This is a genomic window from Asticcacaulis endophyticus (assembly GCF_014652575.1).
Classification (GTDB): Bacteria; Pseudomonadota; Alphaproteobacteria; order Caulobacterales; family Caulobacteraceae; genus Asticcacaulis; species Asticcacaulis endophyticus.
In genome coordinates, this window is the sequence record NZ_BMZB01000008.1 from 1 (window position 1) to 57,671 (window position 57,671).

The following is a 57,671-nucleotide window of genomic DNA, read 5'->3' on the forward strand; positions in this document are numbered from 1 at the left end:
GAAAACAGACAACGCATTTTGAAGGCGCAAGGTGTCTAGCAATCTAGGGGCACCTCAGTCTGTCTCGGAACGGTGAGGGCGCTAAATAGGAGTGGAGGTCCGTTTTCCGGCAAGCACTGCGCTCAGAGTGGACTTCCGATAATGGGGTCTTTCGGATCTGCCAAATGACCGCATTGGCGTGCAGGAGGCTAGACAGCGCTACAGATGCTAATCACCACGGGTACTCTACCGCTTGAAACTCCCCCTCCGATTCAGAGAACCAGTCAATGTAGTGATCCTCAAGATCCCACTGGGGCAACTCAGTAAACCCGAAGTTGGAGAGCAAACCTATCTGGGTTTGATCGATATAGCCAAGTCCCTGAAGACCGAACTGTGCGACAAGTAGAATAGCGCAAGCCGCCACGGCGTTGAAGGCCTGTTCGAGGCTCGCGCTGTGGAATTCCTGTTCGCGATTGTGTTTCACTCCGTTATACGCTGCGTACCAAAGCAAGTCGGCCGTAGCGGTTTCTTTGTTACCCCAATTCTGGAATGGCGAAAACTGACCAAGCCAACTGTACCGATTGAAGCGTAACTCGTAGTCGTTGAGCTTCATAATCGGAAGCAAGGCTACATAATCTGTTGTGGACTTTCCCTTGCGACCATTGAGGCGCAGGATGCCTTTCCAATGTGCTTCTATTTCTGTGCACGCGAGGATCAGCAGGTTACGTATGTCATGACCGAACGCGCTGTAGTTCTCTTTCGCCGGATGAACAGTTCTGCAAATTGCATCGAGATCTCGGCAAAAAACTTCAAGCTGCCCTACTGCCTCTGCAATGTACCTGTGATCAGCCTCGGTGAGTGGGCACCCGAATGCGGAATCAAAGGCAAACGGGCGAGCGATACGCTGGTAGAATTGTCCTGGAGCGAGCTTTGGCTCGACGAACTGCTCTTTTCGCCATCCAGACTCCGCATTTATGTCCCAAATCTGGCGGTCGGGGGTAGTCGGAAAAGCTTTTGCAGTATGGAGCGGTGTAAGTCCCCAGGTGCCTTCAGCATCAACTTTCCAAAGCTGCGGTCGGTTACCTTCGGCTTTTCGTAAATAGTATATGGGATAGCAGTTCATTAGCTTGCCGTTTCTTATACTTGCCTGAGAAAACGCCCGCTACTTATCAATAGATTTGAGGCGGATTCGCTCAGGTCCGCTAATGGAGACTTCCATTTGCATCAAAATGTCCGGTATGGGCGCGTAGAGGCAGATGCTCCCCCTTTAGGGCACATGTTCTGTCTGAATGAAGCATGCTCCAGAGGGGCAGTGGTTTGAAGTTTTATGTGGAATAAATAGATGCCACAAATTTACTTATGTATGACCGTTGTAATTATCAGTTTAAGAATAAACACCTTGCATATGTGTCAGTCATTTTGACTTGTAGAGATATCGATCTTGTACACTTCTCAGGCCGGGGGGATTTTCGCCGGGAATAGCCATTCGTGAATATAGCCTTCATGCCACGCCAGACTGAGGTGGTGTTTGGTCGCCTCTATCGGCATCAGGCACATGAACAGGTGCCCGGCTAGTTTCAGGCTGAACCACAGGTTCTGGCCAAGGCCGGGGCTGGTACCCATAAGGTGCGTTTCGCGGCGCTCAGTGACACCTTCCCAGAACATGCGTTGCTTGGCCCATTTCAAGGTCAGGCGGTCGCTGGGAATTATGCGGCGGATGGCCATTTCGGCAAACACCCACAGCCGCCAGCCATTGGCGATCATGCGGTTGACCATGATGCGTTCATCGCCGCTCATCAAAAGGTCACCGTGACGCCCCAAAGTCATATCATGGCCACCCACCGCAATAGCGGCATCACGGCGCACCATCAGGTTGGCACCGGTGATCATCGGGTTTTGGGTGCAGTCGCCTTCGCGGGAGGGGTAGGGGTAGATCAGGATGCGCCACGCATCGGTCAGGTGAGATGTGTCGCCATCGAATTCCGGCACGACTGGCCCGCCGATGATGGCGCAGTTTTCCGGCACGTTGTTTACGGCGTGGAATAAGGCCTGAACCCAGTCATCCGAAATCAGCGCGTCGTCGTGAATGAACGCCACCCATTTTCCGCTGGCGCAGGCCAGCGCCAGATTGCGGGCGCGCGATGAGCCTGAGACATCCAGCCTGATCAGCCGCACGCGCGCACTGTTCGATCCCGGCATTTGCGCCGTTTCAATCAATGTCTGGGCGTGTTGGGTGTTTGAACCGCTGTCGATGATCAGCAGTTCATTGCGCTCAGGATCCAGTTGCGGGCGCAGGGCGGTGATCAATTCCGCAGCCTTTTGGGAGCGGTTGTTTGTGGTCACAGCGATCGTGATCAAGGGCTGCCCGGTGCCCACAGGGTTCGCCGCTGTATCGCTGATTAACCGGAAGTTGCCGCCCATCGCTTTTAGTTCCTCGGCGTTTACGCAAAAATCGGTTCGGCATCGGCCGACAGTAGTGGCCAGACGCGATCCTTATCCGAAATCACGCTGACTGGCACCGGCCAGTCGATACCCAATGCCGGATCGTCATAGCGCAAGCCGCCTTCGGCCGATGGCGTATAGGGCGATGACACCAGATAGCTGACCTCGACATCATCGGTCAGGGTCTGAAACGCATGGGCAAAGCCCGGCGGCACATAGAGCTGATGGCGGTTTTCGTCAGTCAGTTCAAAGGTTTCGTGCTTCATGTAGGTCGGCGAACTGCCACGAAGATCGACAATGATGTCCATGATGGCCCCTTTCAGGCAGCGCACCAGCTTGGCCTCGGCGGCATCTGCGCGCTGAAAATGCATCCCGCGCAAGGTGCCCTTGTCCTTGGAAAACGACGTGTTCTGCTGAACATAGCGGGTCACAAGGCCATGGGCCGCAAACTCGGTTTCGCAATAGGTGCGGGCAAAAAAGCCGCGCTCATCACCGCGTTTTTGCAACTCAATCAGCCAGGCGTCTTTGAGCGTGGTCTCATGAAATATCATTGGGCGGCTCCGGCTATAGCCATTTGGGACGCAAACAGGGCTTCCTGCTCGGCATAGAGCTGATCGATCAGGCGGCCCGATGGCAGGTCGAGGTCATCAAAGGTCAGGGCCTGATCTTTTGGAACGGAACGGCGTAAAGTGGCACCCAGAGCCAAACCAATGGGGATCAGGTTTTCGCGGCGGATGACATCGATGTTTTCGGCAACGCCGTAAACCTCATAGCCGCCCAGTTCTTCGACCGTTTCACCGGCTTCGAGGTCTTTTTTGGCCAGGGCGATAACCCCCACAACCGGTCCGGCCTTTGGGGTGAGCACAGGGTCATCAAACAAAACCGCCCGCGCCACGGATGTCGGCACCTCAAAATGGCAGAGGTGGTAGGGGGTGTAGAAACAATAGTAGGGGCCGGTGCCGAGCTTATAGAGATTTAGGTAGTGCTGCTGACGGGCATTGTCGATCGTGCCCAGCACAAACACGCCGGGGCCGGGACGGGCACCGACGACATAATCGACTATGCCTTCGCCACCTTCGGCCAACACGCGGTCAAGGTGCTCCGCAAAGGCGCTAACCGTATCTTCGAGCGGCACCAGCGGCGCGCCGGGATTGCCGCCGGAAAAATCAGGGCCGACCATGCCGCGTCTGGCGACCGTCATGCCGGTGGCATTGGCGACAATGGCCTGCTCAAACGAAATCTTGGTGCCATCGGCAAAGGAGGCGACCATGGCCGGTTTCTGGCCCCACTTTTCGGCAAAGGCCTTTTGGGTCGTCGGGTTACGATAGGGATCGTGCAGGCCCTTGATATTGCCGCACAGGACGGGCTTGACGCCTAGCCCTTCGACAAAGCGCACCAGATTCATCTGCACGCCCGGCTGATCACCGTCCGAGAACGAATAGACGACGCCCTTGGCATCGGCTTTGGTCTTCAGAATCGGGCCCACTGTGCCGTCCAGTTCGGCGTTCATCTGGACAACATGCTTACCGGCCTCAAGGGCGGCGACCACGACATGGGCGGCGTATTCTAGCGATCCGGTCACTTCGACCACGGCATCAATACCGTCAGCGGTCGCGAGCGCAATGGCGTCAGTGGTGGCAACGGGTTTGCCCTCACGGATAAGGGCTTCGATTTCAGCTTTTGTAGAGGCTGTGGTGGGTTCGACACCGGCCTCACGATAGGCGGCAAGGGCCGGGGCGATATTGCGGTTGGCCACACCCGCCAGAACCATGCCGGGGGTGGCGGAAATGATTTTCAGCGCTATGCCGCGGCCCTGAAAACCGGCACCGACTATGGCGACGCGGATGGGATTGTTGTCGGCGTGACGTTTTTTAAGGGCGGTATCGACGATGATCATGCTTAGTCTTTCCACACCTTCCACGGGGCCTTGCCCGACGACCAGATGTTTTCGAGGGTCATCTTGTCGCGCAGAGAATCCATGCTCTGCCAGTAGCCGTGGTGATGATAGCTGGACAGTTGCCCGGCCTCAACGATTCGGTCCATCGGGGCTTCTTCCCACATCTGATGATCGCCATCGATGACACCAAAGATTTCGGGCTCGCACACAAAAAAGCCGCCATTGATCAGGCCGCCGTCATGGGTGCCCTTTTCGCGGAACCCGCGCACCTGGGTGCGGTCGTCCGAGAGGGACAGCGCCCCGAACCGGCCCGGTTGGGTGACGGCAGTGACGGTGCACCAGCGCCCTTGGTTTTTATGGAACTCAAGCAGTTCGGCAATATTTACATCGGCCACGCCGTCGCCGTAAGTCAGGCAGAAGGTTTCATTGCCCAGATGGGCCTGCGCGCGCTTGATGCGGCCCGCGGTCATGGTGTCGGGGCCGGTATCGAGCACGGTGACGCGCCAGTTTTCAGTGCGGGCCTCCAGCCAGTCGACCTTGCCGGTACCCAGATCAATGGTGAAATCGCTGACCATCGACTGATAACGCAGGAAATAGTCGCGGATGAACTCAACCTTATAGCCGCCCAGCACAACAAAATCGTTCAGCCCGTAATGGGCATAGAGCTTCATAATATGCCACATGATCGGCCGACCACCGATTTCGACCATCGGCTTTGGCCGGATGCTGGTTTCTTCGCTCAGACGGGTGCCAAAGCCCCCGGCCAGTAATGCCACTTTTACCACTTTATTCCCTTTGCGGTTTTGTGCATCCCCGGATCGTTAAGGCTTATGGGGTGCGGCTAAGGATGGGAACGCTTATACTTATGAATTATGGACGGCGTATTTCAGGATTGCCACTCCAGCGCCATGTTCAGGCGGTTTTGCGATATGTGCCCCTGAAGGACTTTCAGGCGCATAAGCTCAGAATTGCGGAACTGCGCGTCCTTGAAGTTCATGCGCGTCAGTCCCTCGATCAGGTTTTCGATCGATTGTTTGAGGTTAACCTGCGGCTGATGGTTAGGCGCCAGGGATTTATAAAGGTCAAAACAGACCTGATAGGAGCGGCTGTCGGCCGGGGCATCGAGGTTGATCGAGACCTTTGTGCCGGGCACGGCTTCGGACACGGCCTTGGCCAGATCGCGTACCTGATAATTGCGGTCATTGGAACCGGCATTGATGGCCAGATATTGCCCGCCGTTATCGGCTGAGCGGGTCGCGGCCCAATCGATGGCGCGAGCCATGTCGGCCACATCGATCAGCGGCCGCCAGGGTGAACCGTCGGACAGGACGGTGATTTCGCCTTGCGATAGGGAGCAGGCCACAAAGTCATTGAGCACCAGATCAAGCCGCAGCCGATCCGACATGCCGCACGCCGTGGCAAACCGCAGCGAGGTGATGACCATGTCAGTATCAAGCGCGGACAACTCCCCTTCGGCACCGATCTTGGACTTGGCATAGGCGGTGATCGGGTTGAGCGGGTCGGTCTCAGAGCGCGGGCCACCGGCAGCAATGCCGTAGACGCTACAGCTTGAGGCAAAGACGAAGTTTTTAACCCCGGCCGCAGCGGCGGCCTTGGCGATAGAGACCACGCAGCCCTGATTGATGTCAAAGGTTACGGCCTCAAACTGATTGCCCATCGGATCGTTCGAGATGGCGGCCAGTTCAACCACGGCGTCATAGCCGCTCAGGCGATCTGCCGACAGAGTGCGGACATCGCCGTAAAACTGCTCATCCAGCGCCCGCTCCGGCAAGGTCACGCTGCCGGTCAGGCAATGGGCAAAATAGGCATTGTCAAATCCGTGCAGGATGGCATTGGGATGGGTGGCGCGTAAGTGACGCACTACGGCGGGCCCGACATAGCCCATATTTCCGGCGATTAAAATTTTCATTGGCAGCCGCCCCTTTGCGCCCGATTGGAAATCTATCTTAAAATTGATCGTTTCGTAACACCGATGTGACACGAAACTTCTGATTTATATGCAATGCAATACTCATACCTGACATGAGGCCAAATGCTTCAGAAAAACTTAAATATCAGCCTTAAGAATTGGTATCTGCGTATTTTCCAAACTAAAGCCTTCAGGTCTCAAAACGCATACCCGCCACATGGTCGGCCAAAGCCAGCGCCGACGTCATGCCGGGGCTTTCGATGCCCAGAAGGTTAATCAGGCCGCTGATGCCGTGACTTTGTGGCCCTTCGATGCGGAAATCCGGCATAGGTTGATCGGGCGCGTGTATCTTAGGTCTGATCCCGGCATAGTCGGGAACCAGCGCGCCGTCAGGCAGGCCCGGCCAGTAACGCCTGATGGCGGCGGCAAATACCTCCGCACGGGCGGGATTAACCTTCAGATCCTGATCATGAGCCACCCATTCAACATCAGGCCCGAACCGGACGCGCCCGCTTAAATCAATCGTCGCATGAACCCCAAGACCGGCAGCCTCCGGCATCGGATAAACCAGCCGCTTAAATGGTGCGCGACCTGTCAGCGAAAAGTAATTACCCTTGGCGAAATACTGAGGACAGGGCGGGGCATAGGCGCTCAAATCCTGCAACAGACGCGGGGCACCGTGTCCGGCGGCATTGATCACCCGGCGTGCCCTAAGCGTCATCGGATCGGCCCCGCCGGTCTCAAGCACAAAGCCATTGGCCTCAATCGACCAGTTGACGACCGGGGTGCCGCAGACCAGCGTGCCGCCCGCATTTTCAAAATCCCCCAGCAGGGCCAGCATAAAGCTATGCACATCAATAATGCCGGTGGAGGGCGACAGGTAACCGCCTACGCACGTCACTTCGGGTTCCAGCGCATGGGCTTCATCCGCGGACAAACGGATCAGGTCGTGTACGCAGCTTAAGCGGGCGTTTTCGGCGATGGCTTCCAGTTTTGGCAATTCCGCCTCAGTTGTGGCCACCAGCAGCTTACCGCAGGCGTTAAACTCAATGTTGCGGCTCTGGGCATAGTAATAAAGCTGCGTGCGACCGTCACGGCATAGCTGGGCCTTGAGCGATCCAGGCGGGTAATAGATCCCGGCATGGATAACTTCGCTGTTGCGGGAAGAGGTCTGGGTGCCGAAACTGTCTTCGGCTTCCAGAATGATCGTCTCATGGCCGTTCAGGGCCAGCGCACGCGCCACCGCCAGCCCGATCACGCCCGCGCCAATGACAACTGTGTCGACATGATGCATCAGTTATTCAGCCTGAGCGGTGGCGTCAGCCGACGGCGAGGCCGTGTGGCGCGGCAAAATCTTGGGGAATGGTGCCAGCACAGTGGTGTTGGCTGGCACATCGCTCAAGATGACCGCATTGGGGCCGATGTTGACATCATCGCCGATGGTGACCTTGCCAATGATCATGACGCCGGCTCCGATATCAACCCTATCACCGATGACTGGCGCCGTTTCCTCAACTGGCGTGGCCCGCGTTATGCCGCCTATGCCGAGCGTGGCGCCCTGCCGGATGACACAATCGTCGCCAATGATTGCATATTCATGAATGACGATGCCGTGTTGGTGGCCGATTTCAAAACGGCGGCCGATTTTGCATTTGTAAGAAATTTCAATGCCATAGTGATTGCGAACATGCCGGAACAGTAACAGGTGCAGCAGTGAGGCGGCCATGCGCACGGGCTTTGATGTCCGGCTGCGCGCCCATGTCCCAAACCGGTAAACTGCCAAGGCCCGAAACCCAGGGCGCGTCCAGTCCCGATGATGCTGGTTGAAATCTTCTTTGATCAGTTTACCTAAACCGACCGCTTCAATCAGTGGATTTTCCCAGCGCCGCATGCGTTGCACTACCTTCCACAAACTATCTTTTATAAGCTTATTGAAACAATAGATATCCTGTCTATGGCAAGGCTTATTTGTATCTTTGGTGCTTTTTAGCCAGCTCTGAACATCCAAGGCTTGCTTCAGTGCAAATTTAGCGAAAGCATCCATGGATAAACTTCATCAAACTTACGCGCCATGAAATGCCAGCCTTCCTGCATCTGCAGATAGATATCATGTGTAATGATTTCCGGATTTGCCTTTCCAGGTAGCCAGTGCGCAGATGTGGGGGCGGCGTCTTCGGTTTTTAGATCCAGATTGGCAAATAGGGTCTGGAAAAACATTTCATCGGCAAAAGCAGAGAACGCAAATGCCTGAGTGTACCAGGGGTTCGTTTCGATGAAGTTGAGCATTTTGCCCACCGTGGGACGGCTCAGCAACCACCACGCGGAGCCTGCATAAGGCACCATACCGTGCAAAAGATTGTCCAGATTGCGATGCGGCGAGAACTGACGAAATTGGGCCCGAACCAGTGAGTGCGGGCTTATGAGGGGCAGGTCGCGGAAATGCCATCGATTGAGGCGGTCCAGTGGCTTATGCCACTGCGGCATAGTAAGCACCTGGATAAAGTCTCCGCATGGCCTGCCATCAATATAATTTCGTATATTCCGGTCGCTTTTGAGGGGGAAATCCTGCCCGCTCATAAGGTAAAAATGAGTATTACCAGGATTTTCGTAGGCCTTTTTAAGCAATAACAATGTCGCTTCAATCATACTGAATCCGGACCATCTGACCATAATCTGCGAGTCCAGAAACAGGGATTTATCTATAATTCTATAAAAATCCTCAATATTTGAGCTGCGGTTCACGTGAATATAGATCGACCACATTTCGGAGGCGGACAATCTATCTACCAAAGTTTTGAGAAACTCCGGCTTGTGATGTGCCCTTATAATGGCCGCGATCTTCATGGGAACCATATTGTAAATGGAGTTGATGCCTAACTATATGCCATAGATTTATGCACTTTTTCTAAATGTGGCAATCATGTGTCCGGTAAAAAGCTGATAAAAAGATACCGTTACTATGTTAGAGAGCGTGTCGGCCCGTGGCGGCGCGGGCATGACGTTGGGATGTGAGCGGTGACCAGGTCGAATGGCTCGCTGGAGAAACACGCCTGTCGCGGCACAGTAAAAATACGTGATCAAACATCACAGACTATTTGCCTGTTGTGGATTCGCCTCTATGGTTGATGTGACGTGTAAAATACCAAGGGGATAAACTTGATTAACGTGGACTCTCTGGCAAACCTGCCGACCTATCTCATGTTCCTGGGAACGGGCATTGTCGTCTGGTGTGTAGGCTAGACTGAAGTTTAAGCAATTTGGGCTTTAGGCAAGATGAGCGGAACTTCGCCCGGTCCCCATAGGCGCGCCGCGCCGCGTACACCCGAAGCGTCTCCCCATTTGGCCTGAACCATCTTCGCTGACCAGACGTCGGAAAACACATGCTCAGAAATGACGGCGGGCACATGCTCAAATATCTCAGCTACGTTTGACAGGCCGCCGCCAATGACGATGGCGTCGGGATCGATCATGTTGCATGCCGTCGCCAAAGCGCGCCCGATCCTGTTAATCAACCGGCCAAACGCGTCGCTCGCTGCAGCGTCGCCGGCGCGCGCCCGGTCAATAATCTCCTCTGCGGAGAGTAACTTTCCCGTTTGAGTTTGAAAGTCACGCTGAAGGCCGGTGCCGGATATCCATTGTTCAAGGCAGTTGCGTCTGCCGCAATAACATTCCGGGCCTGGAATTTCGGACGCGTCTGGCCATGGCAGGGGGTTGTGTCCCCACTCGCCGCCAATGCCGTTGGCCCCTTCGACCAGTTTGTTGCCGACAACGACACCGCCGCCACAGCCCGTGCCCAGAATCACGCCAAAGCAGACATTGCTGCCTGCGCCTGCGCCATCGACCGCTTCGGATAGCGCAAAACAATTGGCATCATTGGCCAAACGGACTTCCCGGCCAATCGCGGTCGTCAGATCTTCGCGGAAAGGCCGACCGTTCAGGTACAGCGAATTGGAATTGCGCATCAGGCCGGTCGTGGGTGAAATCGATCCCGGTGTGCCAATGCCCACGGTGCCGGTCTGACCGGTATCGCGTTCAACATGGGCGACCAGATCGCCCACGGCCTTAATGGCATCGTTATAGTTGCCGGGATTTGGTTTGCGGATGCGCAGCAAATAATTCCCAGCGTCGTCGAGTGCCGCAGCTTCGATCTTTGTGCCCCCGAAATCTAGACCAATCTGCATCACCAATAGGGCTCCCAAATACGCGTGAGGCGGGTCAGGGCCTCCAGATAAAAGTAATCCCCCCACAGGCAATACTCATCGACGCCCATGCCCTTGGGCATATGATAGACGCCGTGTTTGAGCAGGCCTGCGCCGTCATCATTGGAGGTGGCGGCATAATGCCGGATAAGGTTTTCAACCATGGCCATCGCTGATCCGCGATAGGCCGCACTATCTGTGTCGGACAAGGGCATGGACTTGCCGAGTTCCAGCAGCCCGCAGGCCGCGATGGCGGCAGCAGATGAGTCACGCTCATGGGGCGGGGCGGTGAACACCAGATCCCAGCAACACACCAGATCGTCTGGCAGGCGGTTCAGGAAATAGTTTGCCAGACGTGCTGAGGTTTCAATCAGGGCCGGTTTGCGGAAATAACGATAGACGAGCGGAAAGCCCGCAATGCCCCAGGCCTGACCGCGCGCCCAGCAAGAATCGTCGGCATAGCCCTGATGGGTGGTGCCGTGGCGTGGCGCGCCGGTCGCGGGGTCCATGTAAAAGGTATGGAAGGTTGAGGCATCAGGCCTGACTATATATTTCAGCGCCTGCTGGATGTGGCTGTCGGCGGCATTGGCAAAGGTCAGGTCGCCGGTCTGTTCCGTCGCCCAGTACAGCAGCGGCAGGTTCAGATTGCAGTCGATGATCATGCGTCCGGCTTCTGCGGGATCGGACAGATTGCCCCACGCCTGAATGACTCCGGCCTTGGGCAGATAACGTGTCAGCAGGAGACGGGCGGCTTCAAGTCCGGCTTCACGGGCAAGGGTTGAGCCGGTCAGCTTGCTGGCTGCGACGCACGACAGCGAATAGAGAAAGCCAAGATCATGGTGATCGACATTGACCTGATCAAAAATGCGCGTGTGGAAGCTTTCGACGTGACGTTCCGCTGCCGTGCGGTATTTTTCATCCCCGGAGAGTTCATAGGCCAGCCAGAGTTGGCCTGTCCAAAAGCCATTGGTCCATTCAGTATTCCCCATGACGCGGTAGACATTGCCCACGGATGAGGGTTCCGGAAACTGATCGCCATAGGCCGCCAAACCCTTATCAATGCGGGCGAGCGCCGCACTGATCGCTTTGTCCAGGAGGGCTTTGTTTGGGGTGGCCTGAAGGTTACGTCTGAGGAGGGGCTCCCGCGCGGGTGCCATAGACGCTGCATCGCTCTGCCGGGGCGTGATAAGGTGGGTGGTCATGATTTTACATCGGGAACGGAATTAAGAACGGGGCTTACGACCGGCGCATCGGGAGAGGCTGTGGTGCTATGTGTCGGGGTATGCTGAGGGTCCGGCGCCAGCGTCCAGATGGAGATTATCCAGCAGATTAATGCGCCAAGGCCAATGATCAGATAGGTATGCTGAAAACCAAACAGGTCATAAAGGCGGCCAACCGGACTGGAAAGAATCGCCAGCCCCAGACTGTGCCCAAAGCTAACGCCGACCATGTAAAGTGTCGATGCGAAGCGCGCTTCAAAATGCGCTGCGATATAGCGGAAAATGGATACGGCCAGAATGGGCAGTTCTATAGAGTGCAGCATCTTCATCGCCGAAATGGCGATCGGGCCTTCGACCAGACCTGAGCCGGTGATGCGAACGATCATTATACCCGCCGCCAGCAACAGGCCGCGTTTGATGCCCGTATAGTTGACAATAAACGGCGCTATGAACAGCATCCCGGCTTCGAGGAAGATTTGGGCAAAGTTCAGACGGCCAAACATGACGCGGCCAATCTCTTCGGTTTCAAACTGCGACGCGTAATAGACCGGAAACTGCTGGTCGAAGACGAGATAAAGATTGGTCACCCCCAGAATAAGTACCATGAACCCCCAGAACTTCGGTAGTTTCAAAACCGCAAGCGAGTCTTTCAGGGTAACGCGCGTGGCTGGGGTGGCTTCCTCAGAAACGGTTTCGTTCTTAAACAGGAACAGAACAGAGATCAGGACTATGGCCAGGGCCGACGCAATCGAGAAATTAATGTGAGGATTGATGTTGAACAGGTTGCCGGAGAAAAATGCAGCACACGCAAAACCCAAGGCACCGAACATACGCACCCGGCTGTATTCAAAACCGTAGTGCCTGCCCATGCGGTCGACATAGGACTCAAGAGCAAAAGACCCGGCCATGAAGGTCAGCGACAGATAGACACCGCCCGTAGCCGCGCCGAGTAACAGATTTTGCCGCAAAAGAGGTTCATAAACAAAGTAGAAGAATGGTCCGCAGCATGCGACCAGAACGGCCAGAAACCAAAGGACGTGTTTCTTGAAACCGATCTTGTCGGAGATAAAACCGTATAGCGGCTGAAACAGCAGGGCCGCGATAAAGTTGGCCCCCAGCACCGTGCCGGTCTGTTCTCCGGTTAAGGACAGTGTCGATTTCAGCCAGTTGGACAGCAGGGAAATGCTCATGGCCTGCGAGGCGAAATAGGCAAACACGAAGGCGCTAAGCGCTATCTGAACTTTCAGCCTGCCGGGACGGTCAAAGGCAGGCGTGCCATTGCCTGATGATACTATAGCCATGTTTTCTACCCTGTTTCTGTCGCCGTCGTGGGCTAACGCTGGCGCTTTTTTGAGCAATTGCGTGTTTTGATTTGTATTTCAGATCAAAAACTATCGATCATATGTTATTTTGCTGATATCGATATCAAAATTAGGCGGGGCTGTACAGGCTAAATATCGACAGAAGTGCCGGGTTCTGAAGTTTTGAGATCATACATAATAATAAGCGGCGAGGATGGAAAATGATGTGGACACGGCGAGGTGCGATGAGCGCAATGGGCGCGGGGGCGGCAATGCCACAACGCGTCTGGGCCGCAATCGGGCAACCGGATTTTTCATATCTTGATCAGCGGCTTCGGCAGCGCGTCGATGCCGGGTACTTTCCGGGCATAGGGTTGCGCATTGGCCGTGGAGAGCAAATCATTCACGAAGCCTATTTCGGTGACGGCGCGCCCGATCAGATCGTCCATGTTGCGTCGGCCGGAAAATGGGTGGCGGTCGCCGTGATGGCCGCTCTGGTGGATTCGGGGGCGTTGCGGTGGACAGATACTGCCCGCACCTTTATTCCCGAACTGTCGGATGTGAAAGGTGAGGCCAGTCTGGCTCAACTCTTGTCCCACACGGCGGGCTATCCTGACTATCAACCTCCCGATGCGCGGCGTGACGATTATCAGACTCTGGAGGAGGCCGTTCGTCAGATGGCATCGCTTCCGTCGGTCGCTCGTCCGGGCGCGCGGTTCCAGTACGGCGGTTTAGCCATGCAGGTGGCAGGGCGAATGGCTGAGCTGGCGACCGGGAAGACGTTCAATGAGTTATTTCTCGAACATATAGCCGCACCACTCGAAATGTCACGGTCAGGGTTTTCGCCCGTATCAGTGGAGCCGGGATTTAACCCCATGTTGGGGGGCGGGTTTTTCACCTCCACGCCGGACTATGGACGTTTTCTGGCCATGCTGTCTCAACGGGGGCGGTATAAGGGACGGCAGGTACTTAACGCAGCCGCCATCAATGTCATGCAAGCCGACCACGTCAAACAGGCGCGCATTGTGAAAGACGACTTTGTTGCGCCAGCCAGAAGTGTTCCGCGTCAGGATATATACGGGCTGGGGCAATGGCGGGAAGAGGTGACACCGAACGGGGAACCGCGCCTGCTGTCGTCTCCCGGCTGGGCCGGAGCCTATGGCTGGATCGACCGGCAAGAGGGGGTGTGGGGCGCCGTAATCGCCAAGGCCAATGTCGATGTGGCGACAGCCGACGGGTACAGCACCTTTTTAGGGGCAACCCTATATGCCCCTATGGTGCGGGACGCATTGCGCGATGCAGTTGACACGGCCACGAAACGCGGTGTGGTCAATGTGCCCGGGGCACACCTTTATTATGAAGAGCGCGGGCGAGGGGCGCCTGTGATCCTCATTCATGGGCATAGTCTCGACCGGCGAATGTGGGACGATCAGTTTAAGGTTTTAGCCCGTCGCTACCGGGTTATTCGCTACGATTTGCGCGGATATGGCCGCTCATCCCTGCCGGATGAAGGTGTGCAATTTCTTCATGCTGACGATCTGCGGGCTCTCATGGATCACTTAGGCATTGCCCGCACCCGTCTGATCGGTTTGTCGCTCGGCGGGTTTATTGCCACCGATTTTCTGGCGCTTAATCCGGAACGCGTGGTTAAGGCGGTCATGGCCGGTGGTGATCTGTTTGATGTGCCGGGCCCGGATGAACCCTGGACCTCTGAAGGCATCGCAAGGCGGCGGTCTGAGATTGCCCAACTGCGCAGAGACGGGCAATGGGCGTTTAAGCGGCGCTGGTATGACGGGCTGGTGGAAAACGCCGGTGCGGGGCGAGACCTTATCCGCCGCCCGTTATGGACTATGATCGACGAATGGCAGATGTGGCAGCCCCTTCATGTGGAACCGCGTCTGGTCTTGGGCCGTTCGGTCAGGCAGCGCCTCAGAGACATCAAACCACAAGCGCCCGTGCTGATCGTGAGGGGAGATCGTGAAACGGCAGGGTTTGCCATTACCGATCTGCTGATTGATTGCCAGATCAAAATCATCGAAAATTGCGGACACCTGTCCAATATGGATCAGCCTGAGCGCTTCAACGCCGCCGTATTGTCATTTCTGGAATGAATTGAAGACCGTCGATTTATTTCGAGATTTCAAATCCCTCAACGTGCGGGCCGATCTTGATATCCCCATCCGTCGGGTTTCGGACCTTGCGTCCGCCGATCGTGAGGTTTTCGATGCGGACGCCTTTGACGGCGGTATCGACCGACAGGCCGGAAATGATTGACGCGCTCGGCATACCCTCACCGGTGAAGGTGATATTGCGCAAGGTGACATTTTCCACGCCGCGTCCCGGCGCTTTGTTATAGCGGGGGCTGTTGCCAGCGACGATATGGATCAGCTTGCCCTCCTCGATACGCTCGACCCTAATGTTGGAAAAGGAGATGTCGCGGATGAGGGTGGAATCGCCGGAGAAAATAGCCATAGCCCCTTCCCAGGGCCCGTCATCTTCGTCGAGGTTGAGCACGTCGATATTGTCGAAAGTGACATTGTGTATGGTGCGCGGGTTTGCATTGTCGCCGAAATGGCCAACATACATAGCGTGGGCAACGTCATTCCAGAACGTCGAGTTCGTCACCTTGATATCATAGGTGTCAAAGGATTCTGATGACGGGGCTGTATCGGTCTTGGTCGCACAGATGGGGCAGTCATTAACCGCATAGACGACCACGGCATCGTCTGAGGTTCTCAGATAGGCCCGATCAACCGCAACATGCTGGGACGTTGAAATGCCGAAACCATCCGACCATTTCCCGGACGTAAAGCCCGTCAGTCCATTGACCTTCACATTGACGGAGTGCCGAATATTGGAGATGCGCGCGGCAGCTTCTTTGTCATCATTGACGACAATCACATCCTCAATCGTGATGTTTTGGGAGCCATCAATCTCAATAGCACGCCCGGAGTTGTAAATCAGGCCGCGTCCCATAATGCGGACATCCTGAACGCCCCTGAGATCAAAATTACCATTCAGGATAGCGCCGCCCTCGAGATAGATAGTCTCACCGGAGCGCGGACGAAATATTTTCCCGCCATCATCAGGGGCGTGGACGCCCGGCCCATAATAGCTGACATTTTCGCCAGCGGGTTTTGGCGGCGGCGGTGCGCCCGCCAGAATGTGCAGATTGTGCAGGCGGTCATCGTCGAATTGCAGCGAAAAGCGCTGTGGCCGGTCTAGCGTAAAGCTGATGATCTTGCCTTTTGTGGTCAGTTTTACGCCGGGCGCACGCGGTAAAACATCAACAGTCTGAAAGCGCCCGTTGTTTTTCTGCACCTCAACTTCGACGGTGCCGGTGAAGTCAAAATAGACCATCGACGCGTCCTGGGGTTCGTCCCAATCTACGCGGATATTGTATTCATAAAGATCCTGCCACTCGCCGCCGGGGGTTCGGACACGCACCGTGTAGGTGTCATTGTGGGCGGCATAGACCATGGGAACCGGCGGCGCTGGGTATGCCCGTAAACTGTCGGCATATGCGTATGGTGCGGCCACCATAAGGCTAAGGCAGATGACTGAGGCAAAATTCAGTTTCATCTTTAGACTCCCGAAGCTCAGTTCTTACCAAGGTAAATAACGGCGGTTGTGCCGGGTAATACGGTCAGCGAAGTTCTGTCGGTGGTCACGATGGTGCCGGAGACAAGGTCTTTAACGGGGGCCGTGCGTGCGGGCAGTTTAAGCTCAAAGCTTTTTTGCGCCGATGCATTGATCGCGACCAGATAAGGCCCGTAGGTCAATTGGTAGTAGTCCGCGCGTCCGGCATAGGGATTGTCTTCGCCCGGTACATATTTTGAACCGTCAGGCAGTTTGGCGACCGGATCTTTTTCACCGGCGGTCCAGACATCCCCATCGTCAGGATATTTAACCGTAAAGCGCGTGCCATTGATGTGGGGATTGTTGGGACGGGTATAGAAGAGACCGCTGGGTTCATATTCCTGCCGGTCCAGAACGACGGTGGCCAGCCGGTCGGTTTGCGGGGTGATGTAATGCACACGACCGACACCGCTGATGCCATAATTGGCGCGCCAGTACAGTGAGGCATAAAAGATGTCGTCGCCATGTTTCACGGCCACAACGCCATTCTCTTCGTCGGTAAAGACGAAATCAGGCTCTCCCTTCGACATGGGCAGCTTAAAGGGTTGCGCGGGCAGAGCGGAGAGGGTTTCAAATTCCTCCACGACATCTATCAGCCCGATCGTGGCGCGCAGCGTCCTGGCCGTCATCATATGGTCTACGCTGGAGAAAAACTGGTTTTCGGCGATCTGCTGCTGAGCATAGGATATCAGCAGGGGATCTTGTGTCGCCACGGCCACCTGAAGCGGGGAGGATTCCCACGACGGTTTTTGCCCGTACATGACATCACCGGGGTAATACATGTCGCGCCAGCCGATGCCGGTTTCCAGTCGCATGGACTTATAGCCCTTCGCATCAGCATGGGGGACGCGGAAATATCCGCGCGCCTGTGCGATTTTCACCAGTTGATCGCGAATCTTGACATCGCCCGGTTGGCCTTTGGCGGGCCGTGTCGCGTCATAAAGGGCGGCAACCCAATCAAGGACTTCGCCGTATCCGCCGACATAGCCTAGCTCTTTGGTCAGCCCCTTAGCGGTGGTTTCAAAATAGTTTTTGGGCACGGAAAACTTCGCATCAGCCTCAGAGGCGGCATAGGTGGGTTCACCCTCATCATTCAGGCTGCCGGTCCATGGTATCAGGCCGACAGATTCGTAAAAGAACGGCAATAGTTTCGCGCGCGCTTCGGCCTTTGGGCTGCCTATGGCGATCAGGCCCTCGTTAGTGTTCCAGATGCCATAGAGGTCCTTGATCATGGACTGGTTGGTGTAGAGCCTGCGGTTCTTTTTGTTCCATTCCCGGCTGTAGACGAACATGGCTTCATAGGCCTTGCGGCGGCTTATGGTTTTGCCGTCAGGCCCGGTGATTAAGACGTCCAGATCCTTTTGGATGAAGGGGCCGGTTATTTTTAGCGCTTCGCCCAGAAGCCCCAGACCAAACCAGCCGGGATTGGGCGTATTCACGTCATTGATAGCTATGTCGGAATTGGTTTTGAACTGATCATAATAGGTGTCCGCACCTTTCAGAATGGCAGTCAGGTGATCGCGGTCATGGTAACCCGTCGTCCATTTCGTCTCAAAGGTTCGGGCCAGAAATGAGATTTCCATTTGATGAGGGGCGCGCCCCTGAAGCGACAGGGTTTTGGAGATCTGATCGTTAATGCGCGATCTGACCCGGTTCATCACCTCCGCGCCGTTTTCCGGATTAACGGACAATGGCATGGGTTTGCCGTCATTGCCCGCAAACTCAATCATTTTATCGGAGTGGACGATAAGCGCGTAAAGGCCGCGCGACGGCTCCGTCATGGGCTTTTGAAACTTGGCGAGCTCAGCGCCGTAGCGCCAGATCGGGCCGGTCGCGCGCATCTGGCAGTCGATCCGTGATTTGCCCTGAGTGAGTGCTGCGGGCAGGGCATGGGTGACATAGTGAAAATGCCCCGGCTTTATTTTGCCGTGGGTGCCCTGATCGAGGATATCAATGTCACTGAGCTGGCGATAACCGACCTGTTTGCCATCGCAATACAGGGTCGTGCGGTTGGTCGAAATATCTGAGCCCCACAGGCGAACGGTCAGGTAATTTTGCTCATTGCCTTTGACCTTAAGGTGAAACGAGGCTGTGCCGCCGCGCCATTCATCAGTGTTCGCAGGCCCGGCTTTTAGCGGCAGAAGACGCCGCGCAGACTGGCCTAAACCGCCCGCAATGATGTCACTGGTGTCAGCCGTCAGACCGTGGGCGGCCTCGGATTTCATGTCGCCAAAGACCAGTATGTCGGTGTGGTCTGCGGCCAGAACCGGCAGGGGGGACGCGCCCAGCAACAAGGTAACGGCTAAGCCTGCGCGGGTCTTTCGCGCCAGTGTGTTTGAAACGGGCATCTTTTGTTTCCTCTCCATTTACCCCGATGAGGCATGGATGATTTTCTGATATCGATATCATAATTGAGGCGGAAATGGCGGGTTGTCAAGCCGGTATATTGGCGCGAAGGGGGCGGTGGTGCCTGTAAATTTTTTATTGATATCGATAACAAATTGATGTAGCTATGCACATGTCAGGATTTGTTTTTTGCCTGACCATAGCCACTTTGACTATGTTTGCGTGTTTCCGGTGGAATCGCCCTCTATTTCTGCCGGCGCCTTTGGATTCCCTCCATAGGCATCCTTCCCTACGACCTTTCAGCGGCCGCGACACATTTGTGTTCCGGTCGCTTTTTTTATTTGATATCGATATCATTATGTGTAGTCTGGCGGGATAAAAAGAATAATCAGAGGAAATGCTGCCGTGGGTATCAACATGATGGCCATTTGCGCCCGCCTTTCAGGGGTGGGCGTATCAGTTGCGGGTCTATGCCTTGCGGGGTCTGTGCTCGCGTCGGCGGATGATTTGCCGCACATGGTGCTTGTGCCGGGCGGGGCGTTTGATATGGGCTCCAAACCCGCAGAACCGGGCCGGGAGGGCGATGAAGCGCCGCGCCACCGCGTAGTCCTGAAACCCTTTTATGTGTCTCAGCATGAGGTCACCGAGTCTCAGTGGAACGCCTGCGTGTCGGCGCAAGCGTGCAAGCCTTTGCGGCAGTCATCGGGCCCGCAATATCCGGCATGGGATTTACGCTGGAAGGAAGCCGAGGCCTATGTAGGGTGGTTGTCTGAAACGACCGGTCTGAAATACCGCTTTCTGACCGAGGCCGAGTGGGAATATGCGGCGCGCGCGGGAACGGATACACTTTACCACACGGGCGATACTATCTCACCCGCGCAGGCCAACTATGCGGCGTCGGGTCTGGGGCGGGTCGGGCCGGTCGGGCAATATAAGCCCAATCACTTCGGGCTTTATGATATGCACGGTAATGTCTGGGAGTGGGTGGCCGACTGTTATCGCGAGTCAGGTTACTATCAGGCCCCGGCGGATGGCCGAGCGGTAGCTGATCCGGACTGTCACATGCATGTTTTGCGCGGTGGTGCGTTCGATACGCGGCCGGAGCAACTGAGAAGTGCTTATCGGTTCCGCGCTCAATTTGGTGGTCCCGGTGTGGGCTTGCGCGTCGCACGGGAGCCGTAAGATGAGACTATTATTCCTCTCGGTATTGTGTCTGCTGCTGGCACCGGTCGCCGGGGCTGAGACCGCTATGCGTTCCGGCACCATTTCGCCGGGAGCGCTCTGGCCGGATGATAAGGGCGTGCATATCAACGCCCATGGCGGCGGCATTTTACAGCATGACGGCGTCTATTACTGGTTCGGCGAGCACAAGATCGCGGGTGATGCGGGCAACAGAGCCCATGTCGGCGTTCATGTCTACAGTTCGCGCAATCTCATCAACTGGAAGGACGAAGGCATCGCCTTGTCAGTGGTCGATGATCCGATGAGCGACATTGTGCGCGGATCGGTGATCGAGCGGCCCAAGGTGATCTATAACGCAAAGACCCGAAAGTTCGTGATGTGGTTCCATCTGGAGCTTAAGGGGCTGGGCTATAAGTCTGCGCGTTCGGCCGTTGCGGTCGCCGATACCGTCACCGGGCCATACCACTATGTTAACTCGTTTCGCCCCAACGCCGGTATCTGGCCGCTAAATCTGTCTGAGGCAGATAAAGATCCGGCCCGAACCGTTGTGGCGCGTGACTTTGAGACCGGGCAAATGGCCCGCGATATGACCCTGTTTGTCGATGATGATGGTGCGGCCTATCACCTTTATGCCTCCGAAGAAAATCACACCCTTCATATCTCCCGCCTTACGGATGATTACATGCGGCCTGCCGGAGACTATGCGCGCATGCTGCCCATGGGCAATGATGAGGCCCCGGCCATATTTAAGCATAAGGGCAAATATTATCTGATCACGTCCGGCCTGACCGGATGGGCACCGAACCCGGCCAAGTCCTATGTGGCGGATCATATATTCGGCCCGTGGACGGCGCTCGGTAATCCGGTGCGCGGCACGCTTGAGCAACAGGCCATAACCTTCGGCGGGCAATCGACCTTCGTTCTGCCCTATGGCAATGGCCATATCTTCATGGGCGATATATGGCGGCCGAAGGATGCCATTGATGGCCGTTACCTGTGGCTGCCGATTGAGTGGGACAAGGATAAACCGGTGATCCGTTGGTACGACACCTGGAATTTGAAAACTTTGGAGACGCCGCAATGACCCCGACCCGCCGCCAGATTATGAGCTTAACCGCCGCCGGTGTGGCTTCATTGAACGCGGTCGCGGCAACGGCTCAGACCAGCGGCCATATGGCTGTGGAATCTCCGGACAAGCGCTTGCAGGTGGTCGTCGATGTGTCGGGGGCCGTGCCGAACTGGAGTGCCCGCTTCGATGGCCGCGATATCCTGCTGCCGTCGGATCTGGGCCTATGGCTGGCCGAGGGGCGGTTGCTGGGGGAGGGGGCGCAGTTTATGGGCATGACCCCAAAATCGCACTCCGGGACATGGAGCCCAGTGCTCGGGCAATCTAGCGTTTACGACGCGACCTCACAGGAAGTGACGCTTCAGTTCGCCGACCCAAAATCCAGCGCCCGGTTCAATATCATCATCCGCGTGTTTAATGGCGCGGCGGCTGTGCGCTATCAATTGGTCAGCTTGCCCAAAGGCAAGCGGTTGCGGTTGATGGGTGAGCGCACTCAGTTCCGGTTTCCGGACAGCGCGCGGATATATTCCAGCCGCGACGAAGGCGATATCCATGTCTCTGCCCAGAACCGGCTGGCACCGCTGGAGCATCCGGACCTTACCATATCATCAGACCGCGGCGCCTATGCTGACCTGCCCCTGACGGTGGATGTCGGCAATGGGACCTTTGCCTATGTGGCCGAATCCGATCGCCTGCATTACCCGCGCTGCATGGTAAAGCCCCACGAAAAGGGCGGGCTGGTGACCTATCTCATGCGCTATCCCGGACGGGCGACCGGCTGGGGCGGGGAAGACGATACACCGGAAGAGGCTGAGTTCGATATTGATGTCGGCCAGAAAACGCCGTGGCGTATCCTGCTGGCGGCGGACAGCGCCAAGGGCCTGATTGAACAGCACCGCATTGTGCCGACACTGGCCACGGCCAACCAGTTGGGGGATGTGTCCTGGGTCAGACCCGGTCGGGCGTTTCGGATCATGAAGCCTTATTCGACAGAGGCGTCGCTAAAAGCCGTCGATTTCGCGGATCAGCACAAAATTGAATATGTTCTGTTCGACGCGCATTGGTATGGCGATGGCACGGATGCGTCTGAGCCGACCTACCCGATCAAGGCGCTCGATCTGCAACGGGTGATAGATTATGCCAAAACCAAAAAGATTGGCGTCATGCTCTATATCGACCGTGTGGCGGTCACTCGGGCGCTCGATGCCATGTGCAAGCTCTACCAGAAATGGGGCGTGGCCGGTGTCAAGCTCGGCTTTATGTGGGAAGGTCGCCAGTCGGACGTTGATTTCATCCATAAGGTGGTGAAAGCCTTTGGCGAGCATAGGATGGTGGTCAACCTGCATGATAATCTGCGGCCCGCGGGTTTAGAGCGCACCTTGCCCAACTATCTGACGCTGGAAGGGGTTAAGGGCAATGAGCAGTTTCCTGCCGCCCGTCATCATGTCAATCTGGCTTTCACGCGCCCGATTGCCGGGCCGATCGACTACACCATCTGCTATGCGCAGGAACGCAATCAGACGACCAATGCCCATCAACTGGCGCTGGCGGTGACTTGCTACAGTCCGCTGACCCTGCTCTACTGGTACGATAAGCCCGAAAAATATGCCGATAAGCCGTGGCCGGAACTGAAATGGTTCGACGACTGCCCGACCACCTGGGATGAGACGCGCGCCATCGCCGGGGAGATCGGTGAATATGTCGTCATCGCCCGTCGCAAAGGGGATGTCTGGTATCTGGGGGCCATTACCAATGAGATGGAGCGCCGTCTGGAGATCGACCTGTCATTCTTGGGCGGTGGAAGCTGGACCGCGACACGCTATATGGATGGTAATCTGAGCCGTCCGGCCTATAAGACAGCAGTGAAAATTGAAACGGTGGAGGTCATGGCCACGTCACGCCTGAAGCTGCAACTCAATGCGGCGGGCGGGCAGGCTATCCGTTTCGTACGCACAGGAGCCGGGAAAATCTGATGAAGGCTATAGTGTCCATATTGCTGGCGGGACTGTTTCTGCCGGTGGTAGCTCAGGCTGCCGAGCCGCCGCTGGTCGTGCCCGATACCCGCATGCCGTCAGGTGTGTGGATATCGGATCAGGGGGACGGCACCTATATTAATCCGGTGCTTCAGGGCGATTATTCTGATCCCGATGTGGTGCGGGTTGAGGATGACTATTACCTGACGGCCTCCAGCTTTACCAATGTGCCGGGGCTGCCCATTCTGCACTCCAAAGATCTGGTCAACTGGACTCTGATCGGCCACGCACTGGCGCGCAATGTGCCGGAGGCTCATCATGCCGTGCCGCGGCGCGGGGGCGGTGTCTGGGCGCCTGCCATTCGCCACCACAATGGCAAGTTTATGATCTATTATCCCGATCCGGATTTCGGGATATTTCTGGTGACCGCCGTGGACCCAAAGGGGCCGTGGAGTGCGCCGGTTCTGGTGGATAGTACCAAGGGCGCCATTGATCCGGCCCCCTTCTGGGATACGGATGGTCAGGGCTATCTCGTGATAGGTTTTGCCGGATCGCGGGCGGGTATTAAAAACATCATTACGCTGAAAAAGCTCAATGCCGACGGCACAAAAACGGTTGATGAGGGTGTGCGCATTATCGAAGGCGATAAACTGCCCAAGGTTAAAACCTCGCAAGGGCTGATGCCGTGGTTCACCACCGAAGGCCCCAAGCTCTATAAGCGCGGCGAATGGTATTACATCTTTGCGCCGTCGGGTTCGGTCAAAGGCGGCTGGCAGGGCGTGTTCCGCTCGAAATCAATTTATGGCCCTTATGAGGGGCGAAGCGTAATCGATCAGGGCAATACCGACATGAACGGCCCGCATCAGGGCGCGTGGGTCGATACGGCCCCAAAAAATGGAAAACCGGGTGAAGACTGGTTCCTGCATTTTCAGGACACGGATTCCTATGGCCGCCGCGTTATGCTGCAACCGATGCATTGGCAAAAGGACGGCTGGCCGATCATCGGTGAGCGTCAAAAAGGTCAGGTCTATGGTCAGCCGGTCTGGCGTCACAAGAAGCCTGCCTTGCCCTCGCAGCCAATCGCCCGCAACCCGGTGGATGATGATTTTGACAATGGCTATCACCTCGGCTGGCAATGGAGTTCTAATCCCGGCGACGACTGGGTTGACCAGTCGGTCAAAGGCGCGCTGCGCCTTAAATCCGTATCGTCACCGGTCAATCTGTGGGAAGCGGGCAATCTGCTGACCCAGAAACTGCCGGGCATGGGTTTCAGTGCGGCGACAAAGTTGACATTAACGCCCAATCTGGCCGGGGAACGTGCGGGTTTGCTGGTTCTGGGTTATGATTACGGCTGGATCGGGCTGGAAAATACCGCAGATGGTGTCAAGCTGGTGCAGGTCACACGACCGCGCGCCAATGCCGGAGGCAGCGAGACGGTTCTGACGGCACCGGTGCGTGTTGACGGGCCGGTCTGGGTGCGCGCCCGGTTTGAGCCGGTAACGGTCGCAGACCCTGTGCCGCAGTTTCCCCATTACTGGCCGTCAATGTTGCGCTCGACCCACGCCAGGGTGGCGTTCAGCTACAGTCTGGACGGGGTGAGTTTCACGCCGGTAGGGACGGGCATGATGACGCAGCCGGGGCGATGGGTCGGCACGCAGATAGGCTTGTTTGCGCAGGCCGCGTCAGGTACACCGGCGTTTGTGGCCACCCGTGTCGGCTATGCGCAGTTCGATAATTTCAGCGTGGTGCCTTGAGGCCTTATTGCGCTGCCAGAGCGTTTTCCCATCAAGTGGAATCACTTGATGGATCAGAAAGAGCGACCACTAAAAAATTAGAGCAAATTTACGATGCAATATGATCGAAATTTGCTCTATTAAATAGCTGTTCTAATTCGCGTTATCTGAATCGCTAGGGATATAAAATGAAACGTCAGCGTATGAGCGATCAGGGCGGCACGGTAACGATTCACGATGTGGCCAGACATGCAGGTGTCTCGTCCATGACCGTGTCACGCGTCATTAATAAAAACGTCAATGTGCGTGAGCCTTTGCGTGAAAAGGTCATGGCCTCGATCAAGGCCCTGAAATACACCATGAACATGGCCGCGAGGTCGACACGCGCCGGCATGGGCGGGGTTCGGATCGGCGTGTTATATTCTCACCCGTCGGCGTCCTATCTGAATGAGGTCATGCTGGGGGGGCTGGATCAGGCGGCGCGTCTGGGGGCGCAACTGTTGCTGGAAAAATGCGGCGGGTTGCAGTCGCAGAAAAACGCCGTCAACCGGCTGGTTGAAGCCGGGGTTGATGGGGTGATTCTGCCGCCGCCTTTGTGTGATTCCGCACCCACCGTGCAGATGCTGACCCGTGTGGGCATCCCTGTGCTGGCGTTGGCGACGGCGCGCCCCTTGCCGGAAGTCTCGGCTGTGCGTATCGACGACTTTCAGGGGGCTCTGGCCCTGACCCGACATTTGACCAAGCTGGGGCATAAGCGTATCGGGTTTATCAAAGGCAACCCGACCCACACGCCGACCGAAGTTCGTTATGAAGGCTTCCTCAAAGGGCTGTCGGAGGCGGGCATTACGCTGGACGAGGGGCTGGTGGTGCAGGGGCAGTTTACCTATAAATCCGGGCTCGAAGCCGGACGGGAGCTTCTGGATCGGAAAGACCCGCCCACCGCTATATTTGCCTCCAATGACGATATGGCTGCCGGTGTCATGGCGGTCGCGCACGGGCTAAAGATCTCAATCCCTGAGCAACTGAGTGTATGCGGGTTTGACGATACGCCGGTCGCCTCGACCATCTGGCCGCAACTGACCACGGTTCATCAGCCGATCGTGGCTATGGGGCGCAGTTCGGTCAGTACAATTTTCGAGCGGATCAAAGAGCTGAAATCGGGCGAACCGTCTAGGCCCGTCCATCAACTGATGAAATTCACCCTGATGGATCGCGATTCAACGGGGCCTGCGCCGAAATAATATCTGACGGCGCAGAGGATAAGTTTTCCGCCTTAATTGATATCGATATCTTTTGGTCTCGCCGGATTTTAGGGGGCAGGCATCACGCTATAAAGAGGAAATTATGCCGCAGGAACTGCCTTTTGACGAAAAATCGGCGTCTCCCGATGAGGTGTTTGTTCTTTCGGAAGGGACTCCCAATACGCTTGAGGGAATGTGGCCGGATCGACGGTACTACGTCATCAACCGTTTGGAACTGCATCTATATCGGGCGGCGTCAAAGCCACGGGCGCGGGCGCTGATTTATCCGGGGGGAGGCTATCTCGATCTGGTTCACGATAAGGAAGGGATAGAGATTGCCCTGTGGTTATCGGGTATCGGGATCGATGCCTATGTGGTGGTTCATCGGTTGCCGGGGGCGCTAAAAGCCGGTACGGGCGAGGTCTGGTCATCCGATATTGCGCTGAACGACGGTCTTTTGTGTCTGGATTTTCTGCACGCGCGCGATGATTTGCCGCTTTTGCATTTTGGGTTGTCGTCCGGCGGCCATCTGGCGGGCGTCATGGCCTGTCAGGCGCATCCTCTGGCGGCGGCAGGCGTCATGATCGGCTATGCGCCGGTCAATGCCAATCACCGTCGCTACAAGGCCCCGGCGGATAAGCCCGATTATCCGCCGGTTGAGAAACAGGACTTTTATGACGCCTGGCCCATCGGTATGGCGCAGGAACCGCACGGCGTGCCCAAAGTCCCGGTGTTTTTGGTTTATGCGCTTCACGATCAGCCAGTGCCGGTCGATCATGCGCTTAACTTCATCAAGGCCATGCAGCAACATGGCGGCGATCTGGAGGCGCATATTTTCCCACAGGCGCCGCACGGATTCGCTCTGCGTGACCTCGCCGGAACGCACGATCAATGGCCGCTTCTGGCGTCGCGCTGGATCGACCGGGTTTTGACAGCGCTGTAATTCGACAGTTGTGTCAAAATCTGTGGCATAAAGGCGTCAGTTAGCTGTATCCAACTGAATATATATTGACGCATTTGTCATGCAAGCGTAAGGTTTATTTGTGGTATCGATATCAAATTGATGCTGCTTTCTGATAACGATATCAAATTAGGGTTGGCGGCAAAGTTGTCGGGCGCTGCATAGGGATATGTACAGGCCAATATAATGACGACATGCACGTTAAGCGCCGGAGGAAACAAAATGAAAAGATACACACGGATGCGCGCGTGCGTGTCGGGGGCAGCTATGCTGTTTGCCATGAGCGTGACTGCTGCGGCTAACGCACAGGAGACGGCATCTGCGGAAGATGTCGATACAACCACGGTGGTGGTCACCGGTATTCGCGCCTCGGCGCGCTCCTCGCTTTCGATCAAGAAGAATACGCTTGAGGTCGTTGATTCCATTACGGCCGAAGATATCGGCAAATTGCCTGACACCAATGTGTCGGAAACCCTGACGCGCATTCCCGGTGTTCAGGGCTACCGGTACGGCGGTGAAGGGGCGTCCCCTGCGGGCTCAGGCTCCGGGGTCACTATTCGCGGCCTGTCGGGGCAGACAGCCTCTCAGCTCAATAGCCGGGTATTTTTCACCGCCGGGACGCGTGAGTTCAACGTCGAAAGCGCTATTCCGGGCATGGTTGCGGGCATCGATGTTTATAAGAACCCGTCGGCGGAGCATATCGAAGGCGGTATTGGTGGCCTTGTAAATATCCGCACACGTAACCCCAGTGATTTTAAGGGGCCAACCGTGTCTTTGGGGGCTACGGCGCGCTATAATGACCTGATCAAAAAGGCTGATCCTGAAATTTTCGGTCTGGTTGCCAACCGTTGGGATCTGGCCAATGGTGGCCGCATCGGCGTGATGGCGGCGGGGACTTTTAGCGAAAGCAGTGGGCGTTCTGATAATAATCCGGCCAATGGCGGGGCAAACTTCAAGCGCGCGATCCGTGCGGATGATGCTGAATATGCCGTTGCGGCGGGCGCTAATCAGGCCTATGCCGGGCGAACGGATACGTGGTTTCTGGCCAGTGTGCCGAGCACGGCCAATGTCCCGAATGCCAATCTGACATCCTTTACAGGCGCGCCCCTGACCAGTGCGCAGCAGGACAATATTATGGTCGCGCCTGCGCTGACCAATAACCTGTTCCAGGAAAGCATTTTCCGTACCCGCAAAGGGTTGAGCCTTGCCAGTGACTACCGGGTAAATGACAGTCTGCGCTTTTATGCCGAGTATAATTATAACTACTATCTGTACCATCAAAACTATCGCGGCCTGAATGCCGTTGACGGCGGTACAGTTCAAAATCTGACGACGACGCCGTTCGACTATACCGAAGGGCTGGCCAACCGTAACAGCAATGGCGGCTCAGATGACGTGGTCGTCGATCAGCGACTGGCAGGGGCGACCTTCCTCAATTCGACCCTGAATACAGTCGGTGGCGATGAGCATCACGAATACGATACGGCCTCTCTGGCCGGGGGTGTGGAATGGAAGCCGACGTCCCAGTTGGAGTTCAAAGCCGACCTGATGTATCTTGAAACCACGCGCTCTCAGGATAATCGCTCAGTCAATATGGACTCGGCGCCGGGTCTCGTCTGGAATATTGAGCGCACCACCACGGGTGAGCCGCATACCTTTGATATCTCCGGCCCAAGACTGGATGATGCGGCCAACTGGATTTTCCGCGACTATAATAATGGTGCCAACCAGAAGTGGGACGATAGTGCCTGGGCGGCGGCCTTTTCCGGCAAATATATGCCCGAAGCCGGACCGTTCTCCGCCGTCAAGTTCGGCGTTCGCTTTGCGCATCAGCAGGATGATTACCGCACCTACAATTTTTCCGGCCGACGCCTGACAACCGATGGTGGTTTGCGCACGAGCGCCAACATGATTTTCGGGTCGTCAATGGCGGATCTTCTGGTCAATGCGCCCCGCAACTTCATGCGCGATGAGACGGGCTATTCCGGCGGGTTCCTGGTGTTCGATTCCGACGCCCTGTTAGGCGATAATGTCCGCAACCGTTTCCCAAATGCCGGGATTGCGGCAGAGGCCTCATTACCTGAAGTAACCGCGAACCGTCGCTATAGCGAAGAAGACACCACCGCCGCCTTCCTTATGGGTGAGTTTACCTTCCTTGACGACCGGCTTAAGGGCAATGTCGGTGTACGCTGGGTGAAGACGGAGGGCTTCTTCCGCTCCGGTGCCGGGGCTTCTGCCATTGAGGCGTCGTCTTCCTATAAGAACACCCTGCCGTCGTTGAACGTGACCTATGATCTGACGGGCGACAATGATCTGTTGCTGCGATTTGGCTATGGCCGGGGCCTGACCCGTCCTGATCTGGGTCAGCTTAACCCGACCCTGTCCTATAGCGAATCCTTGGGGACGGGCAGTGCTGGCAATCCCGACCTGAAGCCGCAGGTGGCCGACAGTTATGACCTGTCGCTGGAAAAATACTTCTCCAGCACCAACTATGTGTCCGCAGCCGTATTCCGTAAGGAAATCGACAGCTTCTTCTTTGGTATCGCCGGCTGTGAAACCATAGCCGGGGCACCGGCACCCAGTGGTGTTGTGACGCCAACAGGGTGTGCCTCGCCGCAATATCTGGTGACGCGCACGGTCAATGCCGAGCCGGGCTGGGTCGAAGGGGTGGAACTATCGGGGCAATATTTCTTTGATGCTCTGCCGGGTATCTGGAGCCATTTCGGCGTTTCCGGGTCTTACACCTTCGTCGATACCGCCTTGCCGGTGAACTTCGGTACGGCCACGGCACCACGTTTTGTCATCATGCCTCAGCCGATGCAGTCAAAGCATAATTACAGCCTGACCGGCATGTATGAGGATGAGAAATTCTCGGCCCGTCTGGTCTATACCTACCGTTCGGATGCCATTCTGTTTGGAGCGTCGATCAACCCGATCGATGGCCGCTATATCCGTGAGTATGGGATTCTCGATCTGGCGCTCAACTATAATCTGACAGAGCGGGTGGCGGTGAGCTTTAATGCCATGAACCTGACCGATCAGGCGCTTAACCGGAATGTGGGTGAGCCCTTCGGTTATGAAACCAACATTGAGCGTCAGCATTTTGCCAATGGTCGCAACTTCTCGCTGGGGGTGCGCTATAAGTTCGGCGGGTAGTATCTAAAGGTTTTAGTCGATTGAGAGCAGGGGCTGCGGCATCATATGTCGCAGCCTTTTTTATTTAATGATTTCAGTTGATTGGCTTGGTTCTGCCCTCCTGTGGTAATTTGGAAACGGTGGGCGGCGTTGTGATTGTGCGGGCGGGTTTGGCTTGACAGATTAGAAAATTTTCTGATAACGATATCAGAATATCGCAGTCCCTTTGCGCCATTTTTTGTTATCGATAACTTTTATGGTGGTCTCTAAGGGGTGGCGGTCAGGCAATTAAAACAACAGGCCGGGTTACAGAGCCGGCGGGAGAAACAGATGGAAAAGGATAAGGCCCGTAACGGGCGCTGCGGGACTGCGCAGATTTCATATCAGGCGATGCTGGTGGCCTTGGGCGTCGGGCTTATGGCCGTCCCGGCTGTAGCGCAAGAACCGGCGCAGGCTCCGGTTCAGGCGCAGACACAAGCGGTACCTGATGAGGTCGACGACGGCACTGAAACGGTCATCGTCACCGGCGTTCTGGCCAATACCAAGGCCAAGAAGGCCAACGTATCCTATTCGGTCCTCACCGAGGACGATATGTCAAAGTTCACACCGATCAGCGCCGATGACATGCTCCGCGATATGCCGGGGGTGGTTGTGGAATCCAACGACGGGGTCGCGCGCAACGAAGTCTTTACGCGCGGCATGACGATCGGCACGGGCTCGAACACATCGGGCTATTTCTGGACGACCATTCTGGAAGATGGCTTGCCGACGGTGCCGTTCAAATTCAGCGGATTTCAGGATGGCTATTTCTTCCGCTCTGACCTGAACACCAGCCGGGTGGAATCCGTTCGGGGCGGCTCATCTGCGACGGCCGTGACCACCTCGGTCGGGGCAACCTTTAACTACATCACCGGTAAGGTTCGCCCCGGTGCGTCGATACAGACCAAGATTGGTTTCGAGGGCGAGGATCTGCATCTGTCGTGGAAACAGGTGGACGGCTATTACGGCTGGCTGAACAAGGCGGGCGATTTTGGCTATAGCGCCAGCGGGTTCTATCGTCGCTCAAACGGTCAGGTTAATCCGGGTTGGGACCTTAACCACGGTGGCCAGTTAAAGTTCAATCTGTACAAGAGCTATGAAAGTGAAAATGGCTCCGGCACCATCAATGTGACGTTCAAGCACCTTGACGATACCAATGCTGAATTGACCACCTTCCAGCAGCCTGCCTATGGCTACGAAGATTCAGAAGCCATTCCCGGTTTTCCGCGTGATGTGAACCTGTTCATGAATGGCGGCAAGCAAAGCGTGCCGAACTATAATAAGCCGGGTACGCACGCACTCGATCCCTCAGACGGCTATCAATACCAGCAGGATGCGGTGTGGCTGCGTTGGGAGCATCAAACCAATGGTGCGTGGAACTATGCCGGGGCTCTGCGCCTTCAGAAATCGACCTATGACGGGCAATCCTATAAGCCCCAAAGCCTGACCTCGATCGCGTCCGCCGCGGCGACGCGGGAGCGCTATGGCCTGAATATCAACAATCTGGATCGCACACCCGGCTACTATGAATATTACGACTCGACGGGCGCTCTGCGGGCGCGGGTGGCCAACAATGTGAGCGGCTCACAACTGGGCACAAACTATCGCACCGGTGCCGCGTGTCCGGTGGTTCCGGGAGCAGCCTGGACGGCAAACAGCCTGTGCCTCGTGGCGAACACTTTACCTAACCGCGAAGTCGACGTCCGCGGAGGCACGGTAACCGCTACGACCGGAACGGGCTCAACCCTATATCCGGCGGCGGGTCTTAACCGGGACCTCGTTATGCTGACGCGGGCAGAAGATAATGAGCGGTCATCTGATGACGTGATCGGCAATCTGACGGCGACCTATCGTCAGGATACTTACAGCATCAATATGGGGCTTTATATTGCACGCTCCGAACAGACCAATGACAACTGGGCCAACGGGTTGGGCGTATCCGCCTGGGCCGACGGTCAGGTTGAAAATCTGAATGTGCGCTACGTCACCAATACCGGCACCACCTATCAACTGACGGACGCAGGCGGCTGGGGGGCTTACGGTTCCGGTCTGTTTACGACGGTGTTCCAAAAAGCGAAGATTGTTGAGATATCTCCCTACATCGGTATCTCATGGTCACCGAATGAGCACTGGGACTTAAGCGCCAGCGTGAAGCAGCAGCGTATCAGTGCCAAAACCTATTCCGAGACTTGGGATACCCGTAATTCGGGGGCCGGTTCTTTGGCGAACGGCGGTCTGGATGGTAATCCGCTGACGGTATTCGATAATGTTTATATGATCAGGAACGTCTCAAAGATCATCGAAGCCGATAAGAACGTCACCAACCTCAATGTCAGCGCGGCGGTGGGGTATAACATCAACGCCAAAAACAAGGTCTATTACCGCTACATGGACGGCAAGCAGCCGGCCATGGGGATCATTAACCGCTATTCGACCGTGGCTACTCTGGCGCGTCCGTTAGGGCCTACGGGCTATGTTAAGTCCCACGAAGCGGCCTATACCTTTGGGGACAGCAAGTTCAACGGGCAGGTGACCCTGTTCTATCAAAGCTTTGCGATCAACGACTATCCGACCGCCGTCGATACGGACAATGTATCGACCTATCTGTTGCCGGAAAACTTCAACACCTACTTCACGCGGGGCGTTGAATCCTGGTTCAAGTGGAAGGTCACGCGCAAGCTGTCGTGGGATGCGTCGGTGACCTATCTCAACGGCAAAACGACCGAGGCCTATACCTGGCTCAACACGGGTGCGAACGGCAATGGTGCCGCTGATGACCTATTGCGCATCGATTCCGGCATCTTAAGCCGCACACCCAAGTGGACGGTCAGCAACACGATTTCCTACAAATGGGATGACTTCCGCATCAATCTGCGCCACCGCTGGATGGATAAGCGTAAGGTCAATACCAATCCGGTCGATACCCGCTGGCTGCCGACGCAGGACAATCTGGATATCTCGGTTCAGTACGAAGGCATCAAGGATACCCGCATCATGCTGGATATCCGCAATGCGCTCGATACCCAGTATGTCTCGGCCTACGATACGATGGTCACGACGGGCCTGACGAACAATGTCCAGCTTTACGATGTCGTGGCTCAGTTGCCGGAGTCGGGCTTCCTGCTCAAGCGCAATGCGCCGCGCTCAGTTTGGCTGACGGTCAGATACGACTTCTAAGCTAAACAAAGTCTGCGATTGGGGCGGTCAGGTCTATGGCCAGACCGCCCTTTGGCCGTTTATCATGGTCCAAAATTATAAACGACGGTGTGAGGAAATTTCATGAGACGTGTGCGCACCCGCCTGACAGCCCAAGTAACGGCATGGATAGTTTCAACTTCAGTCGCGGCGGTGGCTTTGGGTTTCTTGCCGCAAGTTTTACGGGCCGAAGAGGCCCAAGCTGTCACACAGGTAAACACGCGTAGCTTCACCATAAGGCCGGGCGGCGTCCACCTAAGTTTTTCCGATGACGCGATCCGCTCTTTCAAAGCGCGCGTCGCAAACAACCCCGAAGTTGCTGATCAATGGCAAAACATCAAAGCCGAGGCCGACCGGCAAGTCGCCCTTCCGACTAAAGACCTGATCCGCGATGGGCGGCGGCTGACCGATGCGCTTGAGCCGATGATCCTTGCCTACCGCATGACAGGCGATGCCCGTTATCGCCGCAAACTGCATGAGATTTTGCGCGGCTTCTGTGCCCAATCTAATCTTGTCACTGATGCGCCGCTGCTGAAGCGCGATCCGGTGTGGAACTCTGATCTGGGCATGGGCTTTTCGGGTGAGATGTTCGGCCTGATTTATGACTCGATCCGGGGGGAGTTAACGCTGGTCGAGCGTCAGGAACTGGCTTCCGGCTATATTCAAAAGCTGGTCACGCCGGTATTTAACGACTGGATCGATGGCCGCCAGCGCATCCACACTCTGGATACTATGGGCCATAACTGGTGGGCCCATATTGTGTTCGGCACCGGTGTCGGGCTTGTCGCCATTTCGCGCGATGATCCCCGCGCCATGGCCTATCTTGACCGACTGGAAACAGCCGGTGTTGAGTGGTGGCACTATAAGGGCAGCCGCATCGAATCCAAGGTTGAAACCTTTGATACTGACGGTGGTAATCTGGAAAGCGTGAACTATGCTGAACTGGCGGTCGGCACCTATCTGGAGTTCCGGCTGGCCTGGCAGGAGATGTTCAAAGAAGCGCCTGCCGATATTCCGGTGGTGGAAAAGTCCGTCGATTTTCTGACCCATAACGCCTACCCGACGCGCGCGAAGCTGCTGCACGTCAATTTTGGCGACGGCAATATCGATAAGAACTATTCACGCACAGCCGCCAATTACTGGCTCATGGGGAAAAAGCGGCCGGTTGATCTCTGGTACATGACGCAGTCGGCAACGGCGGGCGATGGCAAGGACATACGCTACCGGCCGCGCTATCTTGTTCAGATACCTCTGGCGACAGAAAATGATGGGGCAGGGCAAACGCCAGATCTGCCGCTTAGTGCCTGGTATCGCAGTATGGGCTGGGCGACGCTTCGGACGTCATGGGTGGCGGATGCGACCTTGCTGGCCGTTCGATCAGGCTATACCTGGAATCACAGCCATGCCGATGCCGGGTCGTTCATTCTGTTCCATAAGGGCAAGCCCCTGCTGATCGATTCCGGTAATTCATCTTATGGGCGCAAGGAATATGACGGCTATTACCGGCAGACTCAAGCCCACAGTGTGGCGACGTTTAACGGCAAGGCTGAACCGGCTGAGGATACCTATATCGCCTCACATCTGCCCGGGCAGATACCCAATATGCTGGATGCGGCAGGGCTGCGATATGTGTTCGCAGACGCCACAGGGCCGACATCAGCCAATTTTGCCCGTAATTTCCGGCACTTTCTCTGGGTCGATGGGGTAATCCTTATCTATGATGATCTCAAAGCCCGCGCGCCCGGACAATTTGCCTTCCAGTTACACACTGAAGGCGAAACAAAGCGTCAGGGCCAGAACCTGATCGTCAAAAACGGCGACGCTTCGGTGCAGGTCAGGCCGCTGTTTCCGGCCACCTTCCCCGATGCCGGACTGCCCACGGACTATCCGGAAAATATGCGTCTGGAGGAGCTATCCGGCTATAAGGATCATGCCCCGGATACGCGCACGACCTATTATGCCTTCCTGCCTGCGGATAAGGCTGAGCGGCAAAAGTTCCTCACGGCGATTATCCCGCAGGGTGACGGCAACGCGCCTGAGATCGAGCGGCTGAACGGGCCGGACATGATCGGTGCCCGCATACGCCGTGACGGGCGGGTGACGGATGTCTATATCAACCTCAAGGCTGACGGCAGCATTAAGCATCGCAACGCCACGGCCACCCTGATGGGCTGGCAGACGGACGCCTACATGCTGTCGATTACCTACAAAGCGGGGGCTGAACCATCGCCCTCGACGGTTGAGCGCCTGTTTGTGGCCGATGGCAGCTATCTGCGTCATGGCAGCACGCTTATGCTCGATAGCCTGTCCAAGCGCTTCCTCATCGCGGATTATAGGCAGACACCCTCATTCCGGGTGCAGGGTCAGAGCGACGCCGAACTGGGCCTGTGGCTGCCGCGAGTATCGGGGCATGTTGTGGTCAATGATCAGCGGGTTGCGCTGACCGGTAAGGATCGTTTCGTGCGTTTGCGCTGCTGCTAACGGGGAGGTGAGATCGTGGCAACAGACTATGGTATGCAGGTCGTCGCACCGTTTAGTCCCTTGATCATCAAGGCTACCGCGCCGGTATCGGTGGTGGTCGGACTGAACGCACGGGTCGATCAGATCCTGAGCGGGCAGGATGAGCGCCGCTCGCGCGACTGGTCACAGCATCTGGCGGGTAATCTGACGACGGAGATCCGCATGACCGATATTATTCGTGACTTGCCGGATCTGACGGATTTTCTCTACGATGTGGCGCGGACCTATACTTACCGCTGTGAAAATGCCCTTTTGAACTACGGCAACTATAGCGAAACCGAAGAGCTGAAAGACAAGAAGCTTGAGATCCAGATCAAAGAAGGCTGGGTCAATGACATGCGCGCCGGCGATTTCAATCCGGTGCATTATCATCAGGGCTGTATCTATAGCTGCGTGCTCTTTCTGAAAATTCCGGAGGATTATGAGGCTGAATTTCAGGCTGATAAACACCGCCAGAACAGTGTCGGCTGCTTGCAGTTCATTGACAGCCGCACCGCTGTCGGGACGCGTAACCTGTTTATGGTCAAACCGGTCGTCGGGGAGTTTTATCTGTGGCCGTCATGGATGCTGCACTGCGTTTATCCGTTTCGCGGTGTGGGCATAAGGCGCAGCATGAGCATCAATATGGCGCTGGCCTGATAGGTGAGCCCTGCCGCAGACAGGCATCTGCGGCAGGGTTTTTGTCATTTGAATGAGACACCTTCAACGTGATCGCCGATTTCAAGTAAATCAGGCTGCGCGCCGGTCAGTTTTTTGCCACCGACCGTGACGTTTTCTATGGAAATGCCGCGCACTTTGCGGTCTGGGGAATAGCCCCGGATCAGTGACGGCGCGAACGCGCCAGAGCCGGTGAAGTGAATATTGCGGAACTTAATATCGTCGATGCCGCGTCCGGGGCTGGTGTTATATTTCTGGTTATAGAGTACCTGCAGGCTGAACAGTTTACCTTCCTCGATACGCTCAACGCGCCAGTCCTCAAAGGTGATGTTGCGCACCAGATTATCATCCCCGACCATCAACCCAATCGCGCCCTGATAGTCGGGTTCATCTTCGTCGTGATCCAGAACATCGACATTGCGAAAGGTGACGTTTTCAATAACTTCGGCGTCAGGATGGTGAGCAGAAGGGGTGTTTCCGTGAATGCCCATCATGACGTTGTGAGCCACATCGGCCCACAGGGTTGCCTCGCTGACGCGAATGTTGCGGCTATCGCCCCAGGTATCCCAGCGGTGGTTATAGATCGTGATATTGTCATCGGAGGTGCGCAGGAACACATTGCGGATTTCCACGTCCTGACAGGCGAAATGGCCCAGCCCATCCGACCACTGACCGCCGCCAATCAAGCGGATGCCAATTTCCCTGACATTTGTCGAATTGAAACAGGCCATGGTGCCGTGCTTCTGATTGATATGGATCGTACCGTCGATCGTAACATTTTTCGAGTTGCGGATGATCGTCTGGCCGGCATCGACAAACAGTCCATCGCTGAGGACTATGACGTTCTCGACGTTTTCAATCAGGAGGGGGCTTTTGATGACAGCAGACCCATCGATATAGACCGTCGTGTTTGATTTCAGGCGGATATCGCCCGAATAGACACCGGGTTTAGCCGGCACAGCCTCTAACAGGGCACGGCCTTGTGCACTGTCGATGAAGGCCGACACAACCGATCTGGCGATCCTGTCCGAAATGATGTGCAAGCGATCATCCTTTCCTCGAATGGCCAACAGCGGACTCTGCTGATCAAGACCGCCCGCGCCTATGTGGCCATAGGATTTGAGCATTTCACGCGTTTCAGTGGCTTGGGCGTACGCATTCAGTCGGTTCGTCACAGCATCGGACCAGGTCATGACAAGGGTCGCGCGCGCTTCGATCAGGTGGTTGGTCCCGACTGTTCCGGTTCGCTTTGGAAAAACAGCCCAGTAGGCGCCGCGCCAGAAAGGCTCTTCGAGCGTTAGTGTGGTCTTAGGCAATGCGCCGCGATCGCGAAGGCGATCCCAGAAGAGGCCGTCCAGTGCATGTCCAAACACGACGGAAAACGTACTGTTCGCATGGTTGCGGCGTTTCAGCTCTGCGTGGATCAACGCGATATCCGGGGCGATTGTTTTTGCAATTATGTCGGCCAATTGCGCGGACTATTTACGCAAGGGTGCCATCTGAGCCGGACCCAGAACCGGAATAGCCGTCGTGACTACATCGCCCTCGCGACGGAGCATGTTGAAAGTTTCAAGGAGGTTTATCTGGCTGTCTGTTACCCGTGTACCTCTCTGTCGCAGGGCCGCTATCGAGATGCCTTCCCGCGCCAGAAAAAGCAGTCGTCCATTGTCGTCCATTTTGATGATGCGATGGGGTGTGCGGACGGCATTGATACAAAAACAATGCAAATCCCACTGCGTGAGGTCTTCCGGTGGGGCGAGAGACTGAGCGTGCAGTTGGCCGACCGCGGACGCTAATCCTACAGCGACTAAGCGCATTATGGCTTTTCGGCGATGCATGGCGTGGTCCACACTTTATTTGATAGTGAGTGTAAAAAAACTATCATATAATCGTTTCTAGGTCCGGATCATCTTTTAGTGATTGTGTTCGACTCAGCGATCAATTGGTATCGTAAGAGAGTTTTCGAGGAGAAATTCAGAGAAACAAGTTCTACTGTTTCCACATTTCTTGACTTCAAGTGGGGGAAGCAAGGCTGCGATTTCCGCTTTCATGCATATTCTCTCCAACTGCATCCAACTCGGTTCTATTTCTCCTATGGGCGCAAGAGCGACACAGGCGGAGATGATGGTCAAGACGATTTTGAAATAAGTTGCCTTAAAAAACGTCAAAATTATCAATAGGTAATTTTGGTGTTCAATTCTTTGCTCAACTTTTTGCTATACTGAAGCGATGTGGATGATCGCTAACGGATTGCAATGAGAGTAAATCGACAAAGCCTAGGTATTTTTACACCGGCCGACAAACACGCTGCTGGCCAGGCCCGTTTCTGTCGCCAAAATTTGCCTTAGAAACTGCTATCAAGAAGATTGATCATCGCGGTAGCCGCACACTATAGTTGCGACGCAGGCAAGGGAATGGGATGTCATCAGATCGTATCGACGGATGGAAGGCGATCGGCGCATACTTTAACCGTGACCGAACGACGGTTATGAGGTGGGCTCGTACGCGCAGCTTGCCGGTCCGCCGCCTGCCGGGCGGCAAGATCTCCACAGTCTTTGCGTTACGCCAAGACCTCGATCGATGGGCTTCCAGCCAATCCAGCCTTGATGACGAGCCGCCTGCCGATACGCAGGATACGGGGGCAGCCCTGTCGAAGCGGGTCAGGCTTTTTTGGGCGGCGGGCGCGGCTGTCCTGACGGCTGTTATCGTGGCGGCAGCGCTTCTGTGGCCGCGTGACTCAGGCGCGCCGACCGTACAGACCCTGCCATCTGATCCAGCGCTCAGCCAACTCTATCTGCAGGCTCGCGGCGACTGGGCGCAGAGGCGGCCCGAAACTCTGGCGCGTGCCATTGTCGGCTTTGAAACCCTCACGCGGGCCGAACCCGATTACGCGCCGGGTTGGGCGGGGCTGGCGGAAGCCTACATCCTGGCCCGAGAATTCGGCACGATGACGGATGACAGCGCTTTTCCCAAGGCGAAGGCTGCCGCTGAAACCGCCTTGCGTCATGATCCGGATCTCGCCAGCGCGCACCGTGCCCTTGGCTTTGTGCATTACTGGTGGGACAATGCCTCCCGTGAGGCGGGTGTGGATTTTCGCCGCGCGCTGGCGCTGGCGCCGCGCGATGCTCAGACCCATTTCTGGTATGGCAATATTCTGGCTGACAACGGTCAGCACGTCGCGGCCATGCGCGAACTCGATACGGCGCGCCTTATAGAGCCGGGTTCCGTCGCCATTCAGGTCGATCACGCGTGGGCGCAATGGGGTGCCGGCAACGAAGCCGAGGCGCGGCAGGCCTTTGACGACCTGGCGCGCAGTCATCCCGAATTTGCCGTCATCTTTGATTGCCTGAGCGAAATTAATCTGAGCGACGGTGACTATGTTGGCTACATTCAGAACCTTGGCACCTATGCCCGGCTGCGCAAGGACGATGCCTTGCTCAAGCATGTCGAGGCTTTGCGCACGGCGTTGAAAACCGGCACAGAGGCGGTTCAGGACGCTCTGATGCGGCGCGCCCTGGCTGAGATCGCTTCGGGCGAGCAAAAAACGCACATTCGGCCGGTTTTTCTGGCCTCGCTCGCGCAGAACCGCAAACAAACACTGGCGTTCCTTGAACAGGCTGAAATCCGCCAGGAGGTCTGGGGAAACGCCGCCACGACAACTCAGATCAGGAAAGTGTGGCTTGATGATGCGGAGATTGCCGAACGTGTGCGGCGTCGCCGTGCTGAGCTGGTCGAGTAAGGCTGGCATCATCGCCGCACCCGCGGAATTTCTTGATAACCGCTGAACACCATGGTCCTGTCGCAGAGTAGTTCGGCTATTTCCTCGGCGTGACCGCCATAGCGCCATAGTGGAAAGTCATAGAAACGGTAACGCGCGTCATGGCGTGGCGCGAGATCAATCTGCGGTCTTTGCCGGGGATTAAGCAAGCCCGCCAGCGGATAGTGGATGATGCTGTCGGGTGCGGAGAGCCAGCTCGCCAACCAGGAAAAGGTGCTGATCGCCAGAACCTTATGGCGGGCGTGTCGCAGAGTCTGGAAATCCTCGCAGGCTGTGGCGTGCGTCAGGAAACGGGCTTCGGGAAAGGCCTCACGCAGGGCACGTCCATACCAACTGTCATCCAGTTGACCCACAAACACAGGCTTTAGCCCAAGCGCCGGTAACAGAGACCTGTAAAAGCTGATCGGCAGAGGAAAATAATCGGGATGTATCCCTGCCAGAATGTCCCCGGCCCGGACGTTGAGGGCGATCTCGTCATCATCAATCCGTGAGCCTGCGACCGGCGCATCAAATACCTTGCGGAAGCGCTCAATATTGTCGCCAAAATATTCCAGCCTCTGGGCGTAGGCATGAATATCGAGGCCGTCGTTCTGACCCGTTTCGAGGCGATGCAGCGCCTCTGGGATGTCAATGCGGTGGCGTGCGGGTAGGGTTAAGGGCGCGCACCATGGTGGCGTGTCGACCGCCGAGCACAATCCCCAGACCGGCATATGGTAACCCACGATATCGGCATCCTGAATCTGATCGGCCAGATGCTGCGCCAGCATGTAACGAAACATCTGATTGCCGAGATTGCCAGGTTGGACGCGGATGTAGACTGTCATAATAGCAAGGCCCCGATCCGTTCACGAATAAGCCTCCCCGCATCGACTGCAAATTGCGGTCTTATTCTAGCGGCGGCATCCAGGGCGGCCTGGTGAAAAGCCGTGTCGTCATATCGATCATGAATGACCTGACGAACGCTATGGGCCACGCGCTCTGAAATCGTTATCACATGTACGCAGCCCTGACTTTCACAACGGCGTGCATGATAAAGGTGTTCGAGATGTTGCGGGATAGCGACCTGCGCCACCCCGGCGGCAAGCCCCAGCGACAGTATGCCATGCTGACCGGAATGGACCATAAGGCGCGACCGCCGCGCGATCAGATCGACCGGCACCGGGCCGTTTTCAACACAGACACCGGCCGCTACCAGCCGGTTGGCGCGATCGCTGTCAAGGCCCGGACAATAGGCCCTGGTCGGCAGTCCCAGCGAACATATGGCATCAAGCACGCCCGTATCGGCCAACTCGGTCGTGGAAAAATAACAGAAAACCTCATCGCCTTCACCCGATACGGAAGCCACATCTGCGACCGGAGGCAAAAGCGCCTGCGTGCGTAAACCGTCATAGGGATCGAGTATATCGAGTGTGCGCACCAGTTCTTGCGAGCGCCGGTAGATATCCGGCAGGACGTCGAGCCTCGGCACGCTCAGCGGTTCCAAAGCGGTGTTGATCGTCTGCACCATCTCTGTCTCGTCATAGAGTCGTTGATTGTATTCGGGCAGGAAAATTGGAAATGTTTTCAGTCCCTCAGCCACAATGCCATAGCCGGTGCCCGTTATAACCGTCGGTATACCCAGGCTTTGCGCGGCCAGCAGGGCGCAGGGCGCATAGTCGGCAATGACCAGATCGCTGCGCCGCGCAATCAGGGTGGCTTGCCACCAGCCGACCTGACGCGCCAGAAACTCCGCGTCGCGAAATCCGCTGTCGCCCAGGAATTCGCCCCAAGTGGCGGTACGCACCAAGCCTTCGCGACGGGCCGCGTCGTATCTCAGTCGCGCCGCCGGGAAAACCATCTCACACAGGGGGGCCAGTTCCGCCGCGTGGTCCATCCGGCACAGGGCGGCATCATAGATGAAGGCGTCGCCGAGGGCCGCCGCCACAGTCTTTAAGGTGACAACGTGCCCTCGGCCAGCGCCCGCTTCCCAGGCCAGCAGAATTCTCGGTTTCATACGTCAAAGTTCCGCGACATGGGATAGTTGGACGCGTTCAGGCGTGGCGTGATTACGTGGCGTAGCAGGCCCCGCAGACACAGTCGTTATCGTCATCTTCTGGCGGCGGCGGTGGCAGGGCGACATCGGTGCGGCGGCGCGAATTGCCGATACCATACATATCGTCCTTCAGATGGTTGGTGTAGGTTTCCTGATCGCGCACCGCCCTGAGCGATGCGCCATTACCGCCAAAACGCACGCGCAGGCCCACCCACGCACCGCTATAGGCCTTGTCACCGAAACGGCCCTCGGCGAACAGCGACACCGTCGAAGACTGCCATTTATAGGCACGCTCAACGCCTGCGACACCACCATGGCGTCCGCTACCATAACGATGGCCCAGCGTCAGGGCCCAATTGGGGCGCGGGTAGTAGGTGACGTCGGCCAGGTTAAAGACTCCATCCTTGTCGCCATAGGTATCGACCACCGTGTAACCGGGAATCGTGCCGGCGACGACCGTAGCGGCGCCCACTTTTTCATGGCCGGCAATCCAGTTGAATGCCGTTTTATCGCCCTGATAGACAAGTTCGAGGCCCACACGTTCGCTATTCAGTTTGGCAGGCGTTTTGATACGTGTTTTTGAGACATAGACGCCCAATGTGGTGTGAGCCGAAGCCTTAAAGCCCAGGTGGGCAGCGCCCGCGACGCTTTTGTCGCCGGCATGTTCGGCCGCCAACAGATCGAACTGTCCCTTAAAGGTTTCACCATAGGAGAAACTCATCGAGGGCAGCAGGCCTTTGCTATCCTTGTTTTTTTCCTTGCCGATAGGACGTGTGTCGGTCGTTGTCCCGGCAAATCCTTCGACGCGGAATCGCACAGCACTGTCCGCCGCAGACTGAGCGACCGCCAGTTGTGGCGACAGGCCCCCAGCCGTCGTGGCAACAAGAGCGATGGCCAGTGTTGACCCTGAGAAATTTTGAAGCATCCAATAGACCCCTTAGTGAGATATTACCGGACGCCAGCCTTACTCATGTCTTTGATGTGAAGAAGACGGTAAGGTGTTGCATAGCGAGGCGTATGGTTGCTTTGCGCTGATGCAACAGTTTGCAACACGCCTGCGCGGCTATCCAAGGATTCCGACAGCCTTGGATAGCCGGACATCCTGCCGGTGTCCATAAGTCAATCTGCTCGGCCATTTCTAAAGCGTCATCAACTTCGATACCCAGATACCTCACCGTGCTTTCCAGCTTGGTATGACCCAGGAGGAGTTGTACGGCTCGCAAATTGCCGGTTTTTCTATATAGCTGGGACGCTTTCGTTCGACGCATAGTATGGGTTCAATACATAGCCGTCTCCAAACCGATGCTCTCGGCCCAGGCATGAACGATGCGAGAGTACTGCCGTGTGGAAATATGAGGCCGCTGTTTTGACCGGCCTAGGAAAAGGTATCCTGAACCACCGGAAGGCAGTTGTTCAAGTAGCCGCTCTATCGACAATCGCGTGTGTTCAGTGACCTCAAATTTCACAGGCTTGCCGGTCTTCTGCTGGATAACGGTAGCTCGGTCATGAACCTTCCCAGCTTGACAGAGATCATTCACGCGCAGGCGAACTAGGTCACAAGCTCTGAGTTTGCTGTCGATAGCTAGATTGAAAAGGGCAAGGTCTCTTGGTGACTTGCGAAGTTCGAGTCTTACGCGAATTGACCACACGTGCTTAGGCTGAAGTGGCTTTTTCTGACCAATAAATAAGCCCTTATTCCATGGCTGGGTGCGGGCATAAAGTGTATCTTCGGACATGGCGGATTCACCGCCGGCCCTCCCACCGCAACTCGCTTATGCATACCGCTAGTGTAGCACGGATTAAAGCCATGCGGACGGCAAAGAATAAGCGTGTGACGTAGAATTGTCCGCTTATGGGGTGCTCACACGTAGTTGGGTGCAATGTCCGGAATGGGCGCCGAGGAGCCGAACGTGTCGTTGACCTTTTTGGCTGTCGCCGATTACTTATTTATCAGGCGCGGCGGCGAACATTTGTTGAGTTTTCTTCCCTGCCGGGTTGAGCATTTGACATCAGCAGGTTGGCGATACCGTCAGGGTGTATAGCCTTGCTCAGCAGGAAGCCCTGGATTTCAGCGCACTGTTCGTGGCGCAAATGGTCAAGTTGATCGACTGTTTCGACACCTTCGGCCACGCAATCAAGCCCAAGCTGGCGGGCCAGATCCAGTATACTATGGACGATTGCGGCCGTACTCGCGTCATTGACAATGTCGCGCACGAACGACCGGTCGATCTTAATGCGGTCAAGCGGGAAGCGCTTCAGATAGCTCAAAGACGACCAGCCCGTGCCAAAATCATCAAGCGACAGTTGCACGCCCAAGGCCTTAAGATCTTTCATGGTCTTTAAGACGGCCTCGTTATCATCCAAGGTAAGGCTTTCAGTGAGTTCAAGCTCCAGCCATTGTGGGCTTAAACCGCTCTCTGAAAGTGCTTCGTTCACGGCACCAACAATATCACAACGATAAAACTGCTGAGCCGACAGATTAACCGCCACGCGAACTTTACGGAGGCCTTGCGCTTGCCAGGCAGCATTTTGAAGGCAGGCCGTGCGCAGAACCCAGCGTCCGACCTCGACCATCTGGCCATGCTCTTCGAGTAAGGGGATGAACAAACCTGGCTCGATCATACCCTCGGTCGGGTGCTGCCAGCGCAATAGCGCTTCAAGGCCGGTTATGGTCGATTTGTCGAGTGAAAACTGCGGCTGATAATGCAGGACAAATTCGCCGCGCTCGCACGCGCCGTGTAAATCGCTGGACAGGGTATGCCAGCGGTCGGCCGCCATACTCAGATCATGGCTGAACAGGCGGTACTGACCGCGGCCTTTCTTTTTGGCCTGATACATGGCCGTGTCAGCGGCCTGGAGCAGGGCGACCGGCGTATCGCCGTCACCGGGATAAAGACTGATACCGATACTGGCGTTGATCCTGAGGTTATGACCAAGGACATGGGCGACGGGCCGGAAGCAATCCAGCACCCTTTCAGCCAGTCCTTCTGCGTCGGCCGCACAGCTTATGCCGCTGGCCGCAATGACAAATTCGTCGCCGCCCAGACGGGCCGGTGTATCTGACTCGCGCAGAACGCTGCGCAGTCGTTTGGCCACCTCTTCGAGCAACCCGTCCCCGACAAGATGCCCCAGACTGTCATTGATGTGTTTGAAGTGATCGAGGTCAAGCAAAAGCAACGCCACCTGACCCTGATGGCGGCGGACATGGGCCATCGACTGCCCCAAACGGTCCATCAGCAGGGTGCGGTTAGGCAGGCCGGTAAGGGAATCGTGCAGAGCCAGATACCGCACACGGGCCTCGGCCTCTTTGCGGGCGCGGATATCACGAAAGCTGCACTGAGCCAGGAGGCGGTCACCGGCGTGATAGGTCGCGCCAACGATTTCGACGCTAACATCTGTGCCATCTGGGCGTTGCCATGACCAGTCATCCCAGCGGGCTTCAGTCTGGGTGCTCAAAGCATCGACAATAGCCGTACCCATACCATGAGTGTAGCCGTTCAGAACGTCGGCAGCCTTACGGCCGCGAAGGTCATCGGCGCTGCCACCGAGGATGTCGGTATACCGGGTGTTGACGTCGTTGATCAGGCCTGTAGCGCTGTCGAACACCAGTATGCCGTCACCGGCGGTTTCAAACAGGCGGCGATGACGCAGTTCAGACTCGCGCAGTGACACCTCTATCGTCTGCCGTGCGCGCACTTCGTCTTTCAGTTCGGACTGCGTTTGATGCAGGGCCAGATGAGTGCGCACCCGCGCCAGCAGTTCGGTGATCTGGAACGGCTTGGTGACATAATCGACGCCGCCGGCGTTGAAGGCGGCAATCTTACTGTCAAGGTCAGTCAGAGCGGTCATGAAAATCACCGGCACGTCGCGAGTACTCGGCTGTTGTTTCAGCCGCCGGCAGGTCTCAAACCCATCCAGATCCGGCATCATAACATCCAGCAGGATCAGGTCAGGGGTGACATAGCGGACGCGCTCAAGCGCTTCCAGCCCGCCCAGAGCCACAAGCACATCATAGTTCTGGACTTCCAGATGATCGACGATGACGCCGATATTCAGGGGATTGTCGTCGATAACCAGAATGGTCGGGTTGCGCATAATCTTCACAAACAGCCCTTATGCGGCTGCCCTTTCCTGAGCATACTGCTCAATCAGCCGTAAGACGGCCGGGGATTGGTAGCTGGCCGCCAAAGAATCCAGCCGGGCTGCAAACGGATGATACGGCTCACCCAACGCCACAATTGACGGAATTTCCTTACGTATGGCGCGCAGATTTCCCGCGCGTGCCAGTACCAGCAGCCGCGCCATCTGCGCGCCTTCCGGGGCCAGCAGGGTCGGTGCGGTCTCTGTCGGGGGCAGGTCGCCTGAGTGCGGAGATGGTTCTGCACCGTCAAAGCCAAGGCTTATGGTGTCATCGGCGGCCAGATCAAAGGTCGCTTCGACACGAAAACGGCTGCCGTAGCCCAGCGTACTTTCAACCGTCACATCTCCGCCCATCATCTGCACGATCTGATGGGTGATGCTGAGGCCCAGACCGGTACCGCAACTGCGGTCAATGGCGTTACCCGCCTGTTCAAAGGGTCTGAAAATCTGCGCTAACTGGTCATCACGGATGCCGACGCCGGTATCGGTAATGTCAAAGCGCAGCCGGGTTTGATGCGCATGCGTCCACACGGTTGAGACGCTAACGCTTATCTCGCCTTCTGAGGTAAACTTCACAGCATTACCCAGCAGGTTAATCAGCACCTGGCGGATGCGTTTCTGATCCGTTTCAATATATCGTGGCACATCGTGGCCGATAGTTGTCACAAACCGCAGACCTTTTTCTTCGGCGCGCAGGCGGATCATCTGGCTGACATTGACGACGCAGGCGTGCAGGTCGAACCGTGCCGCAATTAGCTCCAGCCGACCGGCTTCAACCTTGGACAGGTCGAGGATATCGGTGATCATGGCCAGCAGATGCTCACCGCTGTGGTGGATCGTGTTGATCGCCGCGATCTGAGACGTCGTCAGGGTGTCATTTTGCAGTAATTGCGTGTAGCCCAGAATGGCGTTTAGGGGCGTGCGCAACTCATGGCTCATATTGGCCAGAAACTGCGATTTAGCGGCGCTGGACGCTTCGGCGGCCGCGCGCGCCTTGGATAAGGCCTCGCTTTCTTCGGCCTGCCAACGCTGGCGGGCTTCGTAGGCTCTGCGCATACCCAGGAACCGGAACACCAGAAATCCGCCGGTCAGAACCAGCCAGACACCCAGAATAATCAGGTACCAATGGGCCGATGATACCGATGTCCCTTTGAATGAAAAGCTACTTACGGAGACGTTGAACTGGCCATAAGGCGTGGTGCTGCCGGAACTGAATGCGACCGATACCACACGCTCGAAGTTTACCGGGACCTCATCACGGGCAAGCTTGTGACTCGCGAGCCACCATTCTTCCACGGCAAACTGGTCCTGTCGGATATGGATCGTATTCTCTCCCTGAGCCACAACAAACTCGGTGACCATAGGGATGGTGGTGGCGCCATTCACACGCGCACTTAACGACGCCGGGACGGCCGACTGTACCAGTAGCCGCATGTGATCACCCACGCCTTTGTAGGTGACCTTGACCTTAATGTCGCTGTACTTAGAAAAGTCGACGCCGGTATTCTGGCCGCTGGCATCCAGTTGCAGACCGTAACCGCAATAGGCGTATTGAGCGCCCGGGCGCAGATCACACGACCATTTGAGGGGCTTTGATGGAGCGTGGCTGATGGTGGAGCGTCCACCTTCGTCCTGATCTCCGTAGGTAAAAGGGTAATACAGACCGCTACGTGCTGCCAGATCGGTTTCCTGACGGGTAATGCCTTCCTGGCCTAAGACGGCAGCGAAGGTTAGGGCGATAAGCAAAAATACCGCGGCTTCGAGCTTCAGGTTTGAGAAGCTCATCCAGGTTTTGCGATTGACATTGCCAGTCTTTCGGAACGACCCGGCTACCGTCGACATCGCCAGGTCGCTGAACTGATCGCGGGCCCGTCCGTCAGACCGTGGTAACACTGTAAGCGGGATGTTTTTGCGATTGCTCACGGTTTAACTATACCTGTATTGGTCAATACTCACCGCATTTTCACAGGTGAAAGTATAGAATAATACACCAGAATGGTTATTAAGCCGTTTGTGTTTGGGATTAATTTTAAATCCGCAAAATGTCGTCCATTATTTGAGAATGATATTAATTTGTAATCTGATCAGGATTCATTGAACGTCCATTACACGAATGAAGCGAACTCTTACTGTGTTTTATGGATATAAAAAATGTCTTCAAATTTAAAATTTTACTTAGTCATTAATGGCATGGGATCGCCGACGTCCGCTTTCAGGATTGCGTTTTGACAGGCGCTAACATGACCGCATTGGGCGGTACCTTATCCGGGCGTGAATCTCGGTAATTTACCGAATTGGCCATACAACACGAGATCATTTGATTTGCGTGTGAACGCTCGGTCAGTCTTGCCGGTACATATCTGCGCGCTTGAGTGAAAGTTCAAAGCAGGCGCCACTCAGGCGGCTGAGGTCGCCGGGCTCTGGAGCTTTGAGGGCCAGTTCGCTGCCGTGACCCTGCATAATCTGTCGGGCCAGACTGAGGCCGACCCCGGTGCCAGTTGCCTTGGTAGTGTAAAAGGGCAAAAATACCTGATCGACCTCGCTCGCAGGAATGCCCTTGCCCGAATCCTCGATACGTAGGCAAACCGTGTCGTCAAGTTCCCTCACCGTGAGGCGCACGGTCGGGCTCGTTCCCTCCAGCGCGGCCTGAGCGGCGTTATTGAGCAGATTTCCGGCGCAAAGCCACATCTGATCCTCGTCCATAAGGACGGGTATGGCGGGCGGATCGTCACAGTCCAGCACAACACCTTTATCAGCCCATTGTCCCGTAAAGCTTTCGCGCAGGACATCCAGCCATTCTGCCAGATTGACGGCGCGCGCCACGGGTCGCGGCAGGTATGTCAACGCTCTGTAGGCATTAATAAAATTGTGCAAACCCTCTATGCGCGCCACGACCCGCTCAATTGCCCGTATGGCTGCCGACCGTGACGCCTCTGTGTCATCGCCCAGCAGGTCGAGGGCACTTTTGCTCATGGATGCCACAGGGGTCAGGGCGTTCATCAGTTCATGATTCAGCACCCGCAAAAGATCACGAAGGGCTGTGGCTTCGGCCGCGCGCACATCGGCAGATATATCGGTGAGAACTGCCAGAAACGACGTACGATCAGCCTCAGTCATTTCAGCACGGTGCACGGCATAGGTCGCCCCTTTCCAGCGAAGCTGATGGCCAACGGCTGCTAGGTTTTCGTTCTTGTCCAGAAGCGCCTTGCGGCTGGCGACGGGTAGGGTGTAGGCCACATCGAACAGTCGGCGCGCCGCACGGTTGACCGCGATGACCTGTTCACCGGTTTGCAACAGCAATGGTGAGGGGGTCTCATCAAGCAGTAATTGTAGCCTGCGGCGACTTAGTTCCGCGGTAAAGGTAGTGCCCGGTGCCAACCGCCCTATACGCTCCCGAACTTGACGCAGGGATAGGGTGTTCAGACTGAGTGCCACCAGCGCCAAAGCGGCAAGTCCGCACAACAGGGCACTGGCGAACAGACTGCGGGTCAGGGCCATCCAGCCTAAAGCCCCGAAGGCAAAGATGCCGACCTGAGCCCCAAGCACAAAAAGGAGACGTCTATAGTCCATGCTTTTCCATACGCCGGTAAAGCGCCGCCCGGGTCAGGCCGAGGTCTTTGGCTGCCGCCGAGATATTAAACTGATGCCGCCCCAGTGCGGCTTGGATTAAGTCGCGCTCGGAGCGTTCCAGATTGAGATCCTTTGGGGGAGTATTGGTAGGCACACGGCGCGGCGTGTCGATGGCTGCCCGGATTGAGGCCAAAAACCGGTCGTTATTCCAGGGCTTAACGACGAAATCCTGAGCGCCCATCCGCATAGCCTGAATGGCAATGCTCATGCCGGAATGTCCTGTCACGATGACGACGGCCAGATCGGGAGTCCTGACCAGACATTCGCGCAAAAAGTCGAGCCCCGCTTCACCCGACGTGTCTCCGCGCCGGAAGTTCAGGTCCAGCAAGAGCGCATCGATGGCGTTGGTGCTCAGTAAAGCGCGCGCCTCATCCAGCGTCTGAGCACCTAAAAAGGTAAATCCCTGCCGCGTCAATATAAGCTCAGCCGAACTGAGAATATCGGCATCATCGTCGAGAAACAGGGCGATTAAGGGATCGGAGGGCATGTTCGATTTCGGACACTTTGAGGCTTGGTGAGACGTGGATTTTGGCCTTAATTCCTGTAAAAGTCAAATAAAATGAACTATTTATGTGTATTGATGAGAGGGTGTTATTCTACTAATATGACCAGCACTCCCTCTCACTCATCCGCCCCCGCCATGGATCGTCGCGTCACGCGCAAATGGTATCGCCGGGTGCCATATCAGATTTGTGGCGCGGTTTTCATCGTCGCCGTGGTCACCGCAAGCCTCTTTGCCCTGATGCCTGCGGCAAATACCGTCAATGTCGACATAGCCACGCTCGATATCGGTGAGGTGATGCGCGCACCTTATCAGGACTATGTCCCTTTGCGGGCCGAAGTCGTCCCGCTGGAAACCACCTATATTACGGCCGAAACATCAGGTCGTGTCGAATCCATTGCCGTGTCAGATGGTGATACCGTGCTGCCGGGGCAGGCCCTGGCTTATCTGGCCAATCCGTCCCTGACACTGGAGGTTTCGGCGCGTGAAGCCGATATTTCCGCGCGATTGAGCGACAACAATAATCAGCTAATGAGTCTTAAAACGGCGCAAGAAAATCGTGAGCAGGCTTTGGCTGACACAACCTACGCGCTGAACAAGGCCAAGCAGGAATTGCAGAAGCGCGAGACCTTGCGCGCCCGTGATATTATCAGTGAGGCGACGGTTAAACCGTATAGCGACGAAGTCACCTATTTGCAGCAAAGACTTACCGCCCTTAAGTCAGCGCACGTCACTGATGCGCAGTTCTACGCCTCACAACGCCAGCAAATTCAACGCAATGCCGACGACCTGCGTCGTAATTTAGGCGAGGTCCGTGGCGGCCTGAGCGCGCTCATCCTCACGGCACCAACGCAAGGCCGGCTGACGGCATTCAGCCTCAAGCCCGGTCAGGCGGTGAAAGTCGGGGATACGATGGGGCAGGTCGATTCTGAGGGCGCCTATAAACTGCGTGCTGAGGTCGATGAGTTTTATCTCTCGCGTCTGTCAAGCGGCCTGCAGGCTCAGGCGTCAATACATAATCAGCCGGTCTCTGTCCGGCTGTCCAAAGTGTTTCCGCAGGTGAGCAATGGTCGGGTGGTCGTCGAACTGGAGTTTGTGACTAACCCGCCCGCCGATCTTAAACGCGGCGAAACCGTTGATACCCGCCTGTCTCTGGGGCAGACCGAGGTGGCAACGCTCGCACCGGCAGGGAGCTGGCTCAACGACACCGGCGGCGCGTCGGTATTTGTGCTGAACACCAAAGGCGATAAGGCGACACGGCGCTCCGTCACGGTCGGTCGCCGTAATCCGGAACAGGCCGAAATTCTTAGCGGCCTGAAAGCCGGTGAGCGCATCGTTACGGGCGGCGCACAAAATTATCAAAAAGCTGAACATCTTGCACTCAAGGGCAACTCCGAATGATTGAACTGAAAAATATTAGTCGCCTTTACCGCTCCGATGAGATCGAAACGACGGCGCTTCATGATATCAACCTGACGATTGGGCGTGGCGAATTCGTTGCCATTATGGGGCCCTCAGGGTGTGGGAAATCGACCCTCCTCAACACTCTGGGCACCATAGATCGGCCGACCTCAGGCCAGTATCTTTTTGACGGGGTTGATCTTGCGCAATTGCCGGAGACGGGACTGGCCAAGCATCGCGCGCAGCATCTGGGCTTTATCTTTCAGAGCTTCAACCTGATCGACGATCTGACCATTTATGAAAATATTGAACTCGGCCTCCTATACCGATCAGGCCAAAAGGGATCTCGTCGACAGGTGATCGAGGCGGCTATGGATCGCGTGGCCATCGGCCATCGCGCCCGGCATTTTCCGCACCAGCTTTCCGGCGGTCAGCAGCAGCGGGCAGCCATTGCCAGGGCCATTGTCGGTGAACCAGACCTCATTCTGGCGGATGAGCCGACGGGCAACCTCGATACCGAAAATGGGGCACAGGTCATGGATATTCTGCACGGCCTGAACGCAGCCGGTGCAACAATCATCATGGTCACGCACTCACCCAGCCATGCTGATCAGGCCACGCGCCGCATTGATATCCTTGATGGACAACTCGTTACGTCCGTTGCGCGGGTGCTATAATGGGACGCTCAACATTCATCGCCTTTTACCGCTCATTCACACGTCACCCGCTCTATGCGATGCTAAATCTTCTGGGCCTCAGCTTTGGCATCGCGGTTTTTATCGCGCTCAGCCTGCTTTATCGGTTTGAAACCAGCTATGAGACCTGGAGCCCTGAGCGAGATAAAATTCACGTCATCGGTGGGCAGTATTTTTTTCCGGGAATGCCTGACGATATCTTCATCGGCTCGATGGGCGGTTTACTCGAAGAAATGAAGGCCGCATATCCGCATCTGGAGGGCGTTAGGGACTGGAGCAATCCCGTCACGGTTCATAAGGGCGCGGAGGTTTATGCCGAACAGATCGAACTGGTTGACGCCAATTATCTGAGTTTCTTCAAAGTGCCTATGTTGCACGGCGATGCGGCCACGGCTCTTAATACACCTAACAGCATAGCGCTGTCCGAAGATAAGGCGCGCAAGTATTTTGGAACGACGGATGCCGTGGGCAAAACCATCACCTTAAGCGACACCGAAGGTCGCAAAGCATACACAGTCAGCGCGGTTATGCGTAATTTGCCAAAGAATACCGACAGTAGACTCGACTTTGCACGTCTGCTGACGCCCCAACGCATGAGCGCCGAGGAAAACTGGCACGAATGGGGATCGATCCAGCTACTGACCTATTTCAAGTTTCGCGATCCGAAACAGGCAGCGACACTTCAGGCGCAGTTTCCCGCTTTCGTCAATCGTCAGGTCGGCGACCGCTTCGGAAGTGATGCGAAGGGCAGCGACGTTTTGGCGCTGCATCTCGTGCCGCTAGCTGATGTACATCTGATTGATCCACAGCAAAAAGCCGCGATCGTCTCACTCGGGATGGTTGGCGTTGTGGCGCTGGTTCTGGCGCTTATAAACTATGTCAACCTGGCCACGGCACGGGCCGGACTGCGGGCGCGTGAGGTGGCGGTGCGCAAGACGCTTGGGGCCAACCCTGGAGCACTACGGCGGCAGTTTCAGGGCGAAGCGGCTCTGACCCTGCTGCTGGCCTTTCTAATAGGTCTGTCGCTGGTGGAACTGAGCCTGCCTTTGATCAATGCTGTGGGTGGCCTTAATCTGCGTCTGGATTATCGTAGCGAGGGCTTGTGGTTGGGCGGCATACTGAGCCTCGTCATGGTGGCAGGTTTGATTGCCGCGATATATCCGGCCTTTGCGCTATCGGCATTTAAACCGGCGCAGGTTCTGGCCTCCAGCCGTACCCCTGCCGGGGGCCACGTCGGGGTTCGGTTACGCGAGGCGCTGGTGGTCATGCAGTTTGCGACAGTCGTCATCGCCTTCGTTCTGATGATTGGCTTCATGCGCCAGATAGACCATATGCAAAAGGCCGATCTTGGCTTTAAACGGGAGGGTCTTCTGCTGATTACCTCTGCCCGTGACCCATTGATTTCAAACGGGCAGCGTGCGGCCTATCTTACGGCGATCAAAGCCCTGCCGCAGGTTAAGCTGGCCAGTATTGGCAACGCTATTCCCGCCGATCAGGAATCGGTCAGCAACAGCAATATTGTCCGTCCCGGACAGGCCGACAGCGCTACCGTGTCACCCACCGTTAACTGGTCGGTTGTGGGGCCTGACTATTTTCAGCTTATGGGCACACGCCTTGTCGCCGGGCGCCTGTTTGATGTGCGCTATGGCGGTGACCAGATGTGGCGTGACGATGCCGACGGTCGGGAAGCGGCAGACGTAACCAATGTCATCATCAGCCGCCTGACCGTGCGACGCATGGGCTACCCCTCACCGCAGGCCGCTATCGGTCAGACCGCACGTTTCGCCAACCGTCAGGTCAGAATAGTCGGAGTGGTTGAGGATATGCGCTTTTATCATCCGGCGTCGGAAATTCCGGCCAAGCTCTACTTGTTCGATGCCAATCCGCAGAACAGCCCCGTCATATTTGTGCGCTATCAGGGCTTATCTGAGCCTCAAATGCGCGCAAAACTGCAACAGGTCTGGCGCCGGGTCGCGCCTGATGTACCGTTCGAGATCATCTCCACAACCGCCAATCTCGATAAGTACTATAAGCCGGAGCGCGATCGCTCCAACCTGTTCAGCATCGGTGCGGGAATTGCGGCCCTGATCGGTTGCATCGGTCTTTATGGTATGGCGGCGTTTAATACGTCGCGCCGGGTGCGCGAAATAGGCTTGCGCAAAGTGCTGGGAGCCTCGCGAGACAAGGTTGTCAGGCTGCTAATCGGACAGTTTTTGAGACCGGTCATCATTGCCAGTGTTCTGGCCTTGCCCCTGGCATGGCTGGCGCTCAGGCAGTGGTTGTCACAGTTTGACGATGCCATCGCAATCAGCCCGTGGTTCTTTGTTCTGGCAGTGGGGGCAGCTCTTGTGATTGCGCTGGGCACTGTCGGCGGGCTGGCTCTGGCCAGCGCCTCGACGGAACCGGGGAAAGCTCTAAGGCACGAATAGCGTGGTGTCCGCGGCGCCGGAAGATATTACCGGTGACGTTGTATAGCGGGGCGAATTGAACCTGCCTGGTAACGTTCGGCGCTTGGCACGCAGGGCGTAAGATTAATGCCGCAAGGTTGCGCACTGTCGATTGCTCTCGCTCAACGGGGGCAGGGAGAGGCGGCATGGACGCACGGATTTGCCGTAGCTGCCGTACCGGCATTTACGCCCTAGTTCAGAATGCGAACCGCAGGTAAATCTCAAAAATCACTCACATTTGTCCGCTGCCAGGTATACATTGTAGCGTCAGCATCTATTTCCGAAAGGGGCGCCAAGTGATGTTTTATGATATTCGTTAGATCCTATACTACTTAAGTGCAACTTTATGGGCGTAATTCAACAAGCCGGCCATACTCAGCACTGTTAGCCTGACACAGTGGTCAAGGTGAGGTTGCGATGGCGCGGCGGTCCGGACATTTTGTAGAACACCATGACGATACCGCCATAAAGCAGTGGTTCGCATCTGAGGTTCTGCCGCTGGAGCCCTCCCTGATGCGATATCTACGCCGGAACTGGCGTAACGAGGGGGACATCGCTGATCTGCGGCAGGAGGTTTACTTGAAACTGTATGCTAGCGCCCGAAATGGTGAAATCATCTTAAATACTAAAGCCTTTGTTTTTACCGTTGCGCGCAACCACCTGATCAACTGTGTGAAACGATCTAAAATTATTTCATTCGAGCATGTAGCGGATTTAGAGGCTTCGATTGTCTTAGCTGATAATATAACACCGGACCGCACCTTGCTGGCGCGGGATGAAGTCCGAAGATTGCATGCAGGTCTCAGTAATTTGCCGCCGCGCTGTCAGCAGGTTGTACGCTTGAGAAAAATTGAAGGGCTTACGACACGTGAAGTGGCAGATAAGCTCAAGGTTAGTTTAGATACAGTAGAACAGCAAATGGTACATGGTATGCGTGCACTGGTCGATTTCATGCTCGGGGGATCTGGCAAGATTAAGCGGCCCGTAAAAAAGACGGGACGCAGCGCCAAGAGGTAGGCGATGACTGAACGCGAGACGATCGAAGATGAGGCGGCCGGCTGGCTGCTAAGGCGCGAACAGCCTGGCTGGTCGACGCCCGATCAGGTGCGCCTTGACGCCTGGCTCGAAGAAAATCCAGAACATAAAATTACCTTCTGGCGATTAGAGTACGGGTGGGACCGCGCCAGCCAGATGCGCATATTGGAAACACGACCCAAACCACAAAAGGCATGGGTGACGTGGGCGGTGGCGGCCGGCATCAGTGTCGTAGCCCTAACCGGCGGCTGGATGAGCCTGAGAACGATTTCGCCAGCCCCACAAGAGTTCAGAACACCGATTGGTGAGGTCCGCCCAGAGGTTCTTGCGGACGGTACCCGGATAGACCTTAATACGGCGACAGATATTAGAGCTAAGGTGTCGAGAACCTCGCGGACCGTATGGCTGGAAGCGGGTGAAGCCTATTTCGATGTGGCTCATGATCCGGCTCATCCGTTCGTAATCGTGGCTGGATCTCGGCGCATAACCGTGCTGGGCACAAAGTTTTCAGTGCGCCGGGACGGCGACCGTGTCGAAGTGGCCGTTAGTGAGGGCAGGGTCCGGGTCGAACCAGCGGATAAATCTGCGGGGGCGACCGTTTTGATGCGCGGCGATAGTTTAATGGCCGAAGGTGCATCGACCCTGTTGCTGCCAAGGTCGCCAAAGCGCGTCGAAGACGATATGGGCTGGCGTCAGGGGCGGTTGATATTTGACCAGGTGACGCTTGCCGATGCGGCGGCTGAGTTTAATCGTTATAATCAGAAGAAACTCATCATATCCGGATCGGTAGCCTCGACACGGATTGGCGGTAGTTTTGAAAGTCAGAATGTCGAGGGTTTTGCGCGTTTACTGAACAAGGGGTTTGGTCTGACCGTAGAAAGTTCCGAGGACGGAATAAAAATTTCGGAATAGGTGTTAAGGGTTTTACGTTGTGTCTTGTCCTAGTTCTGTGAGGCTGATGACGGCCGAATAGGGGATAAGATATGAAAACGCTAAATCGCCAGTTTTATCGGCGTCTGATGACAGGTGTGGCCACCAGCCTTCTGGCGGTTGCCTTTGCGGGCAGCGTACTGGCTCAACCACGTACCTTTAATGTGCCTGCCGGAGATCTTAAGGCGGCTCTTGACGGGTTTATCGCTCAGTCAGGCGTCTCGCTTATTTATCGCGTCGAAGATGTAAAATCCAGAAACTCACCAGGTGTAAAAGGCACAATGGAGCCAGATGTTGCCCTTCGTCAGCTTCTGTCTGGCGCTAACCTTACGCTGACCAAAGATGAAAGCGGTGCGTTTGTACTTTCAAAAGCCACGGCCAGCATCGATGCGGCAACTGAGCCCACCGTAATTGAGGAAGTCATAG

The 57,671-nt window shown here is 56.1% G+C and carries 41 protein-coding genes and 1 pseudogene (1 of these 42 running past the window's edge); 19 read left to right on the top strand and 23 right to left on the bottom strand.

Features of this window, described 5'->3' with window-relative positions; genetic code table 11:
- Positions 1-211: 211 nt before the first annotated feature.
- The 12 genes from IE102_RS16935 to IE102_RS16990 form a co-directional block, all read right to left on the bottom strand.
- On the bottom strand, positions 212-1,102 hold the full coding sequence (locus tag IE102_RS16935; RefSeq protein ID WP_189488958.1) for a hypothetical protein: 891 nt from the start codon (positions 1,100-1,102) through the stop codon (positions 212-214).
- Between the two features lie 329 nt (positions 1,103-1,431).
- On the bottom strand, positions 1,432-2,337 hold the full coding sequence (locus IE102_RS16940; RefSeq protein WP_189488960.1) for a glycosyltransferase family 2 protein: 906 nt from the start codon (positions 2,335-2,337) through the stop codon (positions 1,432-1,434).
- A gap of 83 nt (positions 2,338-2,420) precedes the next feature.
- The gene (gene rfbC, locus IE102_RS16945; RefSeq protein WP_189488963.1) at positions 2,421-2,972 is read right to left on the bottom strand and encodes a dTDP-4-dehydrorhamnose 3,5-epimerase; all 552 of its coding nucleotides are present in this window, start codon (positions 2,970-2,972) and stop codon (positions 2,421-2,423) included.
- Positions 2,969-4,318: an NAD(P)H-dependent oxidoreductase gene (locus tag IE102_RS16950; protein WP_189488965.1), complete on the bottom strand. Its 1,350-nt coding sequence runs from the start codon at positions 4,316-4,318 to the stop codon at positions 2,969-2,971. The genes rfbC and IE102_RS16950 overlap by 4 nt, the downstream gene beginning before the upstream one ends.
- A 2-nt stretch (positions 4,319-4,320) precedes the next feature.
- Complete coding sequence (rfbF, locus tag IE102_RS16955; RefSeq protein WP_189488967.1) at positions 4,321-5,103, bottom strand: glucose-1-phosphate cytidylyltransferase; 783 nt, start codon at positions 5,101-5,103, stop codon at positions 4,321-4,323.
- A gap of 101 nt (positions 5,104-5,204) precedes the next feature.
- Positions 5,205-6,248 carry an NAD-dependent epimerase/dehydratase family protein gene (locus IE102_RS16960; protein WP_189488969.1) on the bottom strand — a complete coding sequence of 348 codons (1,044 nt, stop codon included), beginning with the start codon at positions 6,246-6,248 and terminating at the stop codon, positions 5,205-5,207.
- A gap of 190 nt (positions 6,249-6,438) precedes the next feature.
- Positions 6,439-7,542: an NAD(P)/FAD-dependent oxidoreductase gene (locus IE102_RS16965; RefSeq protein WP_189488971.1), complete on the bottom strand. Its 1,104-nt coding sequence runs from the start codon at positions 7,540-7,542 to the stop codon at positions 6,439-6,441.
- Between the two features lie 3 nt (positions 7,543-7,545).
- Positions 7,546-8,139 (bottom strand): serine O-acetyltransferase, encoded by a 594-nt coding sequence (locus IE102_RS16970; RefSeq protein WP_189488972.1) that lies wholly within the window; start codon positions 8,137-8,139, stop codon positions 7,546-7,548.
- Between the two features lie 125 nt (positions 8,140-8,264).
- Positions 8,265-9,092, bottom strand: coding sequence for a beta-1,6-N-acetylglucosaminyltransferase (locus IE102_RS16975; protein WP_189488974.1), 828 nt, complete (start codon positions 9,090-9,092; stop codon positions 8,265-8,267).
- A gap of 404 nt (positions 9,093-9,496) precedes the next feature.
- Positions 9,497-10,432: an ROK family protein gene (locus IE102_RS16980; protein WP_189488976.1), complete on the bottom strand. Its 936-nt coding sequence runs from the start codon at positions 10,430-10,432 to the stop codon at positions 9,497-9,499.
- Positions 10,429-11,649, bottom strand: coding sequence for a glycoside hydrolase family 88 protein (locus tag IE102_RS16985; protein WP_229807841.1), 1,221 nt, complete (start codon positions 11,647-11,649; stop codon positions 10,429-10,431). The genes IE102_RS16980 and IE102_RS16985 overlap by 4 nt, the downstream gene beginning before the upstream one ends.
- Complete coding sequence (locus IE102_RS16990; RefSeq protein ID WP_189488978.1) at positions 11,646-12,968, bottom strand: oligosaccharide MFS transporter; 1,323 nt, start codon at positions 12,966-12,968, stop codon at positions 11,646-11,648. Before IE102_RS16990 ends, IE102_RS16985 begins: the two co-directional genes overlap by 4 nt.
- A gap of 272 nt (positions 12,969-13,240) precedes the next feature.
- Between IE102_RS16990 and IE102_RS16995 the strand changes: the two genes are divergently transcribed.
- Positions 13,241-15,079 (top strand): alpha/beta fold hydrolase, encoded by a 1,839-nt coding sequence (locus tag IE102_RS16995; protein WP_229807842.1) that lies wholly within the window; start codon positions 13,241-13,243, stop codon positions 15,077-15,079.
- Between the two features lie 16 nt (positions 15,080-15,095).
- On the opposite strand, the gene IE102_RS17000 is transcribed toward IE102_RS16995, so the two are convergent.
- Entirely contained in the window at positions 15,096-16,550 is a 1,455-nt protein-coding gene (locus IE102_RS17000) for a glycosyl hydrolase family 28 protein (RefSeq protein WP_189488982.1), read from the bottom strand.
- Between the two features lie 17 nt (positions 16,551-16,567).
- Positions 16,568-18,955 (bottom strand): hypothetical protein, encoded by a 2,388-nt coding sequence (locus tag IE102_RS17005; protein ID WP_189488984.1) that lies wholly within the window; start codon positions 18,953-18,955, stop codon positions 16,568-16,570.
- A gap of 403 nt (positions 18,956-19,358) precedes the next feature.
- Between IE102_RS17005 and IE102_RS17010 the strand changes: the two genes are divergently transcribed.
- The 10 genes from IE102_RS17010 to IE102_RS17055 all read left to right on the top strand — a co-directional run bounded on the left by IE102_RS17010 (position 19,359) and on the right by IE102_RS17055 (position 36,637).
- Positions 19,359-20,135 carry a formylglycine-generating enzyme family protein gene (locus tag IE102_RS17010; RefSeq protein ID WP_189488986.1) on the top strand — a complete coding sequence of 259 codons (777 nt, stop codon included), beginning with the start codon at positions 19,359-19,361 and terminating at the stop codon, positions 20,133-20,135.
- 1 nt (position 20,136) lies between these two features.
- Positions 20,137-21,219 carry a glycoside hydrolase family 43 protein gene (locus tag IE102_RS17015; protein WP_189488992.1) on the top strand — a complete coding sequence of 361 codons (1,083 nt, stop codon included), beginning with the start codon at positions 20,137-20,139 and terminating at the stop codon, positions 21,217-21,219.
- Positions 21,216-23,174 (top strand): glycoside hydrolase family 97 protein, encoded by a 1,959-nt coding sequence (locus IE102_RS17020; RefSeq protein ID WP_189489002.1) that lies wholly within the window; start codon positions 21,216-21,218, stop codon positions 23,172-23,174. The genes IE102_RS17015 and IE102_RS17020 overlap by 4 nt, the downstream gene beginning before the upstream one ends.
- Complete coding sequence (locus tag IE102_RS17025) at positions 23,174-24,928, top strand: glycoside hydrolase family 43 protein (RefSeq protein WP_189489004.1); 1,755 nt, start codon at positions 23,174-23,176, stop codon at positions 24,926-24,928. The genes IE102_RS17020 and IE102_RS17025 overlap by 1 nt, the downstream gene beginning before the upstream one ends.
- A 167-nt stretch (positions 24,929-25,095) precedes the next feature.
- Positions 25,096-26,148, top strand: coding sequence for a LacI family DNA-binding transcriptional regulator (locus tag IE102_RS17030; protein ID WP_229807843.1), 1,053 nt, complete (start codon positions 25,096-25,098; stop codon positions 26,146-26,148).
- 103 nt (positions 26,149-26,251) lie between these two features.
- Positions 26,252-27,091, top strand: a complete 840-nt coding sequence (locus IE102_RS17035; RefSeq protein ID WP_189489006.1) for an alpha/beta hydrolase — start codon at positions 26,252-26,254, stop codon at positions 27,089-27,091.
- A 240-nt stretch (positions 27,092-27,331) separates the two neighbouring features.
- Positions 27,332-30,265, top strand: a complete 2,934-nt coding sequence (locus IE102_RS17040; protein WP_189489008.1) for a TonB-dependent receptor — start codon at positions 27,332-27,334, stop codon at positions 30,263-30,265.
- Positions 30,266-30,574: 309 nt separating this feature from the next.
- On the top strand, positions 30,575-33,460 hold the full coding sequence (locus IE102_RS17045; RefSeq protein WP_189489010.1) for a TonB-dependent receptor plug domain-containing protein: 2,886 nt from the start codon (positions 30,575-30,577) through the stop codon (positions 33,458-33,460).
- A 102-nt stretch (positions 33,461-33,562) separates the two neighbouring features.
- Complete coding sequence (locus IE102_RS17050) at positions 33,563-35,959, top strand: heparinase II/III domain-containing protein (protein ID WP_189489012.1); 2,397 nt, start codon at positions 33,563-33,565, stop codon at positions 35,957-35,959.
- Positions 35,960-35,974: 15 nt separating this feature from the next.
- A complete protein-coding gene (locus tag IE102_RS17055) occupies positions 35,975-36,637 on the top strand; it encodes a putative 2OG-Fe(II) oxygenase (protein ID WP_189489014.1) in 663 nt (220 codons plus the stop codon).
- A 44-nt stretch (positions 36,638-36,681) separates the two neighbouring features.
- Here the strand turns inward: IE102_RS17055 and IE102_RS17060 are convergent, their stop codons facing one another.
- The gene (locus IE102_RS17060; protein ID WP_189489016.1) at positions 36,682-38,028 is read right to left on the bottom strand and encodes a glycoside hydrolase family protein; all 1,347 of its coding nucleotides are present in this window, start codon (positions 38,026-38,028) and stop codon (positions 36,682-36,684) included.
- Between IE102_RS17060 and IE102_RS17065 the strand changes: the two genes are divergently transcribed.
- The gene (locus IE102_RS17065) at positions 38,017-38,451 is read left to right on the top strand and encodes a hypothetical protein (RefSeq protein WP_189489018.1); all 435 of its coding nucleotides are present in this window, start codon (positions 38,017-38,019) and stop codon (positions 38,449-38,451) included. The genes IE102_RS17060 and IE102_RS17065 overlap by 12 nt on opposite strands.
- 623 nt (positions 38,452-39,074) lie before the next feature.
- Positions 39,075-40,394, top strand: a complete 1,320-nt coding sequence (locus IE102_RS17070) for a tetratricopeptide repeat protein (protein WP_189489020.1) — start codon at positions 39,075-39,077, stop codon at positions 40,392-40,394.
- A gap of 8 nt (positions 40,395-40,402) precedes the next feature.
- Here IE102_RS17070 and IE102_RS17075 read toward each other — a convergent pair whose 3' ends face one another.
- From IE102_RS17075 to IE102_RS17110, 8 genes and pseudogenes are all read right to left on the bottom strand, one after another.
- Positions 40,403-41,257 carry an alpha-1,2-fucosyltransferase gene (locus IE102_RS17075; protein ID WP_189489022.1) on the bottom strand — a complete coding sequence of 285 codons (855 nt, stop codon included), beginning with the start codon at positions 41,255-41,257 and terminating at the stop codon, positions 40,403-40,405.
- Positions 41,254-42,426: a glycosyltransferase gene (locus tag IE102_RS17080; protein WP_189489024.1), complete on the bottom strand. Its 1,173-nt coding sequence runs from the start codon at positions 42,424-42,426 to the stop codon at positions 41,254-41,256. Before IE102_RS17080 ends, IE102_RS17075 begins: the two co-directional genes overlap by 4 nt.
- A 52-nt stretch (positions 42,427-42,478) precedes the next feature.
- Positions 42,479-43,390, bottom strand: coding sequence for a hypothetical protein (locus IE102_RS17085; protein WP_189489026.1), 912 nt, complete (start codon positions 43,388-43,390; stop codon positions 42,479-42,481).
- A 43-nt stretch (positions 43,391-43,433) separates the two neighbouring features.
- Positions 43,434-44,201 (bottom strand): annotated as a pseudogene (locus tag IE102_RS17090) (tyrosine-type recombinase/integrase).
- Between the two features lie 214 nt (positions 44,202-44,415).
- A complete protein-coding gene (locus IE102_RS17095) occupies positions 44,416-46,560 on the bottom strand; it encodes a putative bifunctional diguanylate cyclase/phosphodiesterase (protein WP_189489051.1) in 2,145 nt (714 codons plus the stop codon).
- Positions 46,561-46,578: 18 nt separating this feature from the next.
- Positions 46,579-48,528: a sensor histidine kinase gene (locus IE102_RS17100; RefSeq protein WP_229807844.1), complete on the bottom strand. Its 1,950-nt coding sequence runs from the start codon at positions 48,526-48,528 to the stop codon at positions 46,579-46,581.
- Between the two features lie 417 nt (positions 48,529-48,945).
- Positions 48,946-50,175 (bottom strand): sensor histidine kinase, encoded by a 1,230-nt coding sequence (locus IE102_RS17105; RefSeq protein ID WP_189489028.1) that lies wholly within the window; start codon positions 50,173-50,175, stop codon positions 48,946-48,948.
- Positions 50,165-50,722, bottom strand: coding sequence for a response regulator transcription factor (locus IE102_RS17110; RefSeq protein WP_189489029.1), 558 nt, complete (start codon positions 50,720-50,722; stop codon positions 50,165-50,167). Before IE102_RS17110 ends, IE102_RS17105 begins: the two co-directional genes overlap by 11 nt.
- A gap of 117 nt (positions 50,723-50,839) precedes the next feature.
- On the opposite strand from IE102_RS17110, the gene IE102_RS17115 reads away from it, so the two are divergent.
- The 6 genes from IE102_RS17115 to IE102_RS17140 form a co-directional block, all read left to right on the top strand.
- Positions 50,840-52,138 carry an efflux RND transporter periplasmic adaptor subunit gene (locus tag IE102_RS17115; protein WP_229807845.1) on the top strand — a complete coding sequence of 433 codons (1,299 nt, stop codon included), beginning with the start codon at positions 50,840-50,842 and terminating at the stop codon, positions 52,136-52,138.
- Positions 52,135-52,815, top strand: coding sequence for an ABC transporter ATP-binding protein (locus IE102_RS17120; protein WP_189489031.1), 681 nt, complete (start codon positions 52,135-52,137; stop codon positions 52,813-52,815). Before IE102_RS17115 ends, IE102_RS17120 begins: the two co-directional genes overlap by 4 nt.
- On the top strand, positions 52,815-55,262 hold the full coding sequence (locus IE102_RS17125; protein ID WP_189489033.1) for an ABC transporter permease: 2,448 nt from the start codon (positions 52,815-52,817) through the stop codon (positions 55,260-55,262). Before IE102_RS17120 ends, IE102_RS17125 begins: the two co-directional genes overlap by 1 nt.
- Before the next feature lie 435 nt (positions 55,263-55,697).
- Positions 55,698-56,297: an RNA polymerase sigma factor gene (locus IE102_RS17130; protein ID WP_189489035.1), complete on the top strand. Its 600-nt coding sequence runs from the start codon at positions 55,698-55,700 to the stop codon at positions 56,295-56,297.
- 3 nt (positions 56,298-56,300) lie between these two features.
- A complete protein-coding gene (locus IE102_RS17135) occupies positions 56,301-57,227 on the top strand; it encodes a FecR family protein (protein ID WP_189489037.1) in 927 nt (308 codons plus the stop codon).
- 71 nt (positions 57,228-57,298) lie between these two features.
- Positions 57,299-57,671, top strand: partial view of a TonB-dependent receptor gene (locus tag IE102_RS17140; protein ID WP_189489039.1) — the 5' end (the start) only. 2,015 nt of this gene lie beyond the right edge of the window; the window shows 373 of its 2,388 coding nt (coding positions 1-373); the start codon lies at positions 57,299-57,301; its stop codon lies beyond the right edge, outside the window.

Excerpts from the sequence above, each read along its gene's own strand:
- IE102_RS17095 (WP_189489051.1), bottom strand. The coding sequence starts at position 46,560 with ATGCGCAACCCGACCATTCTGGTTATCGACGACAATCCCCTGAATATC.
- IE102_RS17065 (WP_189489018.1), top strand. The coding sequence starts at position 38,017 with ATGTCCAAACACGACGGAAAACGTACTGTTCGCATGGTTGCGGCGTTT.
- rfbC (WP_189488963.1), bottom strand. The coding sequence starts at position 2,972 with ATGATATTTCATGAGACCACGCTCAAAGACGCCTGGCTGATTGAGTTG.
- IE102_RS16995 (WP_229807842.1), top strand. The coding sequence starts at position 13,241 with ATGCCACAACGCGTCTGGGCCGCAATCGGGCAACCGGATTTTTCATAT.
- IE102_RS17030 (WP_229807843.1), top strand. The coding sequence starts at position 25,096 with ATGAAACGTCAGCGTATGAGCGATCAGGGCGGCACGGTAACGATTCAC.
- IE102_RS17070 (WP_189489020.1), top strand. The coding sequence starts at position 39,075 with ATGTCATCAGATCGTATCGACGGATGGAAGGCGATCGGCGCATACTTT.
- IE102_RS17135 (WP_189489037.1), top strand. The coding sequence starts at position 56,301 with ATGACTGAACGCGAGACGATCGAAGATGAGGCGGCCGGCTGGCTGCTA.
- IE102_RS16975 (WP_189488974.1), bottom strand. The coding sequence starts at position 9,092 with ATGAAGATCGCGGCCATTATAAGGGCACATCACAAGCCGGAGTTTCTC.
- IE102_RS16970 (WP_189488972.1), bottom strand. The coding sequence starts at position 8,139 with ATGCGGCGCTGGGAAAATCCACTGATTGAAGCGGTCGGTTTAGGTAAA.
- IE102_RS17045 (WP_189489010.1), top strand. The coding sequence starts at position 30,575 with ATGGAAAAGGATAAGGCCCGTAACGGGCGCTGCGGGACTGCGCAGATT.
- IE102_RS17035 (WP_189489006.1), top strand. The coding sequence starts at position 26,252 with ATGCCGCAGGAACTGCCTTTTGACGAAAAATCGGCGTCTCCCGATGAG.
- IE102_RS17130 (WP_189489035.1), top strand. The coding sequence starts at position 55,698 with ATGGCGCGGCGGTCCGGACATTTTGTAGAACACCATGACGATACCGCC.
- IE102_RS17115 (WP_229807845.1), top strand. The coding sequence starts at position 50,840 with ATGACCAGCACTCCCTCTCACTCATCCGCCCCCGCCATGGATCGTCGC.
- IE102_RS16990 (WP_189488978.1), bottom strand. The coding sequence starts at position 12,968 with ATGGCTATAGTATCATCAGGCAATGGCACGCCTGCCTTTGACCGTCCC.
- IE102_RS16950 (WP_189488965.1), bottom strand. The coding sequence starts at position 4,318 with ATGATCATCGTCGATACCGCCCTTAAAAAACGTCACGCCGACAACAAT.
- IE102_RS17080 (WP_189489024.1), bottom strand. The coding sequence starts at position 42,426 with ATGAAACCGAGAATTCTGCTGGCCTGGGAAGCGGGCGCTGGCCGAGGG.
- IE102_RS17110 (WP_189489029.1), bottom strand. The coding sequence starts at position 50,722 with ATGCCCTCCGATCCCTTAATCGCCCTGTTTCTCGACGATGATGCCGAT.
- IE102_RS17040 (WP_189489008.1), top strand. The coding sequence starts at position 27,332 with ATGAAAAGATACACACGGATGCGCGCGTGCGTGTCGGGGGCAGCTATG.
- IE102_RS17050 (WP_189489012.1), top strand. The coding sequence starts at position 33,563 with ATGAGACGTGTGCGCACCCGCCTGACAGCCCAAGTAACGGCATGGATA.
- IE102_RS17085 (WP_189489026.1), bottom strand. The coding sequence starts at position 43,390 with ATGCTTCAAAATTTCTCAGGGTCAACACTGGCCATCGCTCTTGTTGCC.
- IE102_RS17020 (WP_189489002.1), top strand. The coding sequence starts at position 21,216 with ATGACCCCGACCCGCCGCCAGATTATGAGCTTAACCGCCGCCGGTGTG.
- IE102_RS16935 (WP_189488958.1), bottom strand. The coding sequence starts at position 1,102 with ATGAACTGCTATCCCATATACTATTTACGAAAAGCCGAAGGTAACCGA.
- IE102_RS17005 (WP_189488984.1), bottom strand. The coding sequence starts at position 18,955 with ATGCCCGTTTCAAACACACTGGCGCGAAAGACCCGCGCAGGCTTAGCC.
- IE102_RS17025 (WP_189489004.1), top strand. The coding sequence starts at position 23,174 with ATGAAGGCTATAGTGTCCATATTGCTGGCGGGACTGTTTCTGCCGGTG.
- IE102_RS16965 (WP_189488971.1), bottom strand. The coding sequence starts at position 7,542 with ATGCATCATGTCGACACAGTTGTCATTGGCGCGGGCGTGATCGGGCTG.
- IE102_RS17120 (WP_189489031.1), top strand. The coding sequence starts at position 52,135 with ATGATTGAACTGAAAAATATTAGTCGCCTTTACCGCTCCGATGAGATC.
- IE102_RS16985 (WP_229807841.1), bottom strand. The coding sequence starts at position 11,649 with ATGACCACCCACCTTATCACGCCCCGGCAGAGCGATGCAGCGTCTATG.
- IE102_RS17105 (WP_189489028.1), bottom strand. The coding sequence starts at position 50,175 with ATGGACTATAGACGTCTCCTTTTTGTGCTTGGGGCTCAGGTCGGCATC.
- IE102_RS17125 (WP_189489033.1), top strand. The coding sequence starts at position 52,815 with ATGGGACGCTCAACATTCATCGCCTTTTACCGCTCATTCACACGTCAC.
- IE102_RS17000 (WP_189488982.1), bottom strand. The coding sequence starts at position 16,550 with ATGAAACTGAATTTTGCCTCAGTCATCTGCCTTAGCCTTATGGTGGCC.
- IE102_RS16960 (WP_189488969.1), bottom strand. The coding sequence starts at position 6,248 with ATGAAAATTTTAATCGCCGGAAATATGGGCTATGTCGGGCCCGCCGTA.
- IE102_RS17075 (WP_189489022.1), bottom strand. The coding sequence starts at position 41,257 with ATGACAGTCTACATCCGCGTCCAACCTGGCAATCTCGGCAATCAGATG.
- IE102_RS17015 (WP_189488992.1), top strand. The coding sequence starts at position 20,137 with ATGAGACTATTATTCCTCTCGGTATTGTGTCTGCTGCTGGCACCGGTC.